This is a genomic window from Cellulosimicrobium cellulans (assembly GCF_006539945.1).
Taxonomy (GTDB): Bacteria; Actinomycetota; Actinomycetes; order Actinomycetales; family Cellulomonadaceae; genus Cellulosimicrobium; species Cellulosimicrobium cellulans.
Genome location: NZ_BJNZ01000008.1, coordinates 57,672 through 115,342, shown reverse-complemented (window position 1 = coordinate 115,342; position 57,671 = coordinate 57,672). Strand labels below are relative to the sequence as shown.

At 74.9% G+C, this 57,671-nt stretch carries 44 protein-coding genes (1 of these 44 only partly in view); 18 read left to right on the top strand and 26 right to left on the bottom strand.

Going from position 1 to position 57,671, the window contains the following annotated elements; all coding sequences use genetic code 11:
- From CCE02nite_RS08570 to CCE02nite_RS08560, 3 genes are all read left to right on the top strand, one after another.
- A protein-coding gene (locus CCE02nite_RS08570; protein WP_047232070.1) for an isoprenyl transferase crosses the window boundary here: on the top strand, positions 1–93 show its final stretch. The gene continues 669 nt to the left of window position 1, outside the view; only the last 93 of its 762 coding nucleotides appear in the window; its start codon lies beyond the left edge, outside the window; it ends in the stop codon at positions 91–93.
- Between the two features lie 60 nt (positions 94–153).
- Entirely contained in the window at positions 154–684 is a 531-nt protein-coding gene (locus tag CCE02nite_RS08565) for a MarR family winged helix-turn-helix transcriptional regulator (protein ID WP_141389232.1), read from the top strand.
- Positions 685–761: 77 nt separating this feature from the next.
- Positions 762–1,964, top strand: coding sequence for a glycerate kinase (locus tag CCE02nite_RS08560; RefSeq protein ID WP_255318732.1), 1,203 nt, complete (start codon positions 762–764; stop codon positions 1,962–1,964).
- A gap of 45 nt (positions 1,965–2,009) precedes the next feature.
- Here the strand turns inward: CCE02nite_RS08560 and CCE02nite_RS08555 are convergent, their stop codons facing one another.
- From CCE02nite_RS08555 to CCE02nite_RS08535, 5 genes are all read right to left on the bottom strand, one after another.
- Positions 2,010–3,221 (bottom strand): AAA family ATPase, encoded by a 1,212-nt coding sequence (locus tag CCE02nite_RS08555; RefSeq protein ID WP_141389231.1) that lies wholly within the window; start codon positions 3,219–3,221, stop codon positions 2,010–2,012.
- 125 nt (positions 3,222–3,346) lie between these two features.
- Positions 3,347–3,754 carry a RidA family protein gene (locus CCE02nite_RS08550; protein ID WP_087469635.1) on the bottom strand — a complete coding sequence of 136 codons (408 nt, stop codon included), beginning with the start codon at positions 3,752–3,754 and terminating at the stop codon, positions 3,347–3,349.
- Between the two features lie 53 nt (positions 3,755–3,807).
- Positions 3,808–5,193: an alanine racemase gene (locus CCE02nite_RS08545; RefSeq protein ID WP_141389230.1), complete on the bottom strand. Its 1,386-nt coding sequence runs from the start codon at positions 5,191–5,193 to the stop codon at positions 3,808–3,810.
- Between the two features lie 46 nt (positions 5,194–5,239).
- Positions 5,240–6,910 (bottom strand): N-acyl-D-amino-acid deacylase family protein, encoded by a 1,671-nt coding sequence (locus tag CCE02nite_RS08540; protein ID WP_141389229.1) that lies wholly within the window; start codon positions 6,908–6,910, stop codon positions 5,240–5,242.
- Complete coding sequence (locus CCE02nite_RS08535) at positions 6,907–8,724, bottom strand: beta-N-acetylhexosaminidase (RefSeq protein WP_255318731.1); 1,818 nt, start codon at positions 8,722–8,724, stop codon at positions 6,907–6,909. Before CCE02nite_RS08535 ends, CCE02nite_RS08540 begins: the two co-directional genes overlap by 4 nt.
- 254 nt (positions 8,725–8,978) lie before the next feature.
- Between CCE02nite_RS08535 and CCE02nite_RS08530 the strand changes: the two genes are divergently transcribed.
- The 5 genes from CCE02nite_RS08530 to CCE02nite_RS08510 all read left to right on the top strand — a co-directional run bounded on the left by CCE02nite_RS08530 (position 8,979) and on the right by CCE02nite_RS08510 (position 15,907).
- Positions 8,979–10,010, top strand: coding sequence for a LacI family DNA-binding transcriptional regulator (locus CCE02nite_RS08530; RefSeq protein ID WP_141389228.1), 1,032 nt, complete (start codon positions 8,979–8,981; stop codon positions 10,008–10,010).
- 489 nt (positions 10,011–10,499) lie between these two features.
- The gene (locus CCE02nite_RS08525; protein WP_174774904.1) at positions 10,500–12,194 is read left to right on the top strand and encodes a glycoside hydrolase family 13 protein; all 1,695 of its coding nucleotides are present in this window, start codon (positions 10,500–10,502) and stop codon (positions 12,192–12,194) included.
- 118 nt (positions 12,195–12,312) lie between these two features.
- A complete protein-coding gene (locus CCE02nite_RS08520) occupies positions 12,313–13,713 on the top strand; it encodes an ABC transporter substrate-binding protein (RefSeq protein ID WP_141389226.1) in 1,401 nt (466 codons plus the stop codon).
- A gap of 158 nt (positions 13,714–13,871) precedes the next feature.
- The gene (locus CCE02nite_RS08515) at positions 13,872–14,837 is read left to right on the top strand and encodes a carbohydrate ABC transporter permease (RefSeq protein WP_174774902.1); all 966 of its coding nucleotides are present in this window, start codon (positions 13,872–13,874) and stop codon (positions 14,835–14,837) included.
- Positions 14,834–15,907, top strand: coding sequence for a carbohydrate ABC transporter permease (locus CCE02nite_RS08510; protein ID WP_141389225.1), 1,074 nt, complete (start codon positions 14,834–14,836; stop codon positions 15,905–15,907). Before CCE02nite_RS08515 ends, CCE02nite_RS08510 begins: the two co-directional genes overlap by 4 nt.
- Before the next feature lie 86 nt (positions 15,908–15,993).
- Here CCE02nite_RS08510 and CCE02nite_RS08505 read toward each other — a convergent pair whose 3' ends face one another.
- On the bottom strand, positions 15,994–17,286 hold the full coding sequence (locus CCE02nite_RS08505; protein WP_255318730.1) for an alkaline phosphatase: 1,293 nt from the start codon (positions 17,284–17,286) through the stop codon (positions 15,994–15,996).
- A 164-nt stretch (positions 17,287–17,450) separates the two neighbouring features.
- Complete coding sequence (locus CCE02nite_RS08500; protein ID WP_141389224.1) at positions 17,451–18,491, bottom strand: DUF2804 domain-containing protein; 1,041 nt, start codon at positions 18,489–18,491, stop codon at positions 17,451–17,453.
- Positions 18,492–18,692: 201 nt separating this feature from the next.
- Between CCE02nite_RS08500 and CCE02nite_RS08495 the strand changes: the two genes are divergently transcribed.
- The 3 genes from CCE02nite_RS08495 to CCE02nite_RS08485 all read left to right on the top strand — a co-directional run bounded on the left by CCE02nite_RS08495 (position 18,693) and on the right by CCE02nite_RS08485 (position 21,669).
- Positions 18,693–19,922, top strand: coding sequence for a ferrochelatase (locus CCE02nite_RS08495; RefSeq protein ID WP_141389223.1), 1,230 nt, complete (start codon positions 18,693–18,695; stop codon positions 19,920–19,922).
- A gap of 41 nt (positions 19,923–19,963) precedes the next feature.
- On the top strand, positions 19,964–20,698 hold the full coding sequence (gene hemQ, locus CCE02nite_RS08490; protein ID WP_141389222.1) for a hydrogen peroxide-dependent heme synthase: 735 nt from the start codon (positions 19,964–19,966) through the stop codon (positions 20,696–20,698).
- 140 nt (positions 20,699–20,838) lie between these two features.
- Positions 20,839–21,669: a TspO-related membrane protein gene (locus CCE02nite_RS08485; RefSeq protein WP_141389221.1), complete on the top strand. Its 831-nt coding sequence runs from the start codon at positions 20,839–20,841 to the stop codon at positions 21,667–21,669.
- An 84-nt stretch (positions 21,670–21,753) separates the two neighbouring features.
- Here CCE02nite_RS08485 and CCE02nite_RS08480 read toward each other — a convergent pair whose 3' ends face one another.
- From CCE02nite_RS08480 to CCE02nite_RS08470, 3 genes are all read right to left on the bottom strand, one after another.
- Positions 21,754–23,094 (bottom strand): Glu/Leu/Phe/Val family dehydrogenase, encoded by a 1,341-nt coding sequence (locus CCE02nite_RS08480; RefSeq protein WP_255318729.1) that lies wholly within the window; start codon positions 23,092–23,094, stop codon positions 21,754–21,756.
- Positions 23,095–23,180: 86 nt separating this feature from the next.
- Positions 23,181–23,990 carry an aldo/keto reductase gene (locus tag CCE02nite_RS08475; RefSeq protein ID WP_218027067.1) on the bottom strand — a complete coding sequence of 270 codons (810 nt, stop codon included), beginning with the start codon at positions 23,988–23,990 and terminating at the stop codon, positions 23,181–23,183.
- Between the two features lie 172 nt (positions 23,991–24,162).
- Positions 24,163–24,921, bottom strand: coding sequence for a helix-turn-helix transcriptional regulator (locus tag CCE02nite_RS08470; protein ID WP_141389220.1), 759 nt, complete (start codon positions 24,919–24,921; stop codon positions 24,163–24,165).
- A 53-nt stretch (positions 24,922–24,974) separates the two neighbouring features.
- Between CCE02nite_RS08470 and CCE02nite_RS08465 the strand changes: the two genes are divergently transcribed.
- Positions 24,975–28,610 carry a proline dehydrogenase family protein gene (locus CCE02nite_RS08465; RefSeq protein WP_141389219.1) on the top strand — a complete coding sequence of 1,212 codons (3,636 nt, stop codon included), beginning with the start codon at positions 24,975–24,977 and terminating at the stop codon, positions 28,608–28,610.
- A gap of 20 nt (positions 28,611–28,630) precedes the next feature.
- Here CCE02nite_RS08465 and CCE02nite_RS08460 read toward each other — a convergent pair whose 3' ends face one another.
- The 7 genes from CCE02nite_RS08460 to CCE02nite_RS08430 form a co-directional block, all read right to left on the bottom strand.
- A complete protein-coding gene (locus CCE02nite_RS08460) occupies positions 28,631–29,833 on the bottom strand; it encodes a DNA glycosylase AlkZ-like family protein (RefSeq protein ID WP_141389218.1) in 1,203 nt (400 codons plus the stop codon).
- Between the two features lie 72 nt (positions 29,834–29,905).
- The gene (locus tag CCE02nite_RS08455) at positions 29,906–30,922 is read right to left on the bottom strand and encodes a LacI family DNA-binding transcriptional regulator (protein ID WP_141389217.1); all 1,017 of its coding nucleotides are present in this window, start codon (positions 30,920–30,922) and stop codon (positions 29,906–29,908) included.
- Between the two features lie 55 nt (positions 30,923–30,977).
- The gene (locus tag CCE02nite_RS08450; protein ID WP_141389216.1) at positions 30,978–32,513 is read right to left on the bottom strand and encodes a glycoside hydrolase family 1 protein; all 1,536 of its coding nucleotides are present in this window, start codon (positions 32,511–32,513) and stop codon (positions 30,978–30,980) included.
- A gap of 134 nt (positions 32,514–32,647) precedes the next feature.
- Complete coding sequence (locus CCE02nite_RS08445) at positions 32,648–33,568, bottom strand: carbohydrate ABC transporter permease (protein WP_141389215.1); 921 nt, start codon at positions 33,566–33,568, stop codon at positions 32,648–32,650.
- A complete protein-coding gene (locus CCE02nite_RS08440) occupies positions 33,565–34,689 on the bottom strand; it encodes a carbohydrate ABC transporter permease (RefSeq protein ID WP_141389214.1) in 1,125 nt (374 codons plus the stop codon). The genes CCE02nite_RS08445 and CCE02nite_RS08440 overlap by 4 nt, the downstream gene beginning before the upstream one ends.
- Before the next feature lie 123 nt (positions 34,690–34,812).
- Positions 34,813–36,147, bottom strand: a complete 1,335-nt coding sequence (locus CCE02nite_RS08435) for an ABC transporter substrate-binding protein (protein WP_141389213.1) — start codon at positions 36,145–36,147, stop codon at positions 34,813–34,815.
- A gap of 261 nt (positions 36,148–36,408) precedes the next feature.
- Entirely contained in the window at positions 36,409–36,909 is a 501-nt protein-coding gene (locus CCE02nite_RS08430; protein WP_141389212.1) for a DUF2505 domain-containing protein, read from the bottom strand.
- 145 nt (positions 36,910–37,054) lie between these two features.
- Here CCE02nite_RS08430 and CCE02nite_RS08425 point away from each other — a divergent pair, with 145 nt between their 5' ends.
- Positions 37,055–38,536 carry a sensor histidine kinase gene (locus CCE02nite_RS08425; RefSeq protein ID WP_141389273.1) on the top strand — a complete coding sequence of 494 codons (1,482 nt, stop codon included), beginning with the start codon at positions 37,055–37,057 and terminating at the stop codon, positions 38,534–38,536.
- A 135-nt stretch (positions 38,537–38,671) separates the two neighbouring features.
- Here the strand turns inward: CCE02nite_RS08425 and CCE02nite_RS08420 are convergent, their stop codons facing one another.
- On the bottom strand, positions 38,672–38,920 hold the full coding sequence (locus CCE02nite_RS08420; protein WP_021481972.1) for a WhiB family transcriptional regulator: 249 nt from the start codon (positions 38,918–38,920) through the stop codon (positions 38,672–38,674).
- Positions 38,921–39,155: 235 nt separating this feature from the next.
- Here CCE02nite_RS08420 and CCE02nite_RS08415 point away from each other — a divergent pair, with 235 nt between their 5' ends.
- A complete protein-coding gene (locus tag CCE02nite_RS08415; RefSeq protein WP_141389211.1) occupies positions 39,156–39,629 on the top strand; it encodes a hypothetical protein in 474 nt (157 codons plus the stop codon).
- Positions 39,630–39,687: 58 nt separating this feature from the next.
- On the opposite strand, the gene CCE02nite_RS08410 is transcribed toward CCE02nite_RS08415, so the two are convergent.
- The 5 genes from CCE02nite_RS08410 to CCE02nite_RS08390 form a co-directional block, all read right to left on the bottom strand.
- On the bottom strand, positions 39,688–44,049 hold the full coding sequence (locus tag CCE02nite_RS08410) for an FtsK/SpoIIIE domain-containing protein (protein WP_141389210.1): 4,362 nt from the start codon (positions 44,047–44,049) through the stop codon (positions 39,688–39,690).
- Positions 44,050–44,162: 113 nt separating this feature from the next.
- A complete protein-coding gene (locus tag CCE02nite_RS08405) occupies positions 44,163–46,721 on the bottom strand; it encodes an ABC transporter permease (protein ID WP_141389209.1) in 2,559 nt (852 codons plus the stop codon).
- On the bottom strand, positions 46,721–47,545 hold the full coding sequence (locus tag CCE02nite_RS08400; RefSeq protein WP_141389208.1) for an ABC transporter ATP-binding protein: 825 nt from the start codon (positions 47,543–47,545) through the stop codon (positions 46,721–46,723). Before CCE02nite_RS08400 ends, CCE02nite_RS08405 begins: the two co-directional genes overlap by 1 nt.
- A 250-nt stretch (positions 47,546–47,795) precedes the next feature.
- A complete protein-coding gene (locus tag CCE02nite_RS08395) occupies positions 47,796–48,539 on the bottom strand; it encodes a response regulator (protein WP_141389207.1) in 744 nt (247 codons plus the stop codon).
- Positions 48,536–50,107, bottom strand: coding sequence for a sensor histidine kinase (locus CCE02nite_RS08390; RefSeq protein ID WP_141389206.1), 1,572 nt, complete (start codon positions 50,105–50,107; stop codon positions 48,536–48,538). Before CCE02nite_RS08390 ends, CCE02nite_RS08395 begins: the two co-directional genes overlap by 4 nt.
- Before the next feature lie 105 nt (positions 50,108–50,212).
- Between CCE02nite_RS08390 and CCE02nite_RS08385 the strand changes: the two genes are divergently transcribed.
- Positions 50,213–50,896, top strand: coding sequence for a response regulator transcription factor (locus tag CCE02nite_RS08385; protein ID WP_031316534.1), 684 nt, complete (start codon positions 50,213–50,215; stop codon positions 50,894–50,896).
- A 43-nt stretch (positions 50,897–50,939) separates the two neighbouring features.
- The gene (locus tag CCE02nite_RS08380; RefSeq protein WP_141389205.1) at positions 50,940–52,274 is read left to right on the top strand and encodes a sensor histidine kinase; all 1,335 of its coding nucleotides are present in this window, start codon (positions 50,940–50,942) and stop codon (positions 52,272–52,274) included.
- A 30-nt stretch (positions 52,275–52,304) separates the two neighbouring features.
- Here the strand turns inward: CCE02nite_RS08380 and CCE02nite_RS08375 are convergent, their stop codons facing one another.
- Positions 52,305–52,829 (bottom strand): GtrA family protein, encoded by a 525-nt coding sequence (locus CCE02nite_RS08375; RefSeq protein WP_255318728.1) that lies wholly within the window; start codon positions 52,827–52,829, stop codon positions 52,305–52,307.
- A gap of 137 nt (positions 52,830–52,966) precedes the next feature.
- Between CCE02nite_RS08375 and CCE02nite_RS08370 the strand changes: the two genes are divergently transcribed.
- Complete coding sequence (locus CCE02nite_RS08370) at positions 52,967–54,208, top strand: 5-(carboxyamino)imidazole ribonucleotide synthase (RefSeq protein WP_141389204.1); 1,242 nt, start codon at positions 52,967–52,969, stop codon at positions 54,206–54,208.
- Complete coding sequence (purE, locus tag CCE02nite_RS08365; protein WP_141389203.1) at positions 54,205–54,723, top strand: 5-(carboxyamino)imidazole ribonucleotide mutase; 519 nt, start codon at positions 54,205–54,207, stop codon at positions 54,721–54,723. Before CCE02nite_RS08370 ends, purE begins: the two co-directional genes overlap by 4 nt.
- A gap of 92 nt (positions 54,724–54,815) precedes the next feature.
- Here purE and CCE02nite_RS08360 read toward each other — a convergent pair whose 3' ends face one another.
- Together CCE02nite_RS08360 and CCE02nite_RS08355 are read right to left on the bottom strand one after the other, a co-directional pair.
- Entirely contained in the window at positions 54,816–56,264 is a 1,449-nt protein-coding gene (locus CCE02nite_RS08360; protein ID WP_141389202.1) for an LCP family protein, read from the bottom strand.
- Positions 56,265–56,268: 4 nt separating this feature from the next.
- A complete protein-coding gene (locus CCE02nite_RS08355) occupies positions 56,269–57,558 on the bottom strand; it encodes an LCP family protein (RefSeq protein ID WP_255318727.1) in 1,290 nt (429 codons plus the stop codon).
- Positions 57,559–57,671 lie beyond the last annotated feature (113 nt).

Below are 57,671 nucleotides of genomic sequence, written 5' to 3'. Positions count from 1 at the left end.
TTCTGCGAGGCGTACTGGCCCGACTTCCGGCGCGTGGACTACCTGCGCGCGCTGCGCGCCTACTCCCAGCGCGAGCGCCGGCTCGGCCGCTGATCCCGTCGCTCAGCCGGTAAGGTCGATGCGAACGCATCGATCGAGCCGTCCGGGGGTGTCATGGCCGAGCAGGGCCGCCGCGACGACGGACCCGTGACCGCACCCGGCCACGCGAGCCCGCGCCTCGCGGTCGAGACGTGGGAGTCGCTCTTCCGGGCGCAGGTGACCATCATGCGCCGGCTCCGGTCGGACCCCGTCTGGGACGGCCTGACCCTGCGCGAGTACGACGTGCTCTTCTCCCTCACCAAGGGCCCCGACGAGGGGATGCGCCTGCGCGACCTCAACGTCTACATCCTGCTCAGCCAGCCCTCGCTGAGCCGCATGGTGGACCGGCTGGCGACGCGCGGTCTCGTCGAGCGGACGTCCGCGCCCGACGACGCACGCGGCACCCTCGTCCGGCTCACCCCGGCGGGCCGGGACCTCCAGCGAGCGACCGGACGCGCGCACGCCCGGGCCATCGCGACCTACGTGGGCGGGGCGCTCGACGACGAGGAGCTCGCGACCCTCGGCACGCTCCTCGAGCGGCTGCGCGCGGCGCAGTCCACGATCCCGGACGCGGTGGACCCGCGGACGGCCGAGCGGCGACCCTGAGCGCTGTGGCGGGGAACACGTCCGGTCCGTCCGTTCCCGGGCGGACCAGGGCGGGTCCGGCTGCCTAGGATGCGAGCGTGTCCTCAACGCCGAGCACCACCCCGACCGGTCCCGCCCTGCCGCGCCCCGACGGCCCGCTGCGCGTCGTCGTCGCGCCCGACTCGTTCAAGGGCAGCCTGAGCGCCGCGGACGTCGCGCGCGCCGTCGCCGCCGGGATCCGCAGCGTCGTCCCCGATGCCGACGTCGTCGAGCTCCCCATGGCCGACGGCGGCGAGGGGACCCTCGAGGCGCTCCTCGCGGTGTGGGGCGTGCCGGCGCGCGAGGTCGCGACGGTCGACGCGATCGGGCGTCCGCGCACCGCGCGGTACGGGGTCTCCGCCGACGGGCGCCTGGGCGTCGTGGAGCTCGCGGAGGCGAGCGGCCTGCCGCAGGTGAGCGACGTCGCGCTCCAGCCCCTGCACGCGCACACCCTCGGCACCGGGGCGGCGGCCGCGGCCGTGCTCGACGCGGGCGTCGACGAGGTGATCGTGTGCCTCGGCGGGTCGGCGTCGACCGACGGCGGCTCGGGGATCCTCACCGGTCTCGGCGCGCGTCTCCTGGACGCCGCCGGCGCGCAGGTGCCCGACGGCGGGGAGGGGCTCGCGCGCGTCGCGCGCCTGGACCTGTCCGGGCTGCACCCGCGCGCCCGCGACGTGCGCTGGCGCCTCGCGGTCGACGTGACCAACCCCCTGCACGGTGAGCGCGGCGCGGCGCACGTGTTCGGCCCGCAGAAGGGTGCCCAGGAGGCGGACGTGGCGTTCCTCGACGACGCGCTGCGTCGCTGGGCGGGCGTGCTCGTCGAGGAGGCCGGGTTCGACGTGTCCGAGCTCGCGGGCGCCGGGGCCGCGGGCGGCGTGCCCGCGGCGATGGTCGGCGTCCTCGGCGCCGAGCTGGAGCCCGGCGCGCGCCTCGTCGCCGAGGCCGTCGGGCTGCCGGACGCGATCCGTCGCGCGGACCTGGTCGTCACGGGCGAGGGGTCGTTCGACTCGCAGTCGGTCAACGGGAAGGTCGCCGACGCGATGGGCGCGCTCGCCGCCGAGGCACCGCACCGCCCGCCGGTCGTCGTGCTCGCGGGGCGCGTGCTGCTGCCGGCGCACCAGGCGCGCGACGCCGGCATCGCCGCGGCGTTCAGCATCGCCCCCGGACCCATCGAGCTCGACGAGCTCCTCGACCGGACGGCCTCCCGGCTGACCGACCTCGCCGCGACGGTCACGAGCCTCCACGTCGCCTCGCGGCGCTGACCGCCCCGAGTCGGGGCTCGCGCCCGGAGGCCCGGGCCGCCGGTGTCACCGCCGGGGCCAGCCCCAGGGCGGCTGGTCGAGCAGGCCCTCACGCCCGGCGACCGTCGTCTCGCCGAACGGCGAGCGGACGAGCTCGACCTCGAGGAGGTCGTCGGGGCCCGGCAGGTCGGCCGTGCCCGACGCCGTCGCGTCCCGCAGCGCCTCGACGAGCGGCGCCGCGTGGGTCACCACGACGACCTGCGTCTCCCGGGCCGCGGCGTGCACGAGCGTGCCGAGCGCGGGCAGCAGGTCGGGGTGCAGGCTCGTCTCGGGCTCGTTGAGCACGAGGAGCTCGGGTGGGCGCGGCGAGAGCAGCGCGGCGACGAGGAACAGGTAGCGCAGCGTGCCGTCGCTCAGCTCGGCGCCGGTGAGGGGGCGCAGCAGGCCCTGCTGGTGGAGGGCGAGCTCGAACCGTCCGTCGTCGGCGTGCACCGCGAGGCGGCTCCCGGGGAACGCGCGCGCGACGGCGTCGTCGAGCTCGTCGCCGCGGCCGAGGTCGCGCACGGTCTCGAGCGCCGCGGCGAGGTCCGCGCCGTCGTGCGCGAGGACCGGCGTGCGGGTGCCGACCTGCGGCGCGCGCGCCGGGGCGCCGGCGTCGGTGCGGAGCTGGTCGTAGAACCGCCACGAGCGCAGCGCCTCCCGCACCGCGACGACCTCCGGCGCGCCCACGGGGTCGACGAGCTCGGTGAGCACGCTGTCGAACGACCGGAGGCGGGCGGGGGAGGAGACCCAGCCCCCGGCGTCGTCCCGCACGCGGACGGCCGGCCCGCGCCGCTCGAGCTGGAGCGTCGCGGGGCGCGGGGCCGGTCCGGACCAGATCGTCTCGACCTTGATCTCCGGGTCCAGGCCGAACGCGGAGCCGGCGTGCTGCGGCAGCCCGAGGTCGACGGCGTAGCCGAGGTCACCCGGAGCGACGCCCGCGAACCCCAGCCGCAGCGCGACGGGCGCGGTCCGCCGGGTGCCCTGCACCGGGCCGCCGCCACGCAGCGCGCGGCCGCCGCCCTGCTCCGGCCCGGCCCACAGCGTCGAGCGCAGCCCGCCCTCGCGTGCGACCGCACCCACCGCGCCCCCGAGCGCGCACTCCGCGAGCAGGCGCAGCGCGCGGTACAGGCTCGACTTGCCGGTCCCGTTGGCCCCGGTCACGACCGTGAGCCGGCCGAGCGGCAGGACCAGGCTGCGCAGCGAGCGGTAGCCCTCCACGGCGATCGTCGCGAGCATCGTCACCTCCGCCGCGCACGCTACGCGTCGCCTCCCACGCGGGCGCAGCCGTGCCGCGGACGCCCGTCCCCGGGAGGTGGTGGACATCCGTATCCAGGAAGAGGGCCCACAGCGCGGGGCGGGGCTCAGTCCGTGATCGCGAAGGCGTCGATCTCGACGAGCATCTCCTCGCGCGGCAGGCCCGTGAACACGGTGGTGCGGCTGGGGAGCACGCCCTTCGTGGTGTGCTGCGCGACGAACGCGCCGTAGGCGTCGTTCATGATCGGGAAGTCCTCGCGCTTCGTGAGGTAGACGCGCAGCATGACGACGTCGTCGAACGTCGCGCCGGACGCCTCGACGATCGCCCGCACGTTCTCGAGCGTGCGCGTGGTCTGCGCGGCGACGTCACCGGGGTACAGGTACTCGTTCGTCGCGGGGTCGACGGGGCCCTGGCCCGAGACCTGGACGAACGGGCCCTTGCGCACGCCCTGGTGGAACGTGTGCGCGGGAGCCGGGGCGTCGGGGGTCGAGATCGCGGTCTTCTCGCTGGTCATGATGTCCTCTCGGTTCTTCGGGGGTCGCCGGGTGGCGTGGTCACGGGCGAGGGTCAGAGATCGATGGTCGCGAGGTCCAGGACCTCGTCGCCGCGCACGACGGCGGCCACGCGCCAGCGGTCGAACGTCGTGCAGGGGTGGGAGATGCCGAACCCGACGACGTCGCCCGGGCGGACCTGGGCGGTCGCGGGGCCGGTGACCTGACTGGCACCGGGTTCTCCCGCGTCGAGCGCGAGGTAGAGGTGCTGGTCGTTGAGCGCGGTGACACGCGTCCCGGCCAGCTCGCGCGCGGGCAGCCAGCCGTCGTCGGACTGCGAGCGCAGCCAGAGCGCGACGGGCAGGTCGATGTCGAACGACACGTCGCGGCGCCCGATGCCGCAGATCGCGAGACCCGGCTCCGGGACCGAGAGCACCTGGCCCCAGACCGTCGCCGCGCCCCGGAGCGGCTCCGCGCCGGGGATGCGGCTCCACGGGTCGGTGCGCGAGTAGAAGCCGTGGTCGTGGGTGACGTACGCGCCCGAGCGCACGACGACGCGGACCTCGGCCTCGCTCCCGTCGGCGCCCGGGACCGGTCCGGGCAGCTCGGTCAGCACGACGTCGAGGAACGAGCTGCCGCCCGCGGACAGCACGAGCGGCTCGTCGACGCCCGCGAGCCCCTCGCGGACGAACGCGGCGCCGAGGTCGCGCAGCCCGTCGCACCACGCGGCGACGGCGGCGAGCTCGTCGCCGGTCGTGCCGCCCGCGACCGAGCCCTCGTACCCCGTGACGCCGAGCAGGCGCAGACCGGACGCGCGGACCGCGCGCGCGAGGTCGAGCGCCGCGGCCGTGCTGCGCACCCCCGTGCGCCCGCCCGGGACGCCGAGCTCGACGAGCACGCCGAGGCGCGCCCGGACCGCGGCGGGCGCGTCGGCGAACCCGCGCGCGAGCAGGTCGACGCCGTGCGGCGAGTCCACGCACAGCCACACCTCGGCGTCGGCGCCCGGGTGGCCCTCGTCGAGGACGCCCGACAGGTCGTCCCGCAGCCACGCGATCTCGCGCGGGTCGAGCAGCTCGTTCGCGAGCAGGACGCGCGGCACGCCCCAGTCGCGCACCGTCCGGAGCTGCGCGGGCGTCGCGACGGTCGCGCCCCACGCGCCCGCGGCGGCCTGCCGCGCGTAGAGGGCGCGCGACATCGTGGTCTTCACGTGCGGCGCGTGCTCGACGCCGCGCTCCACGCACACGCGCGCGACGACGCCGACGTTGTGGTCGAGCGTCGCGTCGTCGAGCGTGAGCAGCGGCCAGGAGAACGCGTCGTCCGTGACGCGCGGCGAGCCCGCGAGCACGTCCGCGACCGTCGCCGGGGCGTCGAGCCGCAGTCCTTTGGTCCGGGGCCCGACGCGGTCGCCCGCCCAGGGGCGTTCGGGTGCGGGACGTGCGGTCTCGTCCGTCGTGCCGGTCATGGGGTCCTCCTCGGGAGCGGGTCTCTCATGCTGGACGGTTCGCCGCTCACGCTGTCGGCACGCCCGGGCGCAGGGGCCGGCCCGGGAGAGCGTCGGTGAGCGAGCCGTCGCGCAGGACGGGCACGCCCGCGACGAGCACGTCGTCCACGCCCGACGCCGGGCGGCGCGGGTCCTCGTACGTCGCCTCGTCGCGGACCCGGTCGGGGTCGACGAGCGCGAGGTCCGCGACCGCCCCCGGCGCGACGACGCCGCGCCCGGCGAGCGCGAACCGCTCGGCGGGCCGCGTCGACAGGTGCGTGACCGCGTCGTGCCACGTCCAGTCCCCGAGCGTACGCACGTGCTCGGCGAGGAAGCGCGCGAAGGCGCCCCACCCGCGCGGGTGGGGCCGGCCACCACCTCCGACGGGTGCATAGATCGCGTCGGAGCCGCCCACGTGCGCGCGGTGGCGCAGCAGGGCGCGCACGGACTCGGGCGAGTTGGTCGGCGGCTGGGCGAAGACGCACGAGGCGCGCAGGCGCGTCGCGACGAGCAGGTGCACCGCGGCCTGGGCGGGGGTCATGCCCAGGCGGGCGGCGACGTCGGGCAGGGTCCTGCCCTCGGCCCAGGTCAGGTCGTCGGCGGTTCCGCCGTGGGGTGCGCCGGCGGCGGTGCCGGTGGGGACGGCGGCCAGGGTGACGCGGGGCCACAGGTCGGTCAGGGCGGGGAAGTGCTCGAGGTGCAGGCAGTCGAGGACGGCCGGGTCGGTCAGGGCGGCCACCGTCGCGTCGACGTCGGCGATGGGCAACCAGGTCGGCAGGGACACCATCGACAGGATCGAGCAGCCGCGCAGGTAGGGGTAGGAGTCGAACGTGACGTCCAGGCCCTGGGCGTGGGCGTCGTCGACGTAGCCCAGCAGCTCCGCGGCCGGGCCGTGGTAGTGCGAGACGTGCGTCGCGACCCCCGACGCGCGCGCGACGCGCACGAGCTCGGCGAACGCCGGGCCGGCCTTGTCCTCGTAGCCGCGCATGTGCGACACGTGGGGGAGCCCGCGCGCCGCGAGGACGCTCGTGAGGGCGACGAGCTCGGCCTCGTCGGCGGAGGTGGCCGGGACGTACTCCAGGCCGGTCGACATCCCCAGGGCGCCGTCGTCGAGCGCGGCGGAGAGCAGCGCGCGCATGCGGTCCGTCTCGGCGGGCGTCGCGGCGCGGGCGGCGGCGCCCAGGACCGCGTAGCGGATCGTGCCGTGCGGGGCGAGGTAGCCGACGTTGACCCGGGTCGTGCGGTCGTAGGTCGCGAGCAGGTCGGCGACGGACCCGCCACGGAACGTGGGGTGCTCGCCGTTGATCGCGGCGAAGTACCCGCTCGCCCAGGCCGCGGCGTCGTGCAGGCCCGACGCCGTCCCGTCGCTTCCGGTCCGCGTCTCGCCCGGGGCGGGTGAGGGCGCGTAGGACACCCCGTCCTGCCCGACGACGACGCTCGTCACGCCCTGGCGCAGCATCGCGAGCTGCACGTCCTCGTCCAGGACGGCGGCCTCGCCGTGCACGTGCGCGTCCACGAACCCCGGCACCAGCAGACGCCCGTCGGCCTCGACGAACGCCGCGTCGTCGGGCAGCGCTCCGGCCCCTGCCGCGGTGGCGACGCGCTCGACCCGGCCCCCGCGGACCGTCACGTCCACGGGGGAGGAGGCACCGCCGTCGGGCTCGACGAGCCGGGCGCCGCGGACCACGAGCGCGCTCATGCGGGGCCGCCCTCGTCCTCGTCGCGCCCTTCGACCCAGCCGCCGACGCCGCGCAGGCCGCCCGCGGCGAGCTCGGCCGCGCGGTCGCGCGGCCAGCCCGCGACGCCCGGCCGGGTCTGCCACGGGTGCGGGCCGTCGAGCGGCCGGTACTCGACCCCGTACGCGTCGAGGCGCGGCAGGTGGTGCGTCACCAGGCGCTCGTGGAACGCCCGCGACGCGGGAGAGCCGGGGGAGCGGTCGGTCTCGGGCGACCACATGACCTCCGCGAACGCCGCGAGGCGGGGGAACGCGGCGTAGTCGACGCGGCGCGCCGAGTCGAGGTGCTCGGACCACAGCTCGGCCTGACCGCCGAGCAGGACGCCCGGCCGGTCGCCGTCCCTGCTCGGCTCCGAGTCCGCTCGCGAGCCCGCGAGCCCCGCCGGCAGCGGCTCGAACGCGTACACGTCGTCGAGCGTGCTGAGGAACCCGACGGGGACCGGCTCGTCCGGGGCGTCGCCGCCGCGGTGGTCGAGGTAGACGACCTGCTCCGGTGCCATGACGACGTCGTGCCCGGCGGCGAGCGCGTCCGCCCCGACGGCCCAGCCGCGCCACGACGTCACGACGACGTCGCGGGGGAGCGCGGGGCCGAACGCCTCGTCCCACACGACCGCGCGACGACCGCGCGACGCGACGTGCTCCGCGAGCCGGGCGAGGAACCACCCGTGCAGCCCGCCGACGTCGTCGAGCCCGAGCGCCTCCGCGCGCGCCACGATCGCCGGGTTCTCGCGCCACAGCGTCGTCGGCACCTCGTCGCCGCCGATCGCCACGAACGGCGCGTCGAACACGTCGAGGACCTCGTCGAGCACGTGCCGGAAGAACGTCAGCGACTCCTCGGACGGGTCGAGCACCTCCGTGCTCACCCCCCAGGTGGTGCGGACCTCGTGCGGCTGCTTGCGCGTGCCGAGCTCGGGGTACGCCGCCACGGCGGCCTCGACGTGCCCCGGCGCGTCGATCTCCGGCACGACCGTCACCCCGCGTTCGCGCGCGTACGCGACGATCTCGCGCAGGTCGTCCTGCGTGTAGAAGCCGCCGTGCGGGCGGCCGTCGAGGACCCCGGCGCGCCACGTGCCGACGCCCGACTCGCGCCGCCATGCCCCGACCTCGGTCAGACGCGGGTAGCGCGCGATCTCCATGCGCCACCCCTGGTCGTCCGTGAGGTGGAGCTGGAGCACGTTGAGCCGGTGCGCCGCGGCGAGGTCGACGAACCGCAGCACGTCCGCCGTGGGCAGGAAGTGGCGCGCGACGTCGAGCAGCACGCCGCGCCACGCGAACCGGGGGTGGTCCGTGATCGTGACGTGCGGCAGGACCACAGTCGGCGTGGCGGAGGTGGCGGCGGGGGCGCGCCGGAACGCGGCCGGGCCGGCGAGCTGGCGGAGCGTCTGCGCGGCGGCGTGCGCGCCGTCGAGGTCACCGGCGTCCACGCGGACGCCGGCGGCGTCGACCGTGAGGCGGTAGCCCGACGCCGGGAGGCCGCCGTCGAGCGCGAACGTCACCGTGGTGCGGGGGTCCGAGGCACCGGCGAGCACCGAGGTCGTCGGATCGGCCGACCCACCGGACGACGGGTCAGCCGGCACGAGGTCGAGGCCGAAGGCGTCCTCGGTCACGCGGCGCCACCAGCGCGCGGCGGCACGCAGCGCCGGGTCGGCCGCGACCCGCGTCCCGTCGACGACGGCGGTCGTGCCGTCGCCGGGCGTCAGCGCCGCGGGAGCAGGAACGATCCCGAACGGGTCCGTCGTGGACGCGGGGTGGGGCGCGGGCACCTTTTGGAAGGACACCGAACGAGCCTAGCCTCTCCCGCTGCAGACTCCCCACCCCCACCGAGCCAGCCACCCCCACCCCCCCACCCCCCGCCCCCACCCCGCGTCGAGAACGACATGGCGGTCGGTATGAGCGCCAAGACGACCTTCATGTCGTGTTCGGCAGAGGTGCGCGTGCGGCGCGGGTCGGCGCGAAGCCTCATGACGCAAGCGTGCGTTCGGCGCGTCCGGAATCACGCAAGCGGCTTGCAGCGCGGCGTATAGTCGACGGCATGTCGAGACGTCTGGCGGAGGTCGCCACCAAGGTCGGTGTCAGCGAGGCCACGGTGAGCCGCGTGCTCAACGGGAAGCCCGGGGTGTCGCAGGCGACGCGCGACGCGGTGCTCACCGCGCTCGACGTGCTCGGGTACGAGCGACCGACCAAGCTGCGCGGCGAGCGCGGTCGCCTCGTCGGGCTCGTGCTCCCCGAGCTCGTCAACCCGATCTTCCCGGCGTTCGCCGAGGTCATCGGCGGCGCGCTCGCTCAGCAGGGGTTCACGCCGGTGCTGTGCACGCGGACCGCGGGCGGTGTCACGGAGGCCGAGTACATCGACCTCCTGCTGGGCCAGCACGTGTCCGGCGTGATCTTCGCGGGCGGCTTCTACGCCGAGCGCCTGGCCGACCACGCGCACTTCCGCCGGCTCGAGAAGCTCGGGCTGCCCGTGGTGCTCATGAACGCCTCGATCGAGGACCTCGACTTCCCGCGTGTCTCGTGCGACGACCTCGTCGCGATGAACCAGGCGCTCGGCCACGTGCTCTCGCTCGGCCACGAGAAGGTCGGCCTGCTGCTCGGCCCGGCGGACCACGTGCCGTCCGAGCGCAAGCTCGCCGCGGCGCAGGCGTTCGCCGAGCGGCAGGGGCACGTGCTCGACCCGTCGCTCGTCGTGCACAGCCAGTACTCGCTCGAGAGCGGGCAGGCCGCGGCGAACCGGCTGCTCGAGGCGGGAGCGACGGCCATCGTGTGCGCGAGCGACCCGCTCGCCCTCGGCGCCGTGCGCGCGGTGCGGCGCGCGGGGCTCGACGTCCCGACGGACGTCTCCGTCGTCGGCTACGACGACTCGAACCTCATGAACTCCACGGACCCGGCGCTGACCACGGTCCGCCAGCCCATCGAGCCCATGGGCCGGGCCGCCGTGGACCTGCTCGCGAGCATGATCGCGGGCGCCGACGTCTCGCGCGACGAGCTCCTGTTCGAGCCCGAGCTCGTCGTGCGCGGCTCGACCGCCGCGGCGCACACCGCCGCCCGCGAGGCCACCGCCTCCTAGTCTGCGCCCCAACTCCCCCAGGGCCCTGGCCCGGCCGCTCGCGCGCGCCGGACCGGGGCCCTCGTCGTCCTCCCCGCGCATCGCCGAACCCGGGATGTCTCCCGACCTGCGCCCCGGCGTGGGGAGACAGCCCGGGTTCGACGCCGTCGGGACGCGCGTCGGCCCGGGCAATCCGTCTCGGAGAGGCTTCCGCAAGTAGTCGTAGGTCTCTCGACGTCAAGAGATAGCGTTCCGATAACAGCACTGTCAGGTTCTTGCGCGCATCCTGTCGTCTAGTTACAGTCGTCCACGACGGCGCGGTCGGCACCCGGTGCACGACGGCCGTCCCGGGACCCCCACCCGGTCGGATCGAACGCAGTGCGCAGCAGCAGGCGAGGCACGGCCCAGGCACGTGCAGCCCACGAACTCACGGAAGAGGACGCGGTGAGCAACGATCACCCCCGAGTCGCCGACGGCGAACCCACCCCCGACGCGACCCTCGCGCAGGCGGTGCGGGAGCCGGCGGCGGCGTCGCCCGACTGGTGGCGCAGCGCCGTGATCTACCAGGTCTACGTGCGCAGCTTCGCGGACGGGAACGGCGACGGCACGGGCGACCTCGCGGGCGTGCGGCAGCGCCTCACCTACCTGCGCGACCTCGGGGTCGACGCGATCTGGTTCACCCCCTGGTACGTGTCCCCGTTGGCCGACGGCGGCTACGACGTCGCGGACTACCGCGCGATCGACCCGCAGTTCGGCACGCTGGCCGAGGCGGAGAGGCTCATCGCGGAGGCCCGCGAGCTCGGCATCCGCACGATCATCGACGTCGTCCCCAACCACGTCTCGTCCGAGCACGAGTGGTTCAAGGCGGCCCTCGCGGCCGGCCCCGGATCGCCCGAGCGCGAGCGCTTCTGGTTCCACCCGGGCAAGGGCGAGGACGGGTCCCAGATCCCGACGCGCTGGGTGTCGGAGTTCCAGGGCAGCACGTGGACGCGCACGACGAACGCCGACGGCACGCCCGGCGAGTGGTACCTGCACGTGTTCGCGCCCGAGCAGCCGGACCTCAACTGGAACCACCCCGACGTGCGTCGGGAGCACGAGGACATCCTGCGGTTCTGGTTCGACCGCGGCGCCGCGGGCATCCGCATCGACTCGGCGGCCCAGCTCGTCAAGGACCCGGCGCTGCCCGAGGTCCCGGCCCACCCCGGCCCGGGGGAGCACCCGCACGTCGACCGCGACGAGCTGCACGACATCTACCGGGGCTGGCGTGCCGTCGCCGACTCCTACGAGGAGCCGCGCGTGCTCGTGGGCGAGGTGTGGCTCGCGGACCGTGCCCGGTTCGCCCAGTACCTGCGCCCGGACGAGATGCACACGGCGTTCAACTTCGACTTCATGGCGCGCCCGTGGGACGCGAAGGCGCTGCGCGAGTCGGTCCAGACGACGCTCGACGCGCACGCCCCGGTCGCTGCGCCCGCGACGTGGGTGCTCTCGAACCACGACGTGACGCGCCCCGTGACGCGCTACGGCCGCGAGGACAGCTCGTTCGCGTTCGCGACCAAGCGCTTCGGTACGCCGACGGACCTGGAGACCGGGCGCCGTCGGGTCCGTGCCGCGGCGCTGCTCTCGGCAGCGCTGCCGGGGTCGTTGTACCTCTACCAGGGTGACGAGCTCGGCCTGCCCGAGGTCGAGGACCTGCCGCTCGACGCGATCCAGGACCCCATGCACTTCCGCTCCGACGGCGTCGACCCCGGTCGCGACGGCTGCCGCGTCCCGATCCCGTGGACCCGTGACGGGTCGAGCCACGGGTTCGGGCCCGACGGCGGCGCGCGGCCCTGGCTGCCTCAGCCCGCGGGCTGGGGCGAGGTGTCCGTCGAGGCGCAGGCCGACGACGAGACGTCGATGCTCGCGCTCTACCGCCGCGTCCTCGCGACACGGCGCGCGGAGCCCGCGCTGCACGGCGAGGCGTTCCGCTGGCTCGACTCCCTCGGCGGGGTCGCGCTCGGCGACGACGTGCTCGCCTTCGTCCGCGGGGACACCCGCGGCGACGACGACCGCGCGGTCGCGTGCGTCGTCAACCTCGGGGCCGACGACGTGCCGCTGCCCGCGGACGCCGAGGTCCTCCTCCACAGCGGCACCCCGCGCGGGGCGGACGCGTCGGAGCCACCGACGCACCTCGCCCCCGACACCGCGGTCTGGCTGCGCGCGTGACGGCGCGCGCGAGCCGTCAGGCCTGACCGCCACCAGTCCCCGGGCCGCGAGCCGGTCGGCCCGGACACCCAGCACCCACCCAGCACACACCCAGCACCACCGGAACACAGGAGTGACGATGAAGTCCACACGTCAGGCGATCGCCTTCACCCTCGCGGGGGCGCTCGCGATCAGCACGCTCGCCGCGTGCTCGAGCGGCGGCTCGGGCAGCGACGACGAGACCAGCGGCTCGGACGGCGACGGGAAGGTCACCCTCAAGGTGGTCTCCCTCCTCCCGGGCTCCGAGCAGGAGGCGATCGACGCCTTCGACGCGCAGGTCGAGGAGTTCGAGGCCGCGAACCCGGACATCGACATCGTGCCGGAGGAGTACGAGTGGAAGGCGACGACGTTCGCCCCCCAGCTCGCCGGCGGCACGCTGCCCGACGTCTTCGAGATCCCGTTCACCGACGCGAAGACGCTCGTCGAGAACGGCCAGCTCGCCGACCTCGACGAGCAGTTCCGCACCCTGCCGTACGCCGACAAGTTCAACCCGGCGATCATCGAGGCCGGGACGGGGGCCGACGGCCACGTCTACGCGATCCCCGCGAAGAACGTGTACGGCGTGGGACTGCACTACAACCGTGCGCTGTTCGAGTCCGCCGGGCTCGACCCCGACCAGCCGCCGACCACGTGGGACGAGGTCCGCGAGGCGGCGAAGAAGATCGCGGACGCCAACCCCGGCGTGGCGGGCTACATGCAGATGTCGCAGAACAACACGGGCGGCTGGCAGCTCACGGTCAACACGTTCGCGCGCGGCGGCCGCACGCAGGAGGTCGCGGACGACGGCACGGCCACCTCGACGCTCACCAACGACGGGACCAAGGAAGCGCTCGAGTGGCTCCAGGCCATGCGCTGGGAGGACAACTCCCTCGGGAGCAACTTCCTCCTCGACTGGGGAACCATGAACCAGGCGTTCGCCGCCGGCCAGGTCGCGATGTACACGTCGGGCTCGGACGTCTTCACGTCGCTCGTGCAGACCAACGACCTCGACCAGACCACGTACGGCCTCGCGGCGCTCCCGCTCGAGGGCGACGACGCCGGCGTCCTCACCGGCGGCACGCTCGCCGCGATGCCGGCGAACGTGGACGAGGCGAAGAAGGAGGCCGCGATCAAGTGGATCGACTTCTTCTACCTCGCCAAGCTCGTGGACGAGAAGCGCGCCGTCGCCGACGCCGAGACGCTCGTCGCGAACGACCAGCCCGTGGGTACCCCCGTCCTGCCGATGTTCTCCCAGGAGCAGTACGAGCAGAACCAGGAGTGGATCGCGGACCTCATCAACGTCCCGCTCGACCAGATGACGAGCTACACGGACACGATGTTCGACCTGCCGCTCGTCGGTGAGCCGTCGCAGAAGACGCAGGAGATCTACGCCCTGCTCGACCCGGTCGTCCAGGCCGTCCTGACGGACGAGAACGCCGACGTGGACGCGCTGCTGGAGCAGGCGAACACCGAGGCGCAGGCCCTGCTCGACCAGGGCTGACGCCCGAGGTCGCGCGGTCCGCACCGGACCGCGCGACCCGCAGACCCGGGCCGGCCGGCAGCGCCCCCTGCCGGCCGACCCGCACCCCGCCGGTGCCCGACGGCGCGACGCACCTCGCGTCGTCGGGCACCTCCCACCGCACCGAAGGACGTTCGCCCGTGACCGCCACCACCGCACCGCCGCGACGGGGACCCGCCTCCCACGCGCGGGCCGACCGCGACGGCCGACGCCGCAGCCCCGTGACGTGGTTCCGTGGCGGCGGCCTGAGCAACCTCGTCTTCCTGCTGCCGCTGATCCTGATCTTCGGCGTCTTCTCGTGGTTCCCCATCGTGCGCGCGGTGATCATGAGCTTCCAGGAGACCAACCTCGTGAGCGACCCGACGTTCGTCGGGCTCGACAACTTCCGCCAGGTGCTGAACGACCCGCTCCTGTGGAAGGCCGTGAGAAACACGCTGTACTTCGCGTTCCTCGCCCTGCTGTTCGGGTACCCGATCCCGCTCGTCGCCGCGGTGCTCATGCGCGAGGTCCGCCGGGCGCGCGGGCTGTACTCCGCGCTCGCCTACCTCCCGGTCGTCGTGCCGCCGGTCGTCGCCGTGCTGCTGTGGAAGTTCTTCTACAACGGCAGCCCGACGGGCGTGTTCAACACGATCCTCGGCTGGGTCGGGCTCGGCCCGTACCCGTGGCTCCAGGACGCCTCGACGGCGATGCCCTCGCTCGTGCTCGCCGCCACGTGGGCCGGCGCGGGCGGGACGATCATCATCTACCTCGCCGCCCTGACGAGCGTGCCGCCCGAGCTCTACGACGCCTCCGAGGTGGACGGCGCGGGACTGTGGCGCAAGATCTGGCACGTCACGCTCCCGGCGCTGCGCGGCGTGCTGTTCATCACGCTGATCCTCCAGGTCATCGGCACGGCGCAGGTCTTCCTCGAGCCCTACCTGTTCACGGGCGGCGGGCCGAACAACGCGACGCTGACGATCCTGCTGCTCATCTACCGCTACGCCTTCCAGAACAGCCTCGGCGGCGACTACGGGGCCGCGACCGCGCTGTCGATCATGCTGGCGGCCGTCCTCGCGGTCTTCTCGATCCTCTACTTCCGGCTCACCCGGTCCTGGAGCACGTCATGACACTCTCGCCCACCGACAACCCGAGCGAGATCGGCGTCGTCTCGCAGGACTCCGCGGCGACGGCCGACAGCACGCCGGCGGGCCCGACGGACGGCACGGGCACCGCGCGCCGCGCCGCCGAGGCGAGCCGGTCCCGGCGCGAGTCCGAGCGTCGCAGGGTGCGCGCGCAGCGTCGCAAGGTGCTCGACGGCGTCGAGGACCGCGGCGCGCTCTCCGAGGCGGACTGGCGCCGCCCGTCCATCCGGTGGGGGATGGGCACCACGCACGTCCTGCTGCTCGTGATCCTCGTCGTCGCGGGGCTCGGCCCGATGCTGCTGCTCGCCAAGTACGCGGTCACCCCGACGCAGGACATCCTGCGCACGCCCATGGCGATCTTCCCGAACGGCATCGCGTGGGACAACCTCGACAAGGCGTGGAACGACGTGCAGGTCAGCCGGTACTTCCTCAACACGATCTGGCTCGCGGTCGGGTCGTGGGCGTCCCAGATCCTCGTCGCGACGACGGGCGGCTACGCGCTGTCCGTCCTGCGGCCGCGGTACGGGAAGGTCGTGCAGGCGCTCGTCCTGTCGACCATGTTCGTCCCGGCGATCGTCCTGCTCGTCCCGCTGTACCTGACGATCCTCGACCCGCCGCTGCTCGGCCGGTCGCTCATCAACAGCTTCTGGGCCGTGTGGCTGCCCGCGGGCGCGAGCGCGTTCAACGTGCTGCTCGTCCAGCGGTTCTTCGACAGCCTCCCGCGCGAGGTGTTCGAGGCCGCGCGCATGGACGGCGCGGGACCGTACCGGCTGTTCTGGTCGGTCGTGCTGCCGATGTCCAAGCCGATCGTCGGCGTGGTCTCGGTGTTCGCGGTCATCGCGGCCTGGAAGGACTTCCTCTGGCCGCTGCTCGTCCTCAAGGACCCGGCGATCCAGCCGCTGTCCGTGCGCCTCCCGTCCATCGAGGCGTCGACCGACCTCGGCGTGTTCCTCGCGGCCCTCGCGATCTCCACGCTCATCCCGGTCGCGCTGTTCCTGGTGTTCCAGCGCATGTTCCTCCAGGGCGCCGGCCTGGGAGGAGCGGTCAAGGGCTGACACGTCCGTCGCCGAACACGACTTTGGTGTCGTTATCCCGCGGATAACGACACCAAAGTCGTTCTCGACCGCGAGCAGGGTCGTGCTCAGCCGCGGCCGCGGCCCTGCATGGCGCGCAGCACGGCGTCGTGGACGTCGGTGTTGCGCTGCGCGCCCGCGAGGCGTGCGGCGCCCGGGCCCTGCGCGGTGATCGGCGTGGCCTCGCCCGTGTGGCCGCCCGTGGTCCAGTCGACCGTGAACTGCAGGTCCGACCCCGCGAGGTCGAACGGGCCGTCCTCGGTCGTGGCGCCCTCGCCGCTCTCGTCGTCCGGGTCGACGTTCTCGATCGCGAGCCCGCCCGTGGCGTGGTCGCCCACGACGAGCACGAGCGTGCCCCGGTTCTTCTCCGCGAAGTCGAGCGCGAGCGCGACGGTCTCGTCGAGCGCCTGCCCGGCCTGGATCGTGCGCGTCGCGTTGCTGCGGTGCGCGAACTCGTCCACGGCCTCCTCCTCGACGAGCAGGAGGAACCCGTCACGGTCGCGCGACAGCACGTCGAGCGCCTTGGCCGTCATGTCGACGAGCGGCACCTCCGGCTCGTACAGGTCGCCCTCGCCCTCGTTGCGCTGCTCGAACATCTCCTCGTTCGCGAACAGGCCGAGCAGCTTGCGTCCGCGTGCGTCCGCGAGCCCTTCGGCGTCGCTCACGTACGTGTAGCCGAGGTCCTGCGCGCGCTCGACGAGGTTCCCCTTCGTCCCCTTGCTCTGCTCGGTGGGGTCCTTCGCGGGGTTGTCCTCCCACGCGCCGGGGTCGCCCGCCGGGTACCACCAGTCCTCGCCGCCGCCGAGCACGACGTCGGGCCGCGAGCTCTCGAGGAACTGGCGCGCGATCTCGCTCTGGTCGCCGCGGTCGGGCACGTGCGCGCCGAACGCCGCGGGGGTCGCGTCGGTCACCTGGGCCGTCGTGACCAGGCCGGTGGCCTTGCCCGCGCCCCGGGCCGCCTCGAGGAGGGTCGGGACCGGGTTGCCGTCGACGTCGACGCCGACCGCCCCGTTGTACGTCCGCACCCCCGACGCGAACGCGGTCGCGCCTGCGGCGGAGTCGGTGACCGCCTCCTCGGGGTCGGCCGAGTCCGTGGTGGTCCAGCCGGCGTGCTCGAGCGAGTCCATCGCGAGCTGCCCGTCCTTGCCGACCGTCGCGAGCCGGATCAGCTCGCGGTGCGACAGGCCGAGCCCGTCGCCCTGGATGAAGATGACGTTGCGCGCCCGGTCGTTCCCGTGGCCCTGACCGTGGCCCTGGCCGTCGCCGCGCTCGCTCCCGCCGAACGGCAGGAGCATCACGAGCGCCGCGGCCGCCGCGACCCCCGTGGTACCCGCCCGGAGCTGTCCTCGTCGTGACTGCATGAGCTTCCCCTTCCCACCGGCGTCGCTGCCGGTGCCGGCACGGCCGCGGAGGGGACGGTGTCGCCGTCGCGCGCGGGCCGCGCCCGGCGGCGTCGGTGCCGCCGGATCGTCCCCACGCTAGGCACGCCCCGGGCACTGGCAAGCGGGGCGGAGTCGCACCGCGCTCACCAGCGGTTGTGGACCTCCTCGGCCCAGCCGACGAGCCCGTCGAACCGCACCGGCCCGGTCGCCGTGGATCCCGACGGGCCGCCGTCGGGCGGGGTGAACGTGCCCGACCAGGTCCCGAAGCACTGGTCGGTCGACGACGACACGACGCCGAGGTGCGTACGCGTCACCTTGGTGTGGAAGGGCTCGAACGTCGCGTCGAGACCGCCGCCGGTGACCCGCCACGGCCGGTCCGGGTCGGCGAGGTCGTAGTCCCAGACCAGCTCGTCGGGGAGGTGGTGGAGGCACCCGTCGACGAGGACCGCGTTCTCGGTCGAGCCCGTGCCGGCGGTCCAGCGGCCGCCCACCTGGATCCCGACGACCCGGCCGTGGCTCTCGCCCGAGCCCGCCCCCCAGTTCCACCGGACGTCGTACGGCCAGCGCCCGCGTCCGTGGTCGAGCACGGCCCACGACGACCCGGCGGGCACGTCGACCGTCCGGCCGTCCACCCACAACGTCCCGAGCGCCGGGCGGGCCACGTCCTTGACCGTGTACTGGAACCGCGTGTCGCTCCACGGCACCACCACCGCGAGCCGCTCGTGACCCGGCGGCAGCGCGGCGACGACGTCGAACGAGACGTCGCGCGTGCGCGCCCGCAGGCGCGTGCCGCCGTCGACCTCGTCGAGGTCGATCGCGAGGTTCTTCGCCCGGGCGCGTGCCGGGCCCTCGCCCAGCGTGCCGGGGAGCTCGACGCCGCGCGCCGGCACGACGGTCGCGGCGGCGCCCCACGTCCGCCCCGACTCCCGGTCCAGGACCCACACCTCGTGCACCGCGGCGTAGTCGATCGAGGAGACGGTCAGGGCGAGCACGTGCGTCGGGGTCGTGACGCCCCAGTACTCCCAGCGCTTGTTCCGGCCGAACCGGCGCGGGCCGCCCGCCCCGCCGCGCCCGATCGCGTCGGTGTCGACGAGGGGCTGGCGCGCCCAGCCGACGGCCCGGCGGTCGAGGCGGCCGTCGGGGCGCGTGAGCGGCACGCGCTCGGTGATCTCCGGGAGCGGCACCGCTCCACCTCCACGTGGTCGGCTCGGGCGGCTCGTGCGCGGGCCTCGGTACCCGCGACGCTGCCCGAGGGGCGAGCGGCCCGAGTCTAGGGCTCGACCGTCCTCGTGAGCCACGAGGTGACACCTTGTCCCGTCAATGTCACGTCCGAGGTGCCCGCTTCCGGACGAGCGGGCTCACGAGCGGGTGCCATGATCGGGAGCATGCCCCCGTTCTCCCCCCAGGACGTCACTGCCGACACGGGCCGGGCCGCCGAGCCCGTCGTGCCCGCCGCCACCCCCGCGAGCGCCGTCGACCCCGGTCCCACCCCTGACCTGCGCCCGTACGACGCGCTGCTGCTGTACTCGTTCGGCGGGCCCAACAAGCCCGAGGACGTCGTGCCCTTCCTGCGCAACGTCACCGCGGGCAAGGGCATCCCGGACTCGCGTCTCGAGGAGGTCGGCGAGCACTACTACGGCTTCGGCGGCAAGAGCCCCATCAACGAGCAGAACCTCGCGCTCAAGGCGGCGCTCGAGGCCGAGCTCGCGCGCCGCGGCGTCGAGCTGCCCGTCGTGTGGGGCAACCGCAACTGGGAGCCGTACACGACCGACGCGATCGACGAGCTCGAGGCGCTGGGCGCGCAGAACGCCGTCGCGCTCGTGACGTCCGCGTACTCGTCGTACTCCGGCTGCCGCCAGTACCGCGAGGACCTCGCGGTCGTGCTCGACGGCCGCGGCCAGCTCGGCCCCGACGGCTCGACGGGCGTGCAGTTCGACAAGGTGCGCTCCTACTTCAACCACCCGGGCTTCGCGCAGGCGAACGTCGACGCGGTGCTCGACGGCTACGCGGCGCTCGCGGACAAGGGCGGCGACGGCGCGGCCGCGCGGCTCGTGTTCGTCACGCACTCCATCCCGGACACCATGGAGGCGGCGTCGCGCATCTCCTTCGCGACGTACTCCGAGCAGCACCTCGACCTCGCGCGCGTGATCGCGGCGGAGGTCTCGGCCCGCCTGGGTCACGACGTCGCGTGGGACCTCGCGTACTGCTCGCGGTCCGGCCCGCCGAGCCAGCCGTGGCTCGAGCCCGACGTCAACGACCACCTCGAGGCCCTCGCGCAGGACGACGTCCGCGACGTCGTGCTGTCGCCGATCGGCTTCGTCTCCGACCACATGGAGGTCGCGTACGACCTCGACACCGAGGCGATGGAGACCGCGACGGGGCTCGGGATGACCGCGGTCCGCGCGGGCACCGTGAGCACGCGCGAGCCGTTCGTGCGCGGACTCGTGGACCTGCTCGTCGAGCGTGCGGCGCTCGCGCGCGGCGAGGACGTCGAGCAGGCCACGGTCGGCGCGCTGCCCGCGTTCCGCTCGGTGTGCGCGCCGGGCTGCTGCCTGCGCCGCGACGGCGAGCCGAGCGGCGTCCCGGCGCTGTGCAGCACTGACGTCCACAGCTGAACCCCGGCGGACACCCCCGCACGGACCCGAGAGGAACCCCGATGAACGACGCCGCGCGCGTGCCCGCGGACCACGAGCAGATCAACACCACCATCCGCTACGCGATGTGGTCCGTCTTCGCGACGGCGGCGCCCCTGCCCGCCGACGCGGACGAGCGAGCGGGCCTCGTGGCCGACGCGCTGGCCGCCGTCGGCGGCGGTGACGACCCGGCCGCGACGGACGGCGACCTCGTCGTGCGCGGCTGGTACGACGTCGCGGGCCTGCGCTCGGACGCCGACCTCATGGTGTGGTGGCACGGGCCGACGATCGAGTCGGTGCAGGGTGCCTACCAGCGCTTGCGCGCGAGCGGCCTCGGGGCGCACCTGGAGCCGGTGTGGTCGAACGCGGCGCTGCACCGTCCCGCCGAGTTCAACCGGGGCCACGTGCCGGCGTTCCTCGCGGGCGAGGCGCCGCGCGACTACCTGTCGGTGTACCCGTTCGTGCGGTCGTACGACTGGTACCTGCTGCCCGACGCCGAGCGCCGCACCATGCTGCGCGACCACGGCCTCGCGGCGAAGGACTACCCGGACGTGCGCGCCAACACGGTCGCGTCGTTCGCGCTCGGCGACTACGAGTGGATCCTCGCGTTCGAGGCCGACGAGCTGCACCGCATCGTCGACCTCATGCGCGAGCTGCGCGCGACCGAGGCTCGCCGCCACGTGCGCGAGGAGGTCCCGTTCTTCACGGGCCCGCGCACGACGCTCACCGCCTGGGCGGACCGCCAGCCCTTGGCGTGACCGAGCGCCGCGCCGAACACGACTCTGGTGTCGTTATCCGACGGATAACGACACCAGAGTCGTTCTCGGCGGCGAGCAGAGTCGTTCTCGGCAGTACGGCCCCAGATGCTCAGCATGCTGAGTGATGTCACGCTGGAGGCATGACCACAGCAGCCGTCCCGGCGGGCGCCGTCCCCGCCCCCGCGCCCTCCGACCGTGTACGCCAGGTCGTCGTCCTCGTCGGCTCGCTCGTCGCGGCCGGTGCCGCGGCGTACGGCGCAGGCGCGTTCGGCGGCACCGCCGTCGAGCAGACCGCCGGGGGCGCGCTGTCCTCGACCGCGACGCCCGTGGCGCCCGACAACCCGGCGTTCCGCATCTGGTCCGTGATCTACCTCGGCCTCTTCGCGTTCGCCGTCTACCAGGTCCTGCCGCGGCACGCGACGAGCCCGCGCCTGCGCGCGACCGCGTGGTGGGTCCTGGTGTCGATGGTCCTCAACGCCGCGTGGATCGGCGTCGTGCAGGCGGGGTGGATCCCGCTGAGCGTCGTCGTCATCGCGGCGCTGCTCGCCGTCAACGCGGTGGTCGTGGTGCGGCTCGTGCGCCGGCGGCCGGAGTCGACCGCGCAGGCCGTCGTGCTCGACGGGACCATGGGGCTCTACACCGGCTGGGTGAGCGTCGCGACGCTCGCGAACGTCGCCGCGGCGCTCACCGACGCCGGCGTCGGTGAGCTCGGCCTCGGAGCGACGGGCTGGTCGGTCGTGCTCGTCGTGCTCGCCGCGGTGCTGTCCGTCGCGTGGGCGGCGTTCGCCGCAGGGCGTCGCGCGGTCGCGCTCGGCATCGGCCTCGCCATGTCGTGGGGTCTCGCGTGGATCGCCGTCGGGCGGTTCCAGGGCGAGCTCGTGGACACCACCGTGGCCTGGGCGGCCGTCGGCGCGTCCGCGGTCGCGATCGTGGCGGCGGTCGTCGCCGCGACCCGCCCGGCGCGCGCCTGACCACCCGCCGAGCACGCGGTCCGCGGCCGGGCCGAGCCCAGGACGGCCGCGGCCCCCGTGCTCGGCGGGGTCGTGCCGCGCAGGTCAGGGGTAGAGGCCGCGGATCTGGTGCGCCTCCGCCACGCGCTGCACGCCGATGACGAGCGCGGCGTCGCGCAGGCTCAGCTCCTCGCGGCGCGCGAGGCCCGCGACCTCCTCGTACGCGTGCAGCATGCGGTGCTCGAGCTTCTCGCCGATCTCCTGCTCGGTCCACCAGTACGCCTGGTTGGCCTGCACCCACTCGAAGTAGGAGACGACGACGCCGCCCGCGTTCGCGAGCACGTCCGGCACGACCGTCACGCCGTTCTTGGCGAGCACCCGGTCGCCCTCGGCCGTCGTCGGGCCGTTCGCGCCCTCGACGACCCAGCGCGCGCGCACGGTGCGGGCGGTGTCGCCGTCGAGCACGCCCTCGACGGCCGCGGGGACCAGCACGTCGACGTCGAGCGCGAGCAGCGCGTCGTTGTCGACCGGCTCGGCGCGGTCGAAGCCCACGACGCTGCCGGTCGCGGCGACGTGCTCGAACAGCGCGCGCACGTCCAGCCCGTCCGGGTCGTGCACGCCCCCGTACTGGTCGGAGACCGCGACGACGCGCGCCCCGCGCGCCGCGAACAGCGCCGCCGCGTGCGAGCCGACCTTGCCGAAGCCCTGGATGGCGACGCGCACGTGGGACAGCGGCACACCCGCCTCGTCGAGCGCCGCCGCGGTGACGTGCACGACGCCCGCGCTGGTCGCCGTCGTGCGCCCGAGCGACCCGCCCACGGTGATCGGCTTGCCGGTCACGACGGCCGGGATCGTGTAGCCCTGGTTGACCGAGTACGTGTCCATGACCCACGCCATGGTCCGCTCGCTCGTGCCCATGTCGGGCGCCATGATGTCCCGCTCCGGGCCGATCACCGGCATGATCTCCGACGTGTAGCGGCGCGTGACGCGCTCGAGCTCGGCCTCGGAGTAGCAGCGCGGGTCGATCGCGACCCCGCCCTTCGCCCCGCCGTACGGCAGGTCCACGAGGGCGCACTTCCACGTCATCCACATCGCGAGCGCGCGCACCTCGTCGACGTCGACGCTCGGGGCGTAGCGCAGGCCGCCCTTGCCGGGGCCGCGCGAGACGTTGTGCTGCACCCGGTAGCCGTGGAAGAGGACGGTGCGGCCGTCGTCGCGCCGCAGCGGCACGGCGACGTTCACCTCGCGGCGCGGCGTCGCGAGCATCTCGTGGAGGCCGTCGTCGTAGCCGAGGAAGTCGACCGCGCCGGCGAGCTGCGCGTGCGCGGTGTCGAGCGCGGACGCCGGTGCGGTCGCGGCGTCGGGCCGAGAGGCCGTACGGGGAGCGGGATCGTTCGGGGTGGTTTCGCCGCCGTCGAGGGTGGGCGGCACGGACGTCGTCGTCACGGTTCCTCCGGTTCGAGGTTCTCCTCGGTGCCGCGGGGGTGTGCGGCACCGAGGGTCACGCTACCTCCGGAGCGGGCGCTCGCCGCTCACGCGCCCCGGCGGTGCCCCAGGGCGTCGATCGCCGCGAGCTCGTCCGCGGAGAGGGAGAACCCGGTCACCGCGAAGTTCGCCTCGATGCGCGACGGCGTCACGGACTTCGGGATGACGACGAACCCGTGGTCGAGGTGCCAGCGCAGCACGACCTGCGTGGGCGTGACGCCGTGCGCGGCCGCGACGTCGGCGAGCACGGGCGCGTCGAGGTCGGTGCGCTTGAAGGGGCTGTACCCCTCGAGCACGACGCCGCGCTGCGCGAGCTCGTGCACGACGCGGTGGTCGTAGTCGGCCGGGCTCCACGGGATCTGGTCGACGGCGGGCGTCTCGCCGACCTGGTCGGAGAGGACGTCGACCTGCTCGACCGAGTAGTTGCTCACCCCGATCGAGCGCACCCTGCCCTCGTCGCGCAGCTCGACGAAGCGCTCCCAGACCCAGGGCGACGCCTCGCCTGCCGGCGGCCAGTGGATGAGCCACAGGTCCACGTGGTCCGTGCCGAGGTCGCGCAGCGACGCCTCGAGCGTCTCGCGCTCGCGGCCCGCGGCGTCCGGCGGGAGCTTGGTCGTGACGAACACGTCGGCGCGGTCGACGGACGACTCGGCGAGCGCGCGCCCGACCTGCGCCTCGTTGCCGTAGCCCGTCGCGGTGTCGACGTGCCGGTAGCCCACGTCGAGCGCGTGGCGCACGGCGCGGTACGCGTCGTCGCCCTCGGACTGCCACGTGCCCAGGCCGAGCAGCGGCATCGCGCCGCCGGGCAGGTCGACGGTCGGGACGGCGCCGGGGGAAGAGTCTGCTGCTGAGGTCATGCAGTCAGTCTCCGTGCCCGACGCCGTCGCTCGCCACCGCGGCAGCTCCCCGAACCGGGGCCGTGCGTCACCCGAACGCCGAACCCGGGGTTCGCGGTCGGCCGACGCCCGGAGTGACCCGCAACCCCGGGCTCGCCACGGGCGGTTCCGGCGGCGGCGGTGCCGTGGGCGTTCAGCGGCGGGTGCGACGGCGGTACTGGGCCGGGGTCTCGCCCGCGAGGCGCGCGAACGTGCGGGTGAACGACGGCTGGTCGTAGAAGCCGCTCTCCGCCGCGATCTCGCCGATCGAGGCGGTGCTCCCGGCGAGCAGTCGCGTCGCGTGGTCGACCCGGGTGCGCAGCACGAGCTGGCGCGGCGTCACGCCGTACACGCGCCGCACGCGCCGGTCGAGCACCGCGGACGTGCAGCCCGCCGCCTCGGCGAGCCGCGCCGTCGTCCAGCGGGCGCCGAGGTCTGTCTCGACCGTGGCGACGAGCGCGGCGAGGGAGTCCATGGTCGCGTCGTCGGCCGCGCCCGCGCGCAGGTCGTGCGAGACGGACACGATCCCCACGAGGCGACCGGCGTCGTCGTGCACGGGGAGCTTGGACGTGAGGAACCAGCCCGACGTGCCGCCGAGCCGCCGGATGCGCTCGAGCTCGCCGCGCAGCGCGCGCCCGCGCAGCACCTCGGCGTCCTGCTGCTCGTAGCGCTCCGCGAGCTGCGGGACGAACAGATCGCGCGCGCGCCGGCCCAGCACCGCGCGGCGCGAACGCTCGGTCGTCCGCGCGACGAACACCGGGTTGACCGCGACGTACCGGCCCGTGACGTCCTTCGCGCAGAACATCGTGTCCGGCAGCTCGTCCATGAGCGCGACCATGGCGGGGCTGAGCGCTCGGAGGAGCCGGTCCGCCGCGGGCGGCGAGGTCTCGGCGTTGTCGCGGTCGGGTGTCATGTCGCCCCGGATCGTACAAGACGAGTCACCGCGACCCGAGGCACCCTGGAGGGATGAGCAACGACGCGCCCGCCCGGCCGCTCCCCACCCCCGGAGCCGTCGGCGACACGAGCCTCACCTCCCCGGACGACCTCGTCGAGGAGGCCGTCGCGCTGGCCCGGCGCTGGCTCGCCGCGAGCTCGCGAACCGGCACTGCGGCGGGTGACACCCACGCCCGGAAGACCGCCGAGCGGCTCGGCGCGCTCGTCTCCGACCCCACGGGCCTCGAGCTCGCGGTCCGGTTCGTCGACGACGTCGCGCGGCCCCAGGACGTGCAGGTCGCCGCGCGGGCGCTCGGCCGTCTCGGGGAGCTCGCGGGGAGCGCGGGGTCGTTCCTCGGCCCGGTCGACCGGACGCTGCTGCGCGTCGGGGCGGGCGTCGCACCGGTGCTGCCGCGCGTCGTCGTCCCGGCAGCGCGCGTGCGGCTGCGTCAGCTCGTGGGTCACCTCGTCGCCGACGCCGGGAGCGGCCTCGGCCCGCACCTCGCCCGGACCCGCGCGGAGGGCTACGCGCTCAACGTCAACCTCCTCGGCGAGGCCGTGCTCGGCGAGGCCGAGGCGGACGCACGCCTCGAGCGCACGCTCGCGCTCGTGCGGCGTCCCGACGTCGACTACGTGTCGGTCAAGGTGTCGTCCGTGGCGTCGCAGCTCGTCACGTGGGACCTCGACGGGTCGTGCGCGCGCGTCGTCGAGCGGCTCCTGCCGCTCTACCGCGCGGCGCGCGACCACGGCGTGTTCCTCAACCTCGACATGGAGGAGTACAAGGACCTCGCGCTGACGACCGCGGTGTTCCGTGAGCTCCTCGCGCACGACGACCTGCACGACCTCGAGGCCGGGATCGTGCTCCAGGCGTACCTGCCCGACGCGCTCGGTGCGCTCGACGGCCTCACGCGCTTCGCGGCCGAGCGCGTCGCCGCCGGGGGAGCGCCGGTCAAGGTGCGCCTCGTCAAGGGCGCGAACCTCGCGATGGAGGCCGTCGAGGCCGAGCTGCACGGGTGGCCGCAGGCGCCCTACCCGACCAAGCCCGACGTGGACGCGAACTACGTCCGCCTGCTCGACCACGCGCTGCGCGAGCCCCGCACCGACGCCGTCCGCATCGGCGTCGCGAGCCACAACCTGTTCCACGTCGCGCTCGCCGTGCTGCTCGGCCGCGCCCGCGGCGTGAGCCACGCGCTCGACGTCGAGATGCTCCAGGGCATGGCCCCCGGCGAGGCACGTGCCGTGCGCGACGAGGTCGCGGCCGACCGCGTCGAGACCGGCCCGCACGCGGGGCGCGGCGGGCGCGTCGTGCTGTACACGCCCGTCGTGCGCGACGAGGACTTCGACGTCGCGATCTCCTACCTCGTGCGCCGCCTCGAGGAGAACGCCGCCGAGCAGAACTTCCTGCACGCCATGTTCGCGCCCGACGGGTCGCCCGCGGGCACCCCGATGGGTCGCCAGGAGACGGCGTTCCGCGCGTCCGTGCGCCACGGGGTGCACTACGAGGACGCCGACGTAACCCCCCGCCGCCGTCCTGGTGCGGGGGCCCCGACCACCGTCGGCCCACACCAGCCCGCCGAACCCGGGGTTATCGGCAAGGATGGCGCCGAACCCGCCCGTAACCCTGGGTTCGGCGGGTTCGTCAACGCCGCCGACACCGACCCCGCCGTCGCCGCGTCGCGCGACTGGGCGCGGCGCGTGACCGGGACCGAGTCCGGGTTCGTGGCCGTCCGCACGTCCCCGCTCACCTCCGTCGCTCAGGTGGACGACGCCGTCGCGACCGCCGTGCGCGCGACCGCGGCGTGGGCGCGAGTTGCGCCGACGGCCCGCGCCGCCGCGCTGCGCGCCGTCGCCCGGCGGCTCGAGGCGGCGCGCACCGACCTCGTCGCCGCGATGGTGCACGAGCCGGGCAAGACCGTCGCCGAGGCCGACCCCGAGGTGAGCGAGGCCGTCGACTTCGCGAGCTACTACGCGCGGTCGGCCGAGGACCTTCAGCGCGTCCCGGGCGCCCGCTTCACGCCCGACGGCGTCACGCTCGTCACGCCGCCGTGGAACTTCCCCGTCGCGATCCCCGTGGGCGGGGTCCTCGCGGCGCTCGCGGCCGGGTCGGCCGTGCTCGCCAAGCCCGCGCCGCCGACGCCGCGCTGCCTCGAGGTGGCGGTCGAGGCGATCCGCGCGGGCCTGCGCGACGCGGTCGCGGCCGCGCCGGAGGACTTCGCGGGACTGGACGCGGGCTCGGTCACCGAGGTCGTGCAGTACGTCCGCGTGCCCGACGACGAGCTCGGCAAGCGCCTCGTCACGCACGACGACGTCGCGCGCGTCGTGCTCACGGGCTCGATCGAGACCGCGCAGCTCTTCGCGCGGTGGAAGCCGTGGCGCCCGGTGCTCGCCGAGACGTCGGGCAAGAACGCGCTCGTCATCACGCCGTCGGCGGACCTCGACCTCGCGGTGGCCGACCTCGTGCGCTCGGCGTTCGGGCACGCGGGGCAGAAGTGCTCGGCCGCGTCGCTCGCGATCCTCGTCGGCTCGGCGGGCGACCCGCGGACCGAGACGGGGCGCCGCGTGCGGCGCCAGCTCGTGGACGCGGTGCGCTCGCTCGCGGTCGGGCCCGCGACCGACGTCTCGACGACCATGGGGCCGCTCACCGAGCCCGCGTCCGGCAAGCTCCTGCACGCCCTGACGACGCTCGAGCCCGGCGAGTCGTGGCTCGTGCGGCCCCGGCAGCTGGACGGTGGGCCGGACCTCGAGGGCCGCCTCTGGACGCCCGGCCTCAAGGAGGGCGTCGCGCCCGGGTCGCCGTTCCACCTCACCGAGTACTTCGGCCCCGTCCTCGGGATCATGACCGCCGCGACGCTCGACGAGGCGATCGCGCTCCAGAACGCCGTCCCGTTCGGGCTCACCGGCGGCATCCACAGCCTCGACGAGGCCGAGGTGGAGCGCTGGCTCGACGCCGTCCAGGTGGGCAACGCCTACGTGAACCGGCACATCACCGGCGCGATCGTGCAGCGGCAGTCGTTCGGCGGCTGGAAGCAGTCGGCCGTCGGGCCGGGCGCCAAGGCGGGTGGGCCGAACTACGTCGCGCAGCTCGGCGGCTGGGCCGACGCGACGGGCGAGGGCGCTGACGAGGGCGCGCGGACGTCGTCGGGCACCACGGCGCCCGGGCGAGCCGAACCCGTCGCACCGCCCGCGCGCGAGGCCGCGCCCGAGGCGTGGCTCGCGTGGGCGAAGGCCGACGACGCGCGCTGGTGGGAGCGGGAGTTCTCCGCCGGCCACGACCCCTCGGGCCTGCACGTCGAGTCGAACGTCTTCCGCTACCGGCCGGTCGACGTGCTCACGGTGCGGGTCGGCGCCGACGCGCTGCCGGTCGAGGTCGAGCGCGTGCTGCACGCCGCGCGCACGGCGGGCGTGCCCGTGGTCGTCGTGCCGTCGTCCGGCGATTCCGCGGTGAGCGACGACGACTTCGCGCGCCGCGTCGCGTCCGGAGCGGTCCGGGGCAGGGTCCGCGTCGTCGGCTCCGCGCCCGGGCTGCACGAGGCTGCGGCCGAGCGCGTCGGCGAGGTCACGGTCCTGGACCACCGCATCGTCGCGAGCGGTCGCCGTGAGCTGCTCACGGTCCTGCACGAGCAGGCCGTCAGCCGCACGACGCACCGGTACGGCCACGTGAAGCGCTGATCCCGCTACCTCGTCGCGGCCTACGCCGACGAGACGGTCACGGACGCCGCGTCGCGGAACGCTCGCAGGCGCTCGGCCTGCTCGGCGACGGCGTCCGTGAGCGCGGCGTCCCACGGGACCCACGGGTCCGTGAGGACGGTGAGCCGCCGGCCCGACGCGCGGGGCCGCCACGTCCCGACGACCTCGCCGTCCGCGAGCACGGCCCCGGGCCGGCCGAGGACGCGCCACAAGTCCTTGGCGCGCGCCGCGTCGGCCACGAGCGTGGCGCGGTCGCGGAGCTGGAGGTACAGGTCGTACGGGCCCACGAGCCGGACCACGGGGGCACCGGTGCCCGGCCGCACGTCGCGGTGTCGGGCCGCGGCGCCCCGGAGCTGTTCGACGTCGTCGGCCAGCGCCCAGCGCTCGGCCGGGCGCGCGCCGGGCTCGGCGTCGGTGATCTCCACACGCACGGCGTCGTCGGGCCAGAGGGCGCGCACGTCCTTGACCGGCGCGTCGAGGAACCCCGCGACGTCCTGGACGGTCGCGGCGGGGAAGAAGCGCAGGTAGCCCCGCACGACGTCGTGGTGCGGCACGGCCTCGGTCCCGAGCCTGCCGTAGAGCGACGGCTCGAGGCCCGGCACCCGCCGCAGCACCGGCGGCGACGTGCCGGGCTCCAGCTCGAGCCCGGCCTGGAGCGCGGCGAGGCGGAACGTCTGCTCGTAGCTGTGCGTCGCGCCGCACGACCGGCACCAGCGCAGGTGCTGCTCGGGGAGGCGCTGCGTGAGCCGCGTCGAGAGGTCCCCCTTGACGGTCGGGTCGACGACGATCTCGCGCTCGAGCCGCGCCTCCGTGCGCAACGCGTCGAGCACGGCGAGTCCCGCCGCGCGCAGCGGCTTGCTCGCGTCGAAGACCCGCTTGGCGGCGTCGGCCTCGGAGAGCGGGGCGGTCGCGACGGCGACGTCGTCCAGGTCCGCGCGACGGTAGACGTGCGGCGCGCCGCGCAGGGTCCAGGCGAGGGCGAGGTCCGGCGGGAGGCTGCCCGGCGTCACGGCCGGGGCGCCGCGCACCGCGAGCCCCCAGGCGGCGCCGTCGGGCCCGGTGTCCTGGACGCCCAGGTCGAGGACGGCGACGTCGATCGGGGAGTCGGCCGCGTCGGGCGCGCGGTCGAGCTGCTGGGCGTGCCAGCGCGCCGTGAGCACGTCGGCGCGCGAGAGCGGGGTCGGGAGTGCCGAGGACGAGGTCACGAACCTCAGGCTACGAGGACCCTCCCACGTCGCCGCGGCACCCCGGGTAGGGCGCCACGGCGACGGGGGAGGTCAGACCGAGTCGCGCTCGACGAGCTCGGGGGAGAGGACCTGCGACGCGATCTCGTCCCCGCGCCCGCCGACGAGGTCGAGCAGGAGGTCCGTCGCACCGCGGACCATCTCGACCATCGGGTTCTGGACCGTCGTGAGCGGCGGCACCGTCGAGGCGGCGGTCGCGAGGTTGTCGAACCCGACCACGGACACGTCGCGCGGCACGTCGCGCCCGTGCGCCGCCAGGACGCGCAGCGCGCCCTCGGCCATGAGGTCCGACGCGACGAACAGGCCGTCGACGTCGGGGTGTGCCGCGAGGATGCGCTCCATCGCGGCGGCGCCGCCGGCTACGGCGAAGTCGCCGATCTCGACCGCGTCGTCGGGCAGGCCCGCACCCTGGAGCACCTCGCGCCAGCCCGTGAGCCGGTCGACGCCGGCCGTCATGTCCTGCGGACCGGCGATCGTCGCGATGCGGCGGCGGCCCGCCTCGACGAGCCGGCGCGCCGCGAGGCGGCCGCCCTCGACGTTGTCGACGTCGACGTAGAGGAGGTCGGGCGTCGGGCGGAACGGACGCCCGACGAAGACCGCGGGCAGCCGGGCCGCGAGCAGCGCCTCCTCGAGCTCGTCGTCGCGGTGGTGCGACGCGACGATCGCGCCGTCCACGTGCCCGCTGCTCAGGTACCGGACGATGCGGCCCGGCTGCTCGTCGGGCCGCGCGAACAGCAGGACGAGCTGGAGGTCCGTGCCCCCGAGCGCGGCGCTCACGCCGCGCATCGTGCCCGCGAGGAACGGGTCGGTGAGGATGCGCTCGTCCGGCTCGGGGACCACGAGCGCGATCGAGTCGGTGCGGCGCGTCACGAGGGAGCGGGCGGCGCGGTTGGGCGTGTAGCCGAGCTGGGCGACGGCGGCGTCGACCGCCGCCTGGGCCTCGGGCGACACGCGCAGGCCGCCGTTGATCGCGCGCGACGCGGTCGAGCGCGAGACACCCGCCGTCTGGGCCACCTCGTCCAGGGTCGGCGCGGAGCGCAGGCTGTTCATCAGGACAGTATCCCGCGCGCGCCCCGCCGACCGCACCGCCCCGCTCACCGTGTCGTCACTCCCCGGCGGTGGCGTCCGCGGCGGCCGCGTCGCGCGCCGGCACCGCGTTGTCGCGCGCGACCTGCGCGTACCAGGCGCCGCTCGCCTTGACCGTGCGCTCCTGCGTCTCGTAGTCGACGCGGACGATGCCGAACCGCTTGGTGTACCCGAGCGCCCACTCGAAGTTGTCGAGCAGCGACCACGCGAAGTACCCGCGCACGTCCGCGCCGGCGTCGATCGCGTCGCGCGTCGCGCGCAGGTGCGCGTCGATGAACTCGAGCCGGTCCTGGTCGTCCACGGTGCCGTCCTCGGCCACCTGGTCGGGGTAGGCCGCGCCGTTCTCCGTGATGTACATCGCCACGCCGCGCGGGCCGGTGAAGTCCCGCTGGAGGCGCGTGAGCAGGCGCGTCAGCCCCTCGGGCTGCACCTCCCAGCCCATGTCCGTCCGGGGCAGGCCGCGCGAGCGGTCGTGCGCGTCGTCCGCGGCCGGGAAGGGGGACGACGTCGCGCGCACCGGCGCGTCGTCCGCGGGCTCGTCGCGCACGCCCTCGGGACGCGTCCCGCCGCCGGACTCCGTCGCGGGCAGCGGGTGCCCCGAGACGGCGCCGCCGTTGTAGTAGTTGACACCGAGCGTGTCGATCGGCGTGGAGATGATCTCCAGGTCGCCGTCCTTGACGTGGTCGAGCAGCCCGTAGGGCGCGACGTCCTCCAGGACGTCCGCGGGGTACTCGCCGTGGAAGACCGGGTCGAGGAAGATCCGGTTGAACTGCCCGTCGATGCGGCGCGCGGCGTCGACGTCGGCCGGGTCCTGCGGGTCGACCGGGTCGGAGACGGTGAAGTTCAGCGTCAGGCCGAGGTTCGCCTCCGGCGCACGCTCGCGCAGCGCCTGGACCGCGAGGCCGTGGCCGAGCAGGAGGTGGTGCGCCGCGGCGAGGCCGTCCTCGCGCGACTGGCGGCCCGGCGCGTGCACGCCCGCGGTGTAGCCGAGGAAGGCCGAGCACCACGGCTCGTTGAGCGTCGTCCACACGCCGACGCGGTCGCCGAGGGCCTCGTGCATCGTCACGGCGTACTCGGCGAAGAGGTAGGCCGTGTCGCGCGAGGTCCAGCCGCCCCTCTCCTCGAGGGCCTGCGGGAGGTCCCAGTGGTACAGCGTCAGCCACGGCAGGATGCCCGCGCCGAGCAGCTCGTCGACGAGGCGGTCGTAGAAGGCGATGCCCGCCGGGTTGGGCGCGCCGCCGTCGGGCCGGACGCGCGCCCACGACGTCGAGAACCGGTACGTGCCGAGGTTGAGCTCGCGCATGAGCGCGACGTCCTCGCGGTACCGGTGGTAGTGGTCGCACGCGACCATGCCGTCGTCGCCGTTCACGACGGCACCCGGGACGCGGGCGAACGCGTCCCACACCGAGTCCGTGCGGCCGTCGGTGTGCCCCGCGCCCTCGATCTGGAACGCGGCGGTCGCGGCGCCCCAGAGGAAGCCCGGGGGCATCTCGACGCGTCCGGTCGCGGTCGCCGGGTTCGGGAGGAGGGGCGCGGACGGGACGAAGCTGGTCATGGGTCGATTGTCCTTCGAGAGGTCGAGGAGTGGCGCGCGGGCGGGCCGGTGGGCCCGCCCGCGCGACGGTCTGCCGCGCGGGCGTCGCGCACCGGGGTGGTGCGCGGTCGGGCTCCGCGCGGTGGCGCCGGGCGTCAGCCCTTGACGGCGCCCTGCATGATGCCCGCCACGAGCTGGCGGCCGGTGAAGATGAAGATGACGATCAGCGGCAGGGTCACGAGGAAGATCCCCGCCATGACGAGCGAGTAGTCGACGAAGAAGTTCGCCTGGAGGGACCGGACGACCAGCGGCAACGTCGGGTTGTTCTGGTTGAGCACGATCGACGGCCAGAAGAAGTTCGTCCACTGCTGCACGAAGGTGAACAGACCGAGCATCGCGGCGGCAGGGCGCGCCGCAGGGAGCGCGATGGACCAGAACGTGCGGAACATCGACGCGCCGTCGACGCGGGCCGCCTCGATGAGCTCGTACGGGAGCGCCTCGCCCAGGTACTGCGTCATCCAGAAGACGCCGAACGCGGTGACGAGCGCGGGCACGATGACGGCCTGGAGCTTGCCGATCCACCCGAGGTCCGACATGAGGATGTACATCGGGATGACGCCGAGCTGCGTCGGGACCGCCATCGTCGCGATGACGAAGACGAGGAGCGGCCCGCGCCCCCGGAACCGGAGCTTGGCGAACGAGAAGCCCGCGAGCGTCGAGAAGAGCACGACGGACAGCGACGTGAGCACCGCGACGACCACCGAGTTCCAGGCGGCCTTCCAGAAGTTGATCGCGTCGGAGTTGATGACCTCGGCGAACCGGTCGAACAGGCTCGCGTCCGGCAGGAGCTGGGGCAGCGCGCTCCGCGAGATCTCCTCGGGCGTCGACGAGCCCAGGATGAGGGTGAAGTACAGCGGGAACACCGAGATCAGCAGGACGACCCCGAGGATGGTGTACGTGACCCAGCGCGGGCGGCGCTGGGTGCCGCCGACGTTCTTGCCGGCACCGCGGCGTCGGGCTGCGGCGCGGGCCGCACCCGGGCCCGCGGTCTGGGCGATGACGGGGACGGAGCTCATCGCTTCCTCCGGTCGGTCGTGCGGGCGGCGGTCGGTGCGGACGCCTGGTCCCCGGCAGCGGAGCGCTGCGCGGACATGGCGCCCTCGGCGCGCAGGCGCTTCTGGGTCTCACGACGCCGTCTGACCCACCGCGGCGGGCGCGGCTGGGCGTTGGAGGTGGCGATACGCCGGGTCACGAGGAAGTTGATCATCCCGATGACGAGGATGAGGAGGAACAGCAGCCAGGCGACCGCGGCCGCGCGGCCGAAGTTCTTCTGGTTGCCCCACGCGACGTCGTAGAGGTACAGCACGGTGGTCATCCACTGCCGGTCGGCGCCGCCGAGGCCCTGCGCGTCGTACATGCGGGGCTCGTCGAAGATCTGGAGCCCGCCGATGGTCGACGTGATGACCACGAAGATGATCGTCGCGCGGATCTGCGGGACGGTCACGGAGAAGAACTGGCGCACGCGGCCGGCGCCGTCGATGATCGCGGCCTCGTACAGCTCGCGCGGCACAGCCTGCATCGCGGCGAGGAAGATCAGCGCGTTGTAGCCCGTCCAGCGGAAGTTCACCATCGACGCGATGGCGACGTGGCTCGCGAGCGCGTCCGCGTGCCAGCGGATCGGCTCGATGCCGACGAGGCCGAGGAGCTCGTTGATGAGGCCGTACTGGTCGGCGAAGAGGCGGCCGAAGATCATCGACACCGCGACGGGGGCGACGACGTAGGGGAGCAGGACACCCATGCGCCAGAACGTGGCGGCGCGCAGGTTCTGGTCGAGGAGAGCGGCGATCGCGATGGCGGCGATCACCTGCGGCACGGACGACAGCAGGAAGATCGAGAACGTGTTGCGCAGCGACTTCCAGAACGTGGGCTGCGCGAGGACGTCCGTGTAGTTCTGGAGGCCGACGAAGTCGCCCTGGCCGCCGAGCAGGTTCCAGTCGTAGACCGACACCACGGCGGTGTACACGAGCGGGAAGAGCCCCGTGATCGCGAACAGGATGAAGAAGGGCGAGATGTAGAGGTAGGGCGAGACCTTGACGTCCCAGCGGCTCAGACGCTGGGAGAAGCCGACGCGTCGCGGCGTGCGCGGCGTCGGCCCGCTGAGCCCCGGGGAGGGCTGGGTGGGCGAGAGGACGGCCATGTGAGGTTCCTGGGCTGCTGGTGACTGCGGGTGGCGGTCGGGCGGCCGCCGGGGCGGCGTCGCCCGGCGGTGGACGCGAGCGGGGCCGGGGCGGCACCGTGGTGCCGCCCCGGCCCCGTCAGGTCACAGGCCCAGGTCCTGGAAGGACTGGAGCGTCTTCTGCCACGAAGCCGCGGCGTCGTCGGTCTTCTCGACGTCCACGCGCTTGATGCCGTCCTGGACGGTCGTGTGGATCGAGAAGTAGTTGGCGCCCTTGAACGGGGCGCTGTCGATCGCGAGCGCACGGTTCACGAAGATCGTGCCGACCGGGGCGTTGTTGAAGAAGTCGTTCGTGAACGACTGCACGGCGTCGGACTCCTGCGCCTCGATCTGCGACGGGAACGTGCCCGCGTTCTCGAAGGCCGTCGTCTGCTGCGCCGGGTCGGTCAGCCAGGCAGCGAGCTCCTTGGCCGCCTCGGCGTTCGGGCCGGAGGCCGGGACCGTGAGGAACGAGCCGCCCCAGTTGAGGCCGCCGCCGGGGAAGACGTCCGCGACGTTCCAGCCGGTGACGCCACCCGAGCGCTCCTCGACCGGGCCGGTCATCCACGCGGGGCAGATCATCGTCGCGAAGCCGTCGTTCTGGAACGCGGCGTCCCAGTCGGGCGTCCACTGCTCGAGGCCCGCGGAGAGCTCGTTGGTCGTGGACTGCTCGAGGACGGTGTCGTAGATGTCGATGATCGGCTGGTTCGTCGCGAGGTCCTTGGGCGTGCCGTCGGACTCCTCGTAGGCGTTGTCGATCTGGTTGACCATGCCCTGCGAGATCGACATGGCCGAGTCGTACCAGGCCGCGTCGCTCGCGGCGACGAAGGTCTTGCCTGCGGCGAAGTAGTCGTCCCACGTCGCGTCCTCGCCACCGAGGAGCTCCGCCACCTCGGCGGGGTCGGTCGGCAGGCCGGCGGCCTCGAAGAGGTCCTGGCGGTAGCAGATCGCGCTCGGGCCGATGTCCGTCCCGTAGCCGATGAGCTTGCCGTCCGGCGTCGTGGCCTGCTGGACCTTCCAGTCCACCCAGCGGCCGTCGAGCGCCGAGTCGGTGAGGTCGGTGAAGAGGTCGGGGTACTGCATGAGCTCCGGGAGCCAGTCGACCTCGATGGCCTCGATGTCCGCCAGGCCCTCGCCGCCGGCGGCGAGCTTGGTGGTGAGGTTGGTGCGCGCGTCCTCGGACTTGGCGGCCTTGGTCTGCTTGACCGTGACGTTCGGGTGCTCCTCGGTGTACGCGGCGAGGAGCTCGTCGGTGTAGCCGAAGTCGTTGAACGTGGCCACGGTGAGGGTGATCTTCTCGCCGTCGCCGGAGCCCGTCTCGTCGTCGTTCGAGCCGGAGCCGCTCGAGCACGCGGTCAGGGTGAGGGTGATGGCCGCGAGGCCTGCGACGGCGGTGATCGCCTTGCGGGGCCGGCGGGTCGTACGGGTGCTGCTCAGCACGGTGACTCCCTTGTCGGTGGGGCGGGGTCGTGGCAGCGCTCCCACCACGAAGTGGTAGCGCTTCCACACAACGGGGTGATCGTGCTTTCCCTGCCGATCCCGTGTCAAGCGCCGGTCACCCTCGATGCGGTGTGGTCGCGCTCCCACTACCGCATCGACGCAGGTCAGAGCGTTATTGCGACCTACCGTCCGGTCGGGTTCGGCGGAAATCGTTACCGGTTCGAGACCGGCTCCGCGGGCGCCCTGGAGTCGACCGCGACCTCAGCGGGCGAGCCACTCCCGACCCGCCGCCTCCTCCGCCGCCAGCGCGGCGCGCACGGCCTCCGCGGCGGCCTGCTCGATCGCGCCCCCGAACAGCGGCACCGAGGCCTTCACCTCGCCCGCGTAGCGCTCCACGGTGCCGTCGCCGTCGGACCAGAGCGTGACCGTGCCCGTGAGCCGCACCGGGGCGCCGGTGATCTCGAGCGACACGGTCCCGGCCCGCTCGCCGTCGCGCTCGGGCTCCCACGCCTCGGCCTGACGGATCTCGAGCTGGCCCCCGACGAAGGACCGGACGTGGGCCGGGATCTGGTCGGTGGGCAGGGTGCGGCGGACCGTCACGGTGAACCCCTCGGCGGCACCGCCGGTGACGTCGACCTGCTCGACGTGGGCCCCGTCGCCGCCCGAGCGTGCGGCGCGCCAGCGCACGAACTCCTCGTCGGCGAGCATCGCGCCGACCACGGGGACGGCGGCGGGATAGCGGAGCTCGACGCTCAGGTGCACGGGACCTCCTCGGGCCACGGGCCGACCTGCCGCCGACCCGTGCGGGTCGGCCGCCGGGCCGGTCGGCGGGTTCGGGCGACCGCGCGGGCGGGCGCTGAGGGGACTCTACCGGTCCGACCCCCTTACGCTGGGGTCCGTGTCTGCCATGAGTGACCTCATCTCCCGCCACGCCGACCTCAGCCCGGCGGACAACGAGTGGTTGCACCTGCTCGTGGGCGACTGGCAGGTGATCTCCGACCTCGCGTTCGCCGACCTCGTGCTGTGGCTCCCCACGACCGACGGCAACTTCGTCGCCGTCTCGCAGTGCCGCCCGTCGACCGGCGCGACCGTCCACTACGACGACATCGTGGGCTCGTCCGCCCCCGAGGGGCAGCGCCCGCAGCTCGAGCGCGCGCTCACCGAGGTCCGTTCCCAGCGCTCGCGCGAGCCGCGCTGGTTCGGCGCGTACGCGGTGCGGGAGGAGGCGATCCCCGTGCTGCACGCCGGGCGCGCGATCGCCGTCGTCGCGCGGCAGACCAACCTCGGCAGCGGGCGCACGCCCAGCCGCCTCGAGCTCAACTACGTCGAGGCCGCGGACGACCTCATCGCGATGATCTCCCGCGGCGAGTTCCCCTTCCCCAACGCGGCGACCGGACCGCGCCGCGGCGCCCCGCGCGTCGGCGACGGCCTCATCCGGCTCAACTCCGAGGGCGAGGTCCTCTACGCGAGCCCCAACGCGCTGAGCTGCTTCCACCGCCTCGGCGTCATCGGCCCGCTCGTCGGGCGGTCGCTCGCCGAGGTCACGGCCGACCTCATCGAGCACCAGACCCCCGTCGACGAGTCGCTCCCGCTCGTCGTCATGGGCCGCGCGCCCTGGCGCACGGAGATCGAGGCGCAGCGCGTCGCGCTGTCGCTGCGCGCGCTGCCGCTCACCGAGTCGGGCCAGCGCATCGGCGCCGTCCTGCTGTGCCGCGACGTGTCCGAGCTGCGGCGGCGCGAGCGCGAGCTCATCACCAAGGACGCGACGATCCGCGAGATCCACCACCGCGTGAAGAACAACCTCCAGACCGTCGCCGCGCTCCTGCGCCTCCAGGCCCGCCGCATGGACGTGCCCGAGGCGCGCGCCGCCCTCGAGGAGGCCATGCGTCGCGTCGCGACGATCGCGCTCGTGCACGAGAGTCTGTCGCAGACGCTCGACGAGGAGGTCGAGTTCGACGACATGGTGGGCCGGGCCCTGCGCCTCGCCGCCGACGTCGCGTCGGCGGACACGAGCGTGCGCACCGTCCGCACCGGGAGCTTCGGCCTCGTGCCGGCGGAGGACGCGACGCCGCTCGCACTCATCCTCACCGAGCTCGTCACCAACGCGGTCGAGCACGGCCTCGCCAAGCAGGACACCGGGACCGTCGAGGTCGCGGTCGAGCGCGAGGGCTCCGCGCTGCGCATCGTGGTCGCGGACGACGGCATCGGCATGCCCGACGGCGATGTCGCCCGGGCAGGCAAGGCCGCGAAGAGCGGCCTGGGGACGCAGATCGTGCGCACGCTCGTCACGAACGAGCTCGGCGGCACCATCGAGTGGTCGCCGCGACCTGGCGGGGGTACGCAGGTCGTGCTCGCCCTCGTCCTGCGCGACGGCAACCGGCAGGGCTGAGACCTCGCGTCCTGTCGGTCGCGCGCCTGGCACGATCGCCAGGTTCGACCGCCTGTTACGACGACGGGCCGCCACCCCGGAGGATGACGGCCCGTCGTCGACGTGCTGCTCGACGCCCGTGGGGGCGGAGCGTGGTCAGCCGGCGCGGCGCGCGCGAGCGGTGCGGCGCTTGAGCGCGCGGCGCTCGTCCTCGGAGAGGCCGCCCCAGACGCCCGCGTCCTGCCCGGACTCGATGGCCCACTTGAGGCACGTGTCGACGACGTCGCAGCGACGGCACACGGCCTTCGCCTCCTCGATCTGGAGGAGCGCGGGTCCGGTGTTGCCGATGGGGAAGAAGAGCTCAGGGTCTTCGTCGAGGCAGGCTGCGCGGTGGCGCCAGTCCATGATCGTCGTCTCCTTGGCAGAGGGGAGCCTGGTCGCGAGGTGATGACTCGTCGCGGTGATGCCCAGCAGGGGCTGCCTGGACCAGGGCTCGAGGCGGGGGTGATTGATGCTTGAACCAGGTTCACACCTCGTGAAGCGCAGCACAAGGGGTTACGAGAAAGTTTCCGTCGCATGAATCGTGAGGTCTTCGTCACACGGGTGTGAAGCCGCAGGTCGGCGCGTACGCTGGGTGATCGTGCCTCCCCGCAAGCCCTCCGGACAGCCGCCCGAGCAGCCCCCGACGACGCCCGTCCCGACGCCTGGTCCGGCGCCCGACGGCGCCTCGCGACCCCCGGCGCTGACCGCGCTCCTCGTCGGGGTCGGGATCGAGGCCGCGGTCCTCGTCGTCGGCGCGGTCCTCCTCCTCGTCGAGCTCGTGCGCGGCGGGTCGCAGTCGTTCGGGGTCAGCGTGTTCCTCGTCGTCTTCGCGCTGGGCGTCGCCGCGGTGCTCGCCGCGAGCCTGCGTGGTCTGCTGCGCGGGCAGCGCTGGGCGCGGTCGCCGGTCGCGACGTGGCAGATCCTCCAGGCCGTCGTGGCGATCAGCTCGCTCCAGGTGGGTGTCACGCCGTGGGTCGTCGCCGCGCTCGTGCTCGCCGTGGTGGTCTTCGTCCTCCTCATGCTGCGGCCGGTCGTCGAGGCCACGACCCGTGACTCCCGCGCCGCGGCCTGACTCCCGGGCGGCGGCCTGACTCCCGGGCCGTGCCGGGCACCCGGGCACACCCGGTACGTCACGCCCGACGCCCTGGCTGCGCGTAGGTCCCTGAGCCTCGACCGCCCGCCGAGGGCAGCGCGAGCTGCACCGGTGTGAGCCGGGCGCCCTGGACGAGCACCCCGCGGCCGGGCCGCGGTCGTCCCGGCTCGGCGAGCCACTCGAGGCCACGACCGAACACCTCGGTGCTGCCGCGCTCACCCGGCGCGAGGACGATGCCGGCGCGCACGCCGCGCAGGTCCGCGAGCGGGCCGCGCAGCGCCGACGCGGCGCCGCCGGTCGTCGCGGACGCGAGGAGCACGAGGCCGTCCCGGCACGCTGCCGCGAGCCGTTCGCCCTCGACCACGCAGAGCTGGACGAGGACCTCCAGGTCGTCGACCACGACCACACCGGGCAGTCCCCGTGGACCGTTCTCGCACGCATCCTCCTGCCCGGGCTCGCGCGTGCCGACGACGTCGAGGAGAGCGCCGACGTCGGCCGGCGCGTACCGGCGGACCACCTCGGTCCCGGGTCTGGCGGCCGCGGCGAGCGCGTCGTCGCGGGCGACGACCGCGCGCAGGGCGCCCGCGCGCGCCACGTGCCGCGCGAGGAGGGTCAGCGCGCTCGTGCGCCCCGAGCCCGGCGGGCCGACCACGAGCGCTCCGCCCGACACGTCCAGCGTGACCGTGACGGCCGTGTCGCCGCCCCGACCCACCGGGACGTGGAGCGCAGCCGACGCGAGGCGCGAACCCGTCGGCTCGATGCCCGGACCGGCCGACGCGAGGAGCGGATCCGGGGTGGTGAGGTCGGCGGGCGCGACTCGCGCGGGCAGGGGTGCGAGCCGGAACGCGCCGGGCGGAGCGTCCCGGTCCGGCGTGCCCGGCCCGTCGGCGGCCGGGAGCGCCGACCTCCCGGGAGCGTGCTCCGGCGGCGTCGCGGAGAGAGCGAGCTGGCACAGGACCGGCTCGCCGGGACCGAGCCACACGGCACGCCCCGCCGGGCCTCCCTGTCCGGCGAGCGCGGAGGGCACGCCCAGCGCCACGTCGTCGTGACGGTCGCGCGACACCATGACCGCGCGCACCCCGACCAGCGACGACAGCCCCGCGACCGTCGGGCCGGTGCACCCCATGGCGACCGCGGCGGGGCCGGTGAGCACGTCCGCGAGCGCGTCGGCGCCGGCACCGCCCGCCACGCCCGCGAGGGCCGACCGGACGGCCTCGATGTCGTCGACGAGCAGGAGGACCCGGTCGGTGGCGTCGGTCCTCGCGGGGCGCCCCTGGCCGTCGTCGTGACCGGCGAGCAGCCGCAGGAGGCGGACGAGCCGACGCGGGTCGTCGCGGTCGACGACCGTCCCCGTCCCGGGATGGGACGCGAGGTCGGCGAGCCCCGACCCGACGGCGTGGACCGCCCACCCGAGCGCGAGCGCGGCCCGTCCTACGGTCCGCAGCGCCGTCGTCCGCCCTGAGCGTGCGCGGCCCAGCACTGCGAGGTGCCCGTCGTGGGGGTCCCACCGGACGACGGTCCGGCGTTGCAGGTCGGGGACGTCGCCGAGCGCGACGGGCAGCCCCGCGGCTCCGGCGAGCACCGTGCCGACCCCGGCGTCGGCCCGACCGTCACCGAGGTGCGCAGCGTCGCCCGGCGGGTCGGCGGTCCCGAGCCTGCCGTCGGTCCCGAGCCTGCCGTCGTGCGCCACGGCGCCGGCCGCGCGCGCGAGGTCCGCGAGGTCGTCCTGCCCGACCTGGTCGGGGAGGGCAGGCAGCCACGGCGGCGGCGCCGGGCGCAGGCCGGCACGCTCCGCGACGTCGCGGGCCGCCGCCACGATCAGGGGGAGCCGGTCGTCGGCGGGCCGGGGTGCTCCCGTGCCGGGCGCGTGGCCGTCGTGCGCGCGGGAGCCTCCGTGGGGGAGGCCTCCTGCGACGCCCCACGGGGGAGCGCCGCGCGCACCCGACGCCGAGACGCGCGCCGGGGCCCCGGCCCGGGCGCACTGCACCGCGAGCGGAGGTTCGGCGCCCCGGCGCAGGACGAGCCGCCCCGGCACCGACGCCGGGACGAGCGCGGCGAGCGGTGACTCGACGACGTCGCGCGAGTCGGCGGCGTCGACCACCCGCAGGGCGAGGCGCAGGGTGATGTTGGCCCGGACGTCGGCGCTCACCGCGCCGGCAGGCCGCTGCGTCGCCAGCACGAGGTGCACGCCGAGGGAGCGGCCCTGGGCGGCGACGCGCAGCAGGCCGGGCAGCAGGTCGGGCAGGTCGTCGGCGAGCGCCCGGAACTCGTCCACCACGACGACGAGCCGGGGCAGGCGTCCTCGGGGGAGCTCGTCGACGCTGGTCGCGCCCGCCGCGGCGAGCACGCGCTCGCGCCGGCGCAGCTCGGACCGCAGCCCGGCGAGCGCGCGGCCGGCGAGACCCGGGTCGAGATCGGTCACCGTGCCCACGACGTGCGGCAGGAGCCCGCACGCCCCGAAGCTCGCGCCGCCCTTGAAGTCGACGAGCGCGATCGACAGCTCCGCCGGCGAGCGCCCCAGCGCGAGCCCCGTGACGAGGGTCTGGAGGAGCTCCGACTTGCCCGCCCCCGTGGTCCCGGCCACGAGCACGTGCGGGCCGTCGCGGACGAGGTCCACGGTCACCGGTGCGCCCCCGGCCCCGACGCCCAGCGCAGCCCGCAGGCCGGTCCCGTCGCGCTGCGCCGCGTCCTGCCAGCGGGCGTCGACCCACGCCGTGAGCTCGTCCGGCTCGCCCGGCAGGCCGAGGAGGTCGCCGAGCGCGACGTCTGCCGGGAGCGAGGGCGAGGTCGGGTCGCCGGGATCGTGCCCGGCCGGGACGGTGCCGTCCAGGCGACCGAGGTGGTCCGCCGCGGCGAGCCGACGGGCGAGCGCGACGGCCCACTCCTCGCTCGCCCCGACGTGCTCGCGCACGGTGCGTGCGTCGTCCGGGCCGGTGACCACGACGCTCGGGCCGGCCACGTCCACGACCGTCCGGCACCACGCCGGGACGCGGGCCGCGTCGTCGAGCACGAGGAGCAGGTCGGTCCCCGCGGGCCCGAGCCGCTCCCACGCCCGGGCGAGCTCGCCCGCGGGCGGGGCCCCGTCGACGACGAGGACGGTGGCCGGGCCGGTCGGCGGCCGTGCGGCGTCCAGCGAGCCGACGGCGCTCGCCCGAGGGAGCCAGCGGCACCAGGCCCAGTCGGACGCGGAGTGCGGCGGGTGCCGGAACGTCGGTACGGCGCCCGTCGACAGGAGCTCCCCGAGCACGGCCCGCGCGGCCGCGAGCGCGAGGGCGCGGGGACCGACGACGGCGACGCAGCCGTCGGGGAGCCGCACGGGCGCGACGGGTGCCACCGCGGCGCTCGGGTCGGCGCCCGCGCCTGGCGGAGCCCCACCGGGCGGCGCGGCGACCGGTGCGAGCCGGGCGACCGTCGCCCAGGTGAGCGCGTCGGCGGGCCGAGGGCGCAACGGGTCGACGGGCGCCGTCGTCCGCGCACCGTCGTCACCCGGCGATCGCCTCGCGTCGGACCCCGGACCCCCGCCGCCCCCGCGGGCCGCGCGGCGTCGGTGCGCCTCGACGAGCGCGGGGACGAGGAGCGCGAGCGGCCCGGCGAGGGCGAGCAGCGCGTACAGCGGCTGGCGGAACGCCACGGCGAGGGCCAGCGACGCGACCGCGGGTGCTGCCGCGGTCGCGAGGTGGCTCGCGCTCGGCCGACCCGGGGACGCGTCGACGGCGGCCGGGTCGACGGGGCCGGTGCGGGGTCCGTGCACGAGGAGGGGGCGCGGTCGCAGGGCGTAGACGCCGTGGGGGGTCGAGAGCGCGTCGCCCGTGCGCCACCGGACCGTGCGCCACGACGCGACCCGGCGGCCGGCCCCGGCAGGTCGTGCGACGAGGACCCCCGCGTCGTCGGGCACGCGCCGGGTCCCGCGCGGCACGCGGACGCGGACCCGCGTGCCGCGGCGCGTGACGCGGCGGCGGACGTCGAGCGCGTCGACCCGGGTGCGGCCCGCGCCGTCCGGGACGGCGACGAGCCGCCCCGCGTCCCCGCCCGCGAGGACGGCGACGTGGAGCGGGGCGGCGAGCACGGCGTCCGGGCGAGCCGTGCCGGCGACCGGCCTCCCGCCCGCGGGCGGGACGGCGACCGTCGCCCCGGGGAGCAGGGGGCGGGTCCCGCAGCGCTGGTCGTCGTCGACCGGGACGCCGTCCACGAGCAGGGCGGCGGTGCGCAGCTCCGGGCGGCACACGAGCTCGGCGAGACCGGCGCGGACGTCGCCCAGGCGTGCCCCGGACGGGAGCAGGACGTCCGTGGCGGGGTGCACCGTGACGCGCAGCCACGCCTCGCCGCGCGGCCCGGCGCGCTCGGGTGCGGGTGGCGCGGGGGCGGTGACGGAGGGAGTCGAGGCGAGGGCGGGCGGCACGTGGCGATGGTGCCCGACAGGGCGACGCAGCCGCCCGGGAACGAGCGCGCCCCTGTGGACGGAGTTCCGTCCACAGGGGCGCGCGTCGACCGTCAGGCCCGACGAGCCGCGGCTCAGTCCACGGCGAGCGCCGCGACGGGCGACGTGCGGGCGGCCGTCCGGCCGGGCACGACCGACGCGACGAGCCCCGCCACGAGCGCGACGACGAGCACGAGCGCGACGTCCCGCCACGGCACCGCGAGCGACACGTCGCCCATGACGCTCAGCGCCGTCGCCGCACCGGCCCAGCCGTACAGGACGCCCAGCACGATGCCGAGGACCGCGCCCACGCCCGCGATGAGCATGCCCTCGATCGCGAGCATCCACCGCAGCTGGGCGCGGCTGAGGCCGATCGCGCGCAGCGTCGCCGACTCGCGTCGCCGCTCGATCACCGAGAGCGACAGCGTGTTCGCCACGCCGATGAGCGCGATGACGACGGCGACCGCGAGCAGGCCCACGATGACCCCGAGGATCGTGTCGATGACGCTCTGCATCGCCGCGCGCTCGACCGCGACGCCGGCGACCTCGACGGGCGTGTCCGACGAGACGATCGCGTCCTGGATCGCGGGCACGACCTGCGTCGCGTCTCCCGTGTCGTCGAGCCCGACCCACAGCCGGGACACGAGGGCGTCCGGGGCCAGGGTCCTCGCGTCCTCGGCGTCGAGGAGCCAGCCGGTCCCGATGGCGCCGACGTGGGCGGTCAGCCCGAGGGTCGCCCCGTCCGGCCCGGTGAGCTCCAGCGTGTCGCCCTCGGCGACGTCCCAGACCTCGGCGTCGGCCTCGGGGACCATGACCGTGCCCGGGGCGAACGCCGCGAGCACGTCGGGCGTGCGCACGACGTCGCGCGCCTGGCCCGGGTCGACGCCGTGCATCGTCATCTCGGTGCCGTCGGGCAGCGTGACCGTCGCCCCGGAGAGCTCGACGACGCGCGAGACGCCCTCGGTCCCCGAGACGGCGCGCACGACGTCGTCCGGCACGGCGTCGCCCGTCGACCCGTAGGCGTCCGTCGCGACGAGGACGTCGACCGGGTACTGGTCGTCGAGCGCCGCGTCGAGGGACGTGCGGGCGCTGGCGGCGCCGGTCGACATCATCGCGACGAGCGTGACGCCGATGAGCAGCGCGGTGCTCGTCGCCGTGGTGCGGCGCGGGTTGCGCAGCGTGTTCGCGGTGGCGAGCCGCGCCGTCGACCCGGTGCCGGCGAGCAGCCGGCCCACGAACGACACGACGCCCGGCAGCCAGTACACGGCGCCGACGAGGACGCCGACGAACGACAGGGCGCCGCCCGCGACCCCGGCGAGGAGGCCGACCTCGGGGCTGCCGGTGCTGCCGAGCCAGATCCCTGCGCCGAGGACGGCGAGGCCCCCGAGGGTGAGCAGGGTCGCGATCACGAGGCGCACGCGGCCCCCGCCGCGCGTCAGGCTCGGCGCGTCGGCGGGGCGCAGCGCCTCGAGCGGCGCGACGCGCGTGGCGGCCCGGGCCGGGGCGAACGACGCGACGACCGTCACGAGGGTTCCCACGAGGAGAGGCACGAGCACGACCGCGGGCGTCACCGTGATGGCCGCCGGGATCGGCACGCCCAGGTCGGCACCGCGGGCCACGAGGAGCGCGACCTGGGTGAGCAGGCAGCCGAGCAGGATGCCGCCCACGGAGGACAGGACGCCGAGGATCGTCGCCTCGGACAGGACCGACCGGGCGAGCTGGGACCGGTTCGCGCCGACGGCGCGCAGGAGGGCGAGGGTGCGCGTGCGCTGCGCGACGAGCACCTGGAACGTGTTCGCGATGACGAGCGCCGCGACGAGCAGCGCCACGGCGGCGAAGCCGAGGATGACGTACGTGAAGACGTCCTGGCCGCCCGTCATCTTCTGGGCCTGCGCCTGGGCGTGCTCGTCAGGGGTGACGGCCTCGGCCTCGTCCGGCGACGCGGCGACGAGGGCCGCGCGCGCCGTCTCGAGGTCGGTGCCCGGGGCGAGTCCCACCATCGCGGCGGAGTAGGTGCGCTCGGGGTCGTCGGGCGTGGCCTGCGCGGCCTGCCACGCGGCCACGTCCTCGGCCGTCACCACGACGGCCCCGCCCATCTGGGCGTACGCGCCGTAGGGGTCGTCGGTCGTGCCGACGACGGTCAGCTCGTCGCGGACCTCCTCGTAGGCGCCGCCGTCGGGCGCGGCGGCGTCCCACACGTTGCGCGAGCTCGTGACGGTGTCCCCGATGCCGACGCCCAGGCGCTCGGCGACGGCGGTGGGGAGGGAGAGCTGGCCGGAGGCCGTCGGCATCGAGCCCTCGACGACCTCGAGCGCCTCGAAGCGCGGGTCCGACGGCGCCGGGACGCCGAGCTGGAACACGCGCTTCGCGCCGTGCGACAGGTCGAGGTAGGTGAACTGGACGGCGTCCACCGCGTCGACGCCCGCGACGGAGCGCAGGGCGTCCACGTCGGACGCCGTGAGGTCGCTCGGCGCGGACACGACGAGGTCAGCGTCCGCGAACTGTGCGGCGATCGAGTCGTTCGTGGTCTGGGTGATGACGTTGCCCGCGATCAGGGTCGCCGTGACGAACGCCGTCCCGATGACGATCGCGACGCCGGCCGCGACGAGGCGGCCGATGCTGCGGCGCATCTGCGCCAGGGTGAGGCGGAGCATCAGGCGCGCACCGCCTGCGACGCGGTCGTGGCGGGGCCGTCGGCGCCCGGCGCCTCGAGCGTGCGCAGGGCGTCGAGCCCGGCGAGCACCGACTCGGGCGTCGGGTCGCTGATGTCGCCGGCGATCCGGCCGTCGGCGATGAGCACGACGCGGTCCGCGTAGGCGGCGGCCGTCGGGTCGTGCGTGACCATGATGATCGTGCGGCCGAGCTCGCGGACCGACCGGCGCAGGAAGCTCAGCACCTCCGCGCCCGAGCGCGAGTCGAGGTTGCCCGTCGGCTCGTCGGCGAAGACGACCTCCGGCCCGGCGATGAGGGCGCGCGCGATGGCGACGCGCTGCTGCTGCCCGCCGGACAGCTCGCTCGGCCGGTGGCTCAGGCGCGCCTCGAGGCCGAGCGTGCGCACCAGGGTGTCGAACCATGCCCGGTCGACCTTGCCGTTCGCGAGCTCGACGGGCAGCGTGATGTTCTGCTCCGCCGTGAACATCGGCAGGAGGTTGAACGACTGGAAGACGAAGCCCACCCGGTCGCGCCGCAGCTGCGTGAGCGCGTTGTCGTTCAGCCCCGTGACCTCGGTGTCGCCGATGAAGGCGTGGCCGCTCGTCGCGGTGTCCAGCCCCGCGAGCAGGTGCATGAGCGTCGACTTGCCCGAGCCCGACGGGCCCATGATGGCCGTGAAGTGGCCGCGCTCGAAGTCCACGTCCACGCCGTCGAGCGCGTGCACCGCCGCCTCGCCCGTGCCGTAGGTCTTGCGCAGCGAACGGGCCCGGACCGCGGGCGGGCCGGCGGGGGCGGGGTCGGTGGGGCGGTACACGGTCGTGTCCACGTCATCTCCTGGGTACGTCGTCGAGGGTCGTCGTCGGGTCCGGCGTGCGCTCGCACCGACCAGGTCGGAGGCGTACGCCGGGATCGTGGACGACGCTACGGACCGGGCCCGCCCCGCCGCGTCCGGCGAGGGTCGGGTCCTGCACGGGAGGCGGGTCATCCCGTGGTCGTACCCGACCTGCGTCGAGGGCTGACACGACGGCGCCCCACGGGTCCGGGGACCGGTGGGGCGCCGACGGGACGGGCGGGAGTCAGACGCCCGGGCGGACCAGACCCGTCTCGTAGGCCGTGACGACGGCCTGGACGCGGTCGCGCGCACCGAGCTTGGCGAGGATGCGGCCCACGTGCGTCTTGACCGTCGCCTCGGCGACGAACAGGTCGCTCGCGATCTCGGTGTTGGACCGGCCGCGCGCCATGAGGACGAGGACCTCGCGCTCGCGCTCGGTGAGGCCCTCGACGGCGGCGTGCGCGGGGGAGTCCTCGACCTGCTCGGCGGGCAGCGCGGTCACCAGGTGCTCGAGCAGGCGCCGCGTGGAGGACGGCGCGATGACGGCGTCGCCGCGGTGGACCGTGCGGATCGCGGCGAGCATCTCCTCGGGCGGCGCGTCCTTGAGCAGGAACCCGCTCGCGCCGGAGCGGATGGCCTCGAGCACGTACTCGTCGAGGTCGAACGTGGTGAGGACGATGACCTTGGGCGCGTGCCCGCCGTCGGCCGCCGCGGCCGTGAGCCGGGCCGTCGTCTGGAGCCCGTCGAGGTGCGGCATGCGGACGTCCATGAGCACGACGTCGACCGGGTGGTCGGCGAGCAGGCGCAGGGCCTGGAGCCCGTCCCCCGCCTCGACAGCGACGGTGAGGTCCGGCTGCGAGTCGATGACCATGCGGAAGCCCGCGCGCACGAGCTGCTGGTCGTCGACGAGCGCGATGCGCACGGGCTCGAGGGGCGCGAGCGGGTCTGCGGCGTACGCCCCGTCCGGGACGGGGAAGGCGTCGGTCATGGTGTCCTGTCGGTCGGTCGGTCGAGGGCCGGGTGCGAGGAGCCTGGCCCGACCGGCGGTGGCGGTGGCAGCGGGGTCGTCGCGGCGGACGGGCGGCCCGGAGCCATCCTGCCCGACGGCGCGGGCGGCCGTCCGGGGCCGGGCTGTCCCGAGGCCCGGGGGAAGGTGCCGGGCCCGGGCACGGGCGCGGCACCCGGCAGGGCGGGCACGGGGATGCGCAGGTGCACGCGGAAGCCGCCCCCGGGACGCGGGCCCACCTGCACGGACCCGCCGAAGAGCGCGGCGCGCTCGCGCATGCCGAGGACGCCGTAGCCGCCGGGCCGGGCGTCCTGGCGCGCCGCGGCGGACGTCGACGCGCCCCGCCCGTCGTCCTCGACCTCCAGGTCCAGGGTGGCGGCGCCCCACCGCACGACGACGGTGACCTCCGGGTCGGGACCGGCGTGCTTGAGCACGTTGGTCAACGCCTCCTGGCACACGCGGTAGACCGTGAGCCCGGCCCCGGGCGGCAGCGGACGCGCCTGGCCGACGCGGACGAACGACACGCGCATGCCGCTGTCGCGCACCTGCGCGACGAGCGTCTCGAGGTCCGCGGTGTCCGGCTGGGGCGCGCGCTCGAGCGCCGCCGTCGCGGCGCTCGCGGGCGCCGGGTGCCCGGGTGCGGCGGGCCCGTAGGGCGAGCCGTCGGGCGGTGTCCCGGCGCCGCGTCCCGACGGCAGCGCGAGCGTCCCGGACGGCCCGACGGCGGCGCCCGGGGGCACGACGACGCGCGGCGGCTCCGACCGGAGGACGCCCAGGAGCCGGCGCATGTCCGCCAGCGCCGCGCGGCCGGTCTCGGACACGGTCGCGAGCGCGCGCGTCGCGGCCTCGGGGTCGTGGGCGGCGGCGTACCGGCCGCCGTCGGCCTGGGCGATGACGACGGAGAGGGAGTGGGCGACGATGTCGTGCATCTCCCGCGCGATGCGGGCCCGCTCGGCGGCGGTCGCGATCTGCGCCTGCTGGTCGCGCTCGACCTCGAGCCGTTCCGCGCGGTCGACGAGCGCGGCGATCGTCTCGCGCCGGGATCGGCGCACGAGGCCGAACGCCCACACCGCGAGGAAGGTCATGCCACCGAACGCGGACGTGAAGAAGACCATCGTCGCGAGGTCGGCGAGACGACCGGACAGCAGGCCGAGCGCGACCCCGAGGACGACCGCCCCGACGAGGGAGGACACGATGGCCGTCCGGTGCGCCCAGCGGGGACCGTAGACCGTGACGGAGTAGAGCGCGACGAGCACCGCGAAGTCGGCGGGGAAGATCACGAGGTAGCCGGCCAGCAGGTGCACGAGCGCGACGGAGTACACCGTGATCGCCGACGCGAGCGGGCGGGAGCGGCGCCAGGGCAGCGGGGCGAGGAGCAGCAGCGCCCAGAACGCGGCCCACCCGCCGCTCGTGCCGCCACCGCCCCCGCCCATCGACGTGAACGCCGCGGACGCGGGCACGAACACGACCGCGAGGACGAGCGTGACGGTGAGGTCCACACCGAACCGGTGCTCGTCGGACCACTGCCCGAGTCGCTCGTACCATCCCATGCGTTCCAGCCTAGGCAGAGGGCGGCGACGGGGCGTCCGACCAGGGTCGCAGAGTTCACGAGACACGATGGGACCGAAGTCGTACTGATGCCCTAGCATGAGCGAATGACCCACGTACTGCTAGCGGAGGACGACCCGGCGATTGCCGAACCTTTGGCGCGCGCACTGACACGTGAGGGTTACAACGTCGTCGTCCAAGGAACTGGTCAAGGGGCGATCGACTCTGCGAGCGGTGCGGACATCGTGGTGCTCGATCTGGGCCTTCCGGACATGGACGGCCTCGACGTCGCGCGCGAGATCCGTCACAAGGGTCTCACCACCCCGGTGCTCGTGCTCACCGCCCGGGCCGACGAGGTGGACCTCGTCGTGGGCCTGGACGCCGGTGCCGACGACTACGTCACGAAGCCGTTCCGCCTCGCCGAGCTGCTCGCCCGCGTGCGGGCGCTCCTGCGCCGCTCGCACGGCGAGCAGGTGGACGAGGAGGAGCTCGCCGCGCAGGACGTGCGCATCGACGTCTCCGCGCACCGCGCGTTCCAGGGCGAGCGCGAGCTGCACCTGACCACCAAGGAGTTCGAGCTGCTGCGCGTGCTCGTCGCGAGCGCGGGCTCGGTCGTCGTGCGCGACGCCCTCATGCGGGACGTCTGGGGATCGGAGCCGGTCGGCTCGACGAAGACGCTCGACATGCACGTGTCGTGGCTGCGCCGCAAGCTCGGCGACGACGCGAACGCGCCGCGCTACATCTCGACCGTCCGCGGTCTCGGCTTCCGTTTCGAGACCGGCGAGAGCTGACCGACCCCGGCCAGGGGACGAGGACACGGGAGCGAGGAGCAGCGTGCGGCGTCGGATGCTGCAGGCCACGGTGGCGGCCGTGGCCGTGGCCGTCATCCTCCTGGGCTTCCCGCTCGCGTTCTACGGCGCGCGGTTCGTGCTCCAGGGCGAGGTCGACGACGTCACGTCGCGCGTCGAGCGCCTCGCCCGGTCGATCGACGCCCGGCTCGCCGCCGGTGACGAGATCCCGGACTACGTCATCGAGGACGCGGTCCAGCCCCGTGCGAGCGACCCGCCGGCCCAGGTCTACGTCACGCTGCCCGACGGCACCGTGCTCACGGCCGGCCCGGAGGTCACCGGACGCGGGATCGAGCAGCCACTGCACTCCGAGTCGGGTGCGCTCGTCACGCTCACCGTCTCGTACTGGGACGCCTACCTCCGGGCCGCCCAGGTCGTGCTCCTCGTCGTGGCCGCCGCCATCGTCGCGTTCGCGGCGGGCATCGGCATGGCGGTGTGGCAGGCCAACCGCATCGCCGCGCCCCTGGTCTACCTCGCGGCCTCCGCCGAGCAGCTCGGCTCGGGGCAGGTGCGCCCGCGGCTCGAGCCGTCAGGGGTCGAGGAGATCGACCTCGTCGCCGCCGAGCTCGCCCGCAGCTCCGACCGCCTCGCGGGGCGCCTCGCCGCGGAGCGCCAGTTCGCGGCGGACGCCTCCCACCAGCTCCGCACGCCGCTCACGGCGCTCAGCATGCGGCTCGAGGAGATCTCGATGGCCTCGGACGACCCGGCCGTGCAGGAGGAGGCCCGGATCTCGCTCGAGCAGGTCGAGCGCCTGGTCGGCGTCGTCGACGACCTCCTGGCGTCCTCGCGTCGCGCCCAGGGCGGCACGACGGAGGCCGTGAACCTGCTCGACGTCGTGCACCAGCAGGAGGAGGAGTGGGTCCCGACGTTCACCAAGGCGGGGCGCGAGCTCGTCGTCGACGTCCCCGCGGAGTACCAGGTGCTCGCGACGCCCGGGGCGCTCGCGCAGGTCCTGGCGACGCTCATCGAGAACTCGCTCAAGCACGGCGGCGGGACGACGACGGTCCGCGCGCGCCCGTCCGGCACGAGCGGGGCGATCGTCACGGAGGTCTCGGACGAGGGCGCCGGCGTCCCCGACGAGCTGGCGCCGCGCATCTTCGAGCGCGAGGTGACCTCCGGTGCCGGGACCGGCCTGGGGCTCGCGCTCGCGCGCGACCTCGCGGCGTCCGACGGCGGTCGGCTCGAGCTCGCGCAGCGCCGTCCTGCCGTGTTCGCGCTCTTCCTCGCGGGTGTGCCGCGGCGCCTGGACCCGCGCATCGTCCTGCCGACGGGGGTCGCGGTCTCCGCGCACGGTCGGCGTCGCCGTCGCCGCCGCGGCTGACGCCCCGCTGCTCGCGCTGCGACGGGCCCGTCAGCGTGCCGCGACGTCCTGGGGCGCGGCGGGGGCGTCCTCCGCACGGTCGCCCGTGAACACGAGGCGTCGGTACGCGACGTAGCGGAACGCGGTGCCGAGCGCGAGCCCCACGACGTTCGCCGAGACGTTCTTGGCGAGCGGGGACGTGAGGCCGAGCGCGTACGTGGAGATCGCGAGGCAGCCGACCGCGATGAGCATCCCGCCGACGTTGACGACGACGAAGGCCGCGAGCTCGCGACCGCGCGCCTGGGTGCGGCGTGCGGAAAAGGTCCAGTACCGGTTGCCGACCCACGCGACGAGCGTCGCGACCGTGACGGACACGATCTTGGCGGTGAGCGGCTTGTGCCCGAGGAGCTCGCCCGGTCCGAAGCTGAGCAGGTTGAACAGGCCCAGGTCGACCACGTAGGCGACCGCGCCGACGGACCCGAACTTCGCGAGCTCCCGCACGCGGGCGAGGACGCGCTCGCGGCGCGGCAGGGCCGCCGCGTCCGCCTCCGCTCGGCGGTCCAGGTCGCTCGTCACCCCACGAGGCTACCGGGCGCTCCTGAGCGTCGCCCGGGTGCCGCCGCCCGCCCCGGGGTGGGCCGGCCGACGGCCGAGGCGTCCGGCACGCGGTCGTCGCGTGGACCCGTGGCGCCCAGGCACTAGGGTGGGTGCACGTGGCAGCCCCAGTGATCGCCGTGGTCGGCGGAGGACAGCTCGCACGCATGATGGCACCGGCGGCCGGAGAGCTCGGCGTGCACCTGCGCGTGCTCGTGGAGGCCCCGGACTCGTCCGCGGCCCAGGTCGTGGTCGACGCCCCCGTGGGCGTCGCGTCCGACGAGGCCGCGATCCGCTCCCTCATCGCCCCCGCGGGTGCGACCCCGGCGGACGTGCTGACCTTCGAGCACGAGCACGTCCCGAACGCGCTGCTCACCGACCTCCTCGAGCACGGCACGCCCGTGCGTCCCGGACCCGACGCGCTCGTGCACGCGCAGGACAAGATCGTCATGCGGGGGCGGCTCACCGAGCTCGGTGTGCCGTGCCCGCGCTGGGCCGCGCTCCCCACCGCGCCCGACGCCGCGCGTACGGCTCTCGCGGACTTCCTCGCCGAGGTCGGGGGCGAGGCCGTGGTGAAGACGGCGCGCGGCGGGTACGACGGCAAGGGCGTGCGTGTCGTGTCGGTCGCCGAGGGCGGCGCCGAGCAGGTCGCAGAGTGGATCGAGGCGGCCGCCGCGGGTGGCCCCGAGCTGCTCGTCGAGGAGAAGGTGCCCTTCACGCGCGAGCTGGCCGTCCTCGTGGCGCGCCGCCCTTCCGGGGGGATCGACGGTCGCGGCGAGGTCCGGACCTGGCCCGTGGTCGAGTCGATCCAGCGCGACGGCGTGTGCGCCGAGGTGATCGCGCCCGCGCCCGGGCTCACCGTCGCCGAGGCGGAGCGCGCACGCGACGCGGCGGTCCGGATCGCCGAGGGTCTCGGCGTCACGGGCGTGCTCGCCGTCGAGATGTTCGAGGTCGCGGGCGAGGACGGGCCGCGCGTGCTGGTCAACGAGCTCGCGATGCGCCCCCACAACTCCGGGCACTGGACCATCGACGGCGCGGTGACGAGCCAGTTCGAGCAGCACCTGCGCGCGGTGCTGGACCTGCCGCTCGGCGGCACGACGGCCAAGGCGCCCTGGACCGTGATGGCGAACGTGCTCGGGTCGACGCTCGCCGAGCTCACCGACGCGCTGCCTGCCGTCCTCGCCGCCTTCCCCGACGCGAAGGTCAACCTGTACGGCAAGGGCGTGCGCCCCGGGCGCAAGCTCGGGCACGTGAACGTGAGCGGCGACGACCTGGACGAGGCCCGGCGCCGGGCCCTGGCCGCGGCCGCGATCCTGCGGGGCGAGGACCCCGAGGGCACCCCGAACGAGGAGCGAGCATGAGCGAGAACCCTGTCGTCGGCATCGTCATGGGGTCGGACTCCGACTGGCCCGTCATGGAGGCCGCGGCCGACGCGCTCGCCGAGTTCGGCGTGCCCGTCGAGGTCGACGTCGTCTCCGCGCACCGCATGCCCGTCGAGATGATCGAGTACGGCCGCACCGCGGCCGAGCGCGGCCTGCGCGTGATCGTCGCGGGCGCCGGGGGAGCGGCCCACCTGCCGGGCATGCTCGCCGCCGTGACGCCGCTGCCGGTGATCGGCGTCCCCGTGCCCCTGCGTCACCTCGACGGCATGGACTCGCTCCTGTCGATCGTCCAGATGCCCGCGGGCGTCCCCGTCGCCACGGTCTCCGTCGGCGGGGCGCGCAACGCGGGCCTGCTCGCCGCGCGCATCCTCGCGGCCGGCACGGACGACGACGCCGCGCGCCTGCGGGACCGGATGGTCGCCTTCCAGGCGGACCTCGGTGACCAGGCGCGCGCCAAGGGTGCCCGCCTGCGCGCGTCGCGCTCGGGCGTCTAGGAGCCCGCGCGCGTCCGGCGAGATCGGCCCGTACGTCCGCATCGACACCGGCCGTCGATGCGGACGTCCTGCGCGCCGAGTCGTCGCTGACGCTACTGCGGGAGCCCGCCGACCTGCCCCGCGGGCAGGTTGCCGTCCCGGATGTCGACCCAGAACGTGCCGACGGTCTCGGGGTCCAGCTGCACGGTCGACCCGACGTTGCCGCCCGGGCGGAAGTCGGGGTTCGAGATCGGCGGCGTGCCGGTGATGCCCTCAGGTCCGTTGGCCTTGCGGAACGCGAGGGCGAGCTTGCCCAGGTCGATGATGCCGGTGCTCTGGTCGACCGTGAGCGAACCGAGGCCGGAGTCCAGCAGCGAGACCTGGTCGCCGGGGCGGAACAGGATGCTCGGGTTCGCCGCCTTCGAGCTGATCGCGCCGATCACCTGGCGCTGGCGCTCGGCACGCCCGATGTCGCCCTGGGGGTCCGAGTAGCGCATCCGCGAGAAGGCGAGCGCCGTGTGGCCGTCCGCGACGTGGCAGCCAGCCGTCCAGACGAGCTCGCTCTTCGGGTCGTCCACGTCGTAGTCGAGGCACAGCTCGACGCCGCCGACGGCGTCGACGATGCCCTCGACCCCGCCGAACCCGACCTCGACGTAGTGGTCGACCGTGAGTCCGGTGAGCTGCTCGACGGTCTGCACGAGCAGCGGCGGGCCGCCCCACGAGTACGCCGAGTTGAGCTTGCTCGCGCCGTTGCCGGGGATCTCCGCGTAGGTGTCGCGCGGGAGGCTGATGAGCGCGACCGGGCCGCTGGTCGGGGCGTGCAGGACCATGATCGTGTCCGTGCGCGCGCCCTCGGTGCCGTCCTCGCTGATGCCCTCGCCGCGCGCGTCCGAGCCGGCGAGGAGGTAGGTGTTCCCCGGGGTGCTGGGCGCGCCGGAGAGAGCCTCGACGTGCTGGATCTTGCCGTTGGCCCAGATGAGCAGACCCACGGGCCACGCGAGGAGCGCGACGATCACGACGCACGCGACGAGCCCGACGACGCGGCCCTTGCGGACGCGGAAACCGCCGCCGCCGGTCCGGGGCGCACCCGCGCCCGACGGCGGTCGCCCGCTCCCATCTCCGGCTCGGCCGCTGCTCGGGCGGGGCGCGGCGCCCGGACGGCTCCGCGTCGTCGCCGGCACGGCCTGGGCGCCCGCGTGGGGCGACGACGAGACGCGCTGAGGCGTCGCCGTCGCCTGGCGGGGGTGGCGGGACGGCGCGACCGACGGAGGGAGCGCCGACGCCGCGGCGTCCGCCCGCGGGCGGGTGCCGCGCGCGGGAGGTGCCGGCGGGGGAGTGCCCTTGCGTGCGGGGGTCACGGGGATCTCGCGGGACGACTGGCGCTTGATGCGCGGCTCGAGGCGCACGGCGTCGTCGGGCACGGCGGGCCGAGGCCGCGACGGGGCGCGTCCGCTGTTGCCCACCGCGATCGCGTCGTCGACGGACGACGGTCGTGGCGCACGACCACCCTGGGGTGTGAAGCTCGGGGGGAGCGACCGGGGGTCGCGCGACGGGTCGGTCATGGCGTCACCCGCACTGCGCGGTCTCGTCGGCGGCGGAGAACGCCTCCTTGCCGGCGTCCTTCGTCTGCACGGGGGCGGGCTCCGAGGAGGCGTCGTCCGTCGGCGCGTCCGCGCCGGCCCGGGACGGCGGCTCGGTGGCCTCGACGGCGTCGCCGGACCCGTCTGCGGTCCCGTCGGCGGCGGGTGCGGGCGTGACGATCGGCTCGTCGGCGCGCACCTTCGCCCACAGCTCGTCGGCCTCTGAGGTCCAGACGACCTTCGCGTCGGGGTCCTGCGGGTCCGGCGCGTTCGGAACGGTCATGAAGGTGATGTTGCCACTGGTCGCGCCCTTGAGGCTGAAGGCGAGCCCGGCGAGGCTCGGGATCGACGAGAGGTTGTCGCTCATGGTGAGCGACTTGGTGCCCGCGTCGACGAACCCGTAGATCTGACCGAGGTCCGAGAGCACGTTCTTCGAGAGCACCTGGTTCACCGTCGCGGCGAGGAGCTGCTGCTGACGGCCGATGCGGCTGAGGTCCGACCCGTCGCCCACGCCGTAGCGGGCCCGCGCGAACCCGAGCGCCTGGGCGCCGTCGAGCGTCTGCATCCCCGCCTCGAGCTTGAGGTCCGCCTTGGGCGAGTCGATCGCCTCGGGGATGCAGATGGGGACGCCGCCGATCGCCGTGACCATGTTCTGGAAGCCTGCGAAGTCCACCACGACGAACCCGTCGACGAACACGTCGGTGAGGCTCTCGACGGTCGTGATCGTGCAGGCGGCGGCAGAGTCGACGTCGCCGCCGACGGTCGCGCCGTTGGCGAACGCCGCGTTGAACCGGGTGTTCGCGGGTGCGGTCGTCCTGCCGCTCGTCGTGTTGCACGCCGGCACGTCGACGCGCGAGTCGCGCGGGATCGAGACCATCTCGACGCGCGAGCGGTCCGCGGAGACGTGCACGAGGATCGTCGTGTCCGAGCGCATGCCCTCGACGCCCTCGACCTCGTGGCCGTTCTCGCCCCCGCGCTCGTCGGAACCCATCACGAGGATGTTGAGCGGCTTCCCGGCGTTGGGGTCGTCCGGGTCGGGCGTCGACGGCGCAGGACGGTCCTCGACCAGGTCGAGAGCGCTCGACCCTGAGATGTTCCCCACGATGCTCGACACCGCGGCCGCACCGCCCACCACGCCGAACGCGAGCACGGCGGTCGCGACGAGGCCGACCGTCCGGACGGCGCCGTGCGTGCGGAGCGCCCGCGCGTGCGACGGCCCGCGCGACTGCCGGTCGGCAGCCGCGGCGCGAGCCTGGGCACGGGAACGAGACGTCACGGGCATCGAGCATAGGCCGCGTGTGCGAGGCCACGGCGCGGGCCGGGGGCGTGCGGGGTGGAGGAGTTGTGTGGGCTACTGTGCGTCCACGACATCGGACGCTGTCGATGCTG

Coding starts and splice junctions, on each gene's coding strand:
- CCE02nite_RS08395 (WP_141389207.1), bottom strand. CDS start 48,539: ATGACCGACGCCTTCCCCGTCCCGGACGGGGCGTACGCCGCAGACCCG.
- CCE02nite_RS08540 (WP_141389229.1), bottom strand. CDS start 6,910: ATGAGCGCGCTCGTGGTCCGCGGCGCCCGGCTCGTCGAGCCCGACGGC.
- CCE02nite_RS08445 (WP_141389215.1), bottom strand. CDS start 33,568: ATGAGCTCCGTCCCCGTCATCGCCCAGACCGCGGGCCCGGGTGCGGCC.
- CCE02nite_RS08385 (WP_031316534.1), top strand. CDS start 50,213: ATGACCCACGTACTGCTAGCGGAGGACGACCCGGCGATTGCCGAACCT.
- CCE02nite_RS08450 (WP_141389216.1), bottom strand. CDS start 32,513: ATGACCAGCTTCGTCCCGTCCGCGCCCCTCCTCCCGAACCCGGCGACC.
- CCE02nite_RS08470 (WP_141389220.1), bottom strand. CDS start 24,921: ATGACACCCGACCGCGACAACGCCGAGACCTCGCCGCCCGCGGCGGAC.
- CCE02nite_RS08530 (WP_141389228.1), top strand. CDS start 8,979: ATGTCGAGACGTCTGGCGGAGGTCGCCACCAAGGTCGGTGTCAGCGAG.
- CCE02nite_RS08505 (WP_255318730.1), bottom strand. CDS start 17,286: ATGCAGTCACGACGAGGACAGCTCCGGGCGGGTACCACGGGGGTCGCG.
- purE (WP_141389203.1), top strand. CDS start 54,205: ATGAGCGAGAACCCTGTCGTCGGCATCGTCATGGGGTCGGACTCCGAC.
- CCE02nite_RS08550 (WP_087469635.1), bottom strand. CDS start 3,754: ATGACCAGCGAGAAGACCGCGATCTCGACCCCCGACGCCCCGGCTCCC.
- CCE02nite_RS08360 (WP_141389202.1), bottom strand. CDS start 56,264: ATGACCGACCCGTCGCGCGACCCCCGGTCGCTCCCCCCGAGCTTCACA.
- CCE02nite_RS08455 (WP_141389217.1), bottom strand. CDS start 30,922: ATGAACAGCCTGCGCTCCGCGCCGACCCTGGACGAGGTGGCCCAGACG.
- CCE02nite_RS08565 (WP_141389232.1), top strand. CDS start 154: ATGGCCGAGCAGGGCCGCCGCGACGACGGACCCGTGACCGCACCCGGC.
- CCE02nite_RS08520 (WP_141389226.1), top strand. CDS start 12,313: ATGAAGTCCACACGTCAGGCGATCGCCTTCACCCTCGCGGGGGCGCTC.
- CCE02nite_RS08545 (WP_141389230.1), bottom strand. CDS start 5,193: ATGACCGGCACGACGGACGAGACCGCACGTCCCGCACCCGAACGCCCC.
- CCE02nite_RS08475 (WP_218027067.1), bottom strand. CDS start 23,990: ATGACCTCAGCAGCAGACTCTTCCCCCGGCGCCGTCCCGACCGTCGAC.
- CCE02nite_RS08440 (WP_141389214.1), bottom strand. CDS start 34,689: ATGGCCGTCCTCTCGCCCACCCAGCCCTCCCCGGGGCTCAGCGGGCCG.
- hemQ (WP_141389222.1), top strand. CDS start 19,964: ATGAACGACGCCGCGCGCGTGCCCGCGGACCACGAGCAGATCAACACC.
- CCE02nite_RS08495 (WP_141389223.1), top strand. CDS start 18,693: ATGCCCCCGTTCTCCCCCCAGGACGTCACTGCCGACACGGGCCGGGCC.
- CCE02nite_RS08420 (WP_021481972.1), bottom strand. CDS start 38,920: ATGGACTGGCGCCACCGCGCAGCCTGCCTCGACGAAGACCCTGAGCTC.
- CCE02nite_RS08390 (WP_141389206.1), bottom strand. CDS start 50,107: ATGGGATGGTACGAGCGACTCGGGCAGTGGTCCGACGAGCACCGGTTC.
- CCE02nite_RS08485 (WP_141389221.1), top strand. CDS start 20,839: ATGACCACAGCAGCCGTCCCGGCGGGCGCCGTCCCCGCCCCCGCGCCC.
- CCE02nite_RS08425 (WP_141389273.1), top strand. CDS start 37,055: ATGAGTGACCTCATCTCCCGCCACGCCGACCTCAGCCCGGCGGACAAC.
- CCE02nite_RS08405 (WP_141389209.1), bottom strand. CDS start 46,721: ATGCTCCGCCTCACCCTGGCGCAGATGCGCCGCAGCATCGGCCGCCTC.
- CCE02nite_RS08510 (WP_141389225.1), top strand. CDS start 14,834: ATGACACTCTCGCCCACCGACAACCCGAGCGAGATCGGCGTCGTCTCG.
- CCE02nite_RS08465 (WP_141389219.1), top strand. CDS start 24,975: ATGAGCAACGACGCGCCCGCCCGGCCGCTCCCCACCCCCGGAGCCGTC.
- CCE02nite_RS08555 (WP_141389231.1), bottom strand. CDS start 3,221: ATGCTCGCGACGATCGCCGTGGAGGGCTACCGCTCGCTGCGCAGCCTG.